Origin of the sequence: Methylocystis sp. (assembly GCF_050246715.1) — a bacterium.
GTDB lineage: Bacteria > Pseudomonadota > Alphaproteobacteria > Rhizobiales > Beijerinckiaceae > Methylocystis.
On sequence record NZ_JBFWVN010000011.1, the window covers coordinates 1 to 56,351 of the forward strand.

Sequence of the window (56,351 nt, forward strand, 5' to 3'; positions counted from 1 at the left end):
TAATGATCCGCTGATTCTCGAACGCATATTGAAAATCACGCGGACCTAGCGGCGCGAGGAAATGGCGCTTTAACACAGGGTCATAACATTCATGATAGACGGTGGCCTTGCCGCCTTCGATCACAAAACAATAATCCTTATTTAGCGCGACGACTTGCTGATCATCGGGATTGCCGCCTTGTTGCGCCTCTTGCTCGCGCCGCCGTTTTGATTGTTCGTCTTCTAGGCGCTCATTAAGCGCCGCACTGGTGATACCCCAATCATAGCGGAAGTGCTTCATAAACTCTGGATCGCCGCGATAGTCGAGAGACATTTCCGACAAGAATTTGATCGCTTCGTCTTTAATGTCTTTATATTCCCGGCTCTCTTTCGCGAATTTTTTTCGCTCTTCAATCAACTCATCGAGTCTTGCATTTATCTGTTGATCGCAGGCATATTCATCGCGTGCTGTTTCCGTTTTCTCATAAATCCGCCTCAACTCCCGCTCGTCGTTGGCCAAGCCTTTCTCATTCACCCAATCTATGATTTCGGAATCGTCGTGATTGCTCAGGGCCTCGACCATTTCCTCATAGCTCGCGCCTTCTTTCTTTAACCGTCCGCCTTCGCGGAACGCCTTTCCAGAACGCGAGTCGTCGTGCGCAGCATCAGCGTCTCTCGGGTGCTGCGTTCGTTCCGCGCGCGCCCTCTTACCAGCGAACGCCGGTCCAGCCTCTTGCAGAAGCCAGCGCATATCCTCAATGGGAATGCAGCGCAGGCTCGCATGAGTTTCGAACTGCGCCCATGTGACTGCAAAATATCGCTTACCGCGATAAACTTCGATTGCTGGCGGATGATCGCCTTTGGCGCTTTTCTTGAATTGTTTGCCAAGTTTGGCCTCTCCGCCGAATAACTTATCGAGTTCGTCTTTATCTTCGATTCGACAAACAAAGAAAACTTTGAGTCCGGTGCCGCTCGGCGAAACCTCCGTGTAACTGTCGAAGCGTCGAATGACGTTGAGCGCCCATTCTTCGATCACGCCAGTTTGCGGATCGCGGCATGTATCAAGATCAATTCCGCCAAGATGCAAGCCGTCGCCGATATCGGTAAGCATGACGCCAACATCGCCACCTTGGGATTTGCGCGCCCAATCTTTGGCTTGCTGTAGCGTTCCCCAAGTGTTGACGTCGTCAGACTTCGCCCAACGATTTTTGATGGGATCGTATGGAACTTTCGTCGCCTTATCCTGTCCGGGGCGTGTCTCGACTCTCCACCCAACCCAAACACACTTTGGGGCAAGATCGACAAGCGACAGTCGATCATCGGGGCGCGAATGGTCCTTGCCATTTCCACCTGTGCTATTATTCTTTGTGGCGTTCGAGCTGTTATCCGGCCCGGTCTCGTCTCGCACACGAGCCGGGTCTTTTTCGTTGAGATGCTCATTCATCACGCAACGCTCCAACGCGCCCGCGCAGGGCGCTTCCGATGTTCGGTTGAAGCTGCGTGCTCGCGTCCAGCGCGACCGGGAGAGGGCCGAAGGCCGTTCTACTCTAGCAGTTCCCGGCAATTTCATAATCACAGCGCAACGTGTGTCGCGATGGATGCTGTTGACTCTCATTCGAGAGAGTAAACGCCGAAGGCGTATGGCTCCCCGGCCTGCGCCTTCATCTTTTTGATGGGCGTCGGCCTGCCGCAGAATCCCTGTCGCCAATGGTTGCGTTACTGCTGCGCCGGCGCGGTCGCCTCTTTGCGCTCGACAGCGGCCAGCATGGCTTCCGCGACCGTGATCAGCCACTCATTGTGGTTCACGCCTGCCGCCTGCGCCGCCGCGTTGACGCGCTCATAAAGCGGCACGGGGAATCGGATGGTTGCGGACATGCGCGCGGCGCGAAGGGCCATTTTACGCTTTCCAGTTTGCGTCATTTCAGGGCGCTCCATTAAGGGCGGGTCTACACCACCAAATAAATCTCACTGCTTGTTCTTTTTGGCAACCCCAAAAGAGCGTGATTTTCAACTAAAAATGGCAAAGCTAAAGTCAAATGTCAATTAGCTCTGGAGTATGTTATGTAAACATGGATTCAATTCCGCGTTGAGTTATATTTAAATGACTTGAAAAATTGAGTCTACTCAAACTTGCAATGCGTTTGAGTTCGTTATGAAAACTCAATCGTTAACTTCCAATTCGATTGAGTGAGTGAAGTCAGAACGATTGAAGCTTTCATCAGAACGATTCAGACAAAAAACCACTGATCTAACGATCAATGGCTTCGATGTTAGCGAGTTGAGTTTAGGAATGTTGCAAGTTGGGAAGTTTGCTATCGCAATTCGCGGATCGCCATTTGTTGATCGTTGGTGAATGTGAACCTGTCGCGGATCGCATAGACAAGGCGCACATGGCGGGTTATTGCCCGCCGTTCGTTCCGAAGTTCGAGAGCGCTACCGAGCGAGTTTTGCAGCTACATCAGCCGCCTTAAGATGCGTGTAGCGAAACAGCATCCGGGGATCACGGTGACCACTGATGAGGCTCACCTCTGGCACGGACAAGCCTTGCTCGAAGAACCTGCTGATCGCCTCGTGTCTCAAGTCATGGAAGCGCAAGTTTTGGACGTTGGCTCTGCGTCGGACACGCTCCCAAGCCAACCTAAGGCTGTTCGCCGAAATCGGGAAAGCACGCTCATCCTCCCGAGGCCTTTCAAGTTTATGCAGGACTGAGAGAGCCTGTGGAGACAGAGGCACCGACCTAGGGCGACCGTTCTTCGTGATGGGTAGGAACGCAGTTTTTGTCTCAAGGTCCACGTTGCTCCATCGCAGCGAAAGCATCTCGCCTCGTCTCATCCCTGTGGCTAACGCAAACAGAAATGCTGGTCTAATGAACTTGTTGCGACACTGACGAAGCGCCTCATCCAATGCCTTGAGTTCCTCCTCAATAAGCCTTCGTTCCCTTGGCTTGTTTTCAGATGGCTTGATGATCGACCCGAGTTCGGGGACGGGTATTCCCCACTCGGTTCTGGCGAGCCTAAGAGCATGCATGAGGATGCCAAGCTCTCTTCGGACGGTCGAAGGCGAGACCTGAGCTAACCGAAAGTCTCTGTAGCTCGCTATCGAGGCCGGGGAAACATGCAGGATGCTCAGATTGCCGAGCGGGTGACGCAAGATCGGTCTCAGGTGAAAGCGTTCGTTTACGCCTCGCGTTCTCTTGGTCGGCAGAACGTCGCTCTCGTAGCGACTTAGCACGTCAGCAAGCTTCAACTCGGAACCGAGTGGGAAAGGGGCTGTGGGGATCGGCTCGCCACGGTCAATTCGGCGCTCGTGCTCCCTCGCCCACCTCAAGGCGTCTTCTCTGAGGTGGAATGTCTTCGAGACGTCTGGGTGTCCCTCCCGCCTAACTTGAACCTGCCATTACGTTCCGCGCTTACGCAAGGATGCCATCTGTCGCTCCGTCGGTGTGACCAGGGCGTGACAGACTGAAAAGATGGAGGTGTGCTTGTTTCGATGGTGATCCAGCAAACGCTTCTGGTTCAACCACTTAAATGGTGGGCGGCACAGGGATTGAACCTGTGACCCCTCCCGTGTGAAGGGAGTGCTCTCCCGCTGAGCTAGCCGCCCGTCGCCATTGGCGATCGATACCCCTCGTGTAGGGGAGCCCGGCGCCCTCCGTCAAGATCGCAGATCGCGCCCGCAGGGCTCCGAATCCAGGTCAATTTCGGCTCACCTTCAGCCGTCATGGCCGGGCTTGTCCCGGCCATCCATGCCGGGACATCGCGAAATGTTTCGCGCCGAGAAGGCATGTCCCGCTCACATTTTCAGATTTGTAGCGCGTCGTCGCGTGGATGGCCGCGACAAGCGCGGCCATGACGCGGTGAGATGGCGCCTCGCTAATCTCGATTGGGACCCCCGATCGCCCCCGCTGCGGCGAGGCTGGAACCTGCGCGCGCCGCTCCCGCAAGTCTCACGGCGGCGTCCAATCCTTGGCCAGAACGCGGCGCACCATCGGCTCGAAGGTCGAAAGCGGCTCGCTCTTATAGGCGGGATCGAAGGAGACTTCGTCATATTTGGCGCAGAACTCGACCGTTCGCTCATAGGCGGGGTCCGACTTGAATTTGTCGCGGGCGTTGGGGTCGAGGCCGAGATGCGCGGCGTAGAAATAGGTCTGGAACAGGCCGTGCTGCGCCAGCATCCAATAATTGTCGCGGCTGATGAACGGCTTCAAAATCCCGGCGATCACCTCGCCGTGATTGAACGGGCCAAGCGTCTCGCAGCAATCGTGCAGCAGCGCTACGACGACATATTCCTCGTCCTTGCCGTCGCGCAGCGCGCGGGTCGCCGACTGCAGACAATGGTCGTAGCGGGTGATGTTATAGGCGGTGTCCCGGCTCAGATCGCGCAGCAGTCCAAAGAGCCGGTCCGGCAATTCGTCGAGCGTGTGTTCGTGAACCTGCTTGAGAATTCGAAAGTCTTCGTCGGTGCCCTGGTCCATCCGGGTGAAATGCATTTTCTCCATGGCGCGAACCCTTCCCGGAATTTTGCGCGGCGCCGGCCTTAGCGGAAAAGCGGCTCAAAGGATCATTGTGCCTGAGGCGCTCGCTGGAACTGCGCCGCATCCAGCGACGCCACCGCGTCCCACAGCTCGTCGAAATGCGAGATGACTCGATCGGGCGAGAAGGCCGCGACCGGCGTGTCGGTATAGCCGAAATCCACCGCCACCGACGGCGTTCCGGCGGCGCGGGCGGTGTCAATGTCGGTCTTCGAATCCCCAACCATCACTGCGCGTCGTAGATCGCCGTCGGCTGCTTCGATCGTGAGCCAAAGCGTGCGCGGATCGGGCTTATGCATGGGAAAGCTGCCGCGGCCGCAGATCGCCGCGAAACGGTCCGCCGCCGAAAGTCTTTGCAGCAGCAGGCGCGCCAGAGCTTCGGGCTTATTGGTGCAAACGGCGAGGCGAAACCCAGCCGTCTTGAACCGGTCGAGCGCCGCCAGCGCGCCGGGAAAGAGGCGGCTTTCGTCGGCGATATGCGCCTCATAGTGAATGAGAAAGTCACGCACCAGCGCGTCCGTGCGCGGCCCGTCGAGCGGCGCGCCCTGGCGGGCGAAGCCGCGTTCAATCAGCGCCCGCGCGCCGGCCCCGACCAGCGGCCGGGCGACCTCAAGAGCGACCGGCGACAGCCCCTCCCGCGCCAGAAGCACGTTGAGCGCGCCGATGAGATCATGGGCGGTGTCGGCCAATGTGCCGTCGAGGTCGAAAACCAGAACGGGAGGACGCGTCGTCATAGCGTCAGGACCTAGCCGCGCCGCCCTCCCGGATCAAGCGGCGCTGGGCGAACCGCGAAAATTACCCGCTCCGCCCACGCAGGCACTGCGTGTAAACTGCGCCCACCGATTCGCGACAGGGAGTGCAGCTATGCGTGGAACGCGCCATTTCCTAATAGGGCGACTTGCTGTTTTCACAGCCGGCGCGCTTGTTTTAGCCGGCCCTTTCGTCGCCGGGCGTGGCGCGTCGGCGGCCGCAGCCGCCAATTATGAATTTCTTGCCGCGCCGCAGACCGACCTCAATCGCGTGTTTCGCCTCGACCGATCTAATGGCGAGGTTGGCGCCTGCCAATATGGCCTCAAAGAAGGCGCCGCGATCGGCGTGACGCTGTGCTACCCGCCGGGCGAGGGCGCAAGAGCCGGCGCCTTCAGCGAATATGCGCTGGTCGCTTCGCGCCATACCGGCGAGGGCGGCGTGTTCCGCGTCGATCTGCGCTCGGGCATGATGTCGATCTGCTTCGTCCTCAATGAAACCTCGGTGGTCTGCACGCCGCCGGCGAAATAAGCGGGCGACGCAACGAAGCGAATGTCCGCATGACCGCACTTTCCGCCGACGCTATGAAGCGCGCCGCCGCGCGCGCGGCGCTCGAGTCCGTCACGCATGGCATGCGGCTGGGGCTCGGCACCGGATCGACGGCGGCGCATTTCGTCGATCTTCTCGGCGCCCGAGTCAAAGAGGGGTTCGACGTCCTTTGCGTGCCGACTTCCGAGCGCACCCGCGCGCAGGCGGAAAGCCTCGGGATCGCGCTCTCGACGCTCGACGAGACCCCGCAACTCGATCTGACCGTCGACGGCGCCGATGAATTCGACTCCGCGCTGCGCCTCATCAAAGGCGGCGGCGGCGCGCTGCTGCGCGAAAAGATTGTGGCGGCCGCGTCGACGCGCATGTTCGTCATCGCCGATGCGACGAAAGAGGTGCGCACGCTCGGCGCCTTCCCGCTGCCGGTCGAAATCGATCGGTTCGGCGCACGCTCGACGATCCTGCAAATCGAGCGGGTCGCGCGCGGACTCGGACTTATCGGACCGCTGATGATGCGTGAAGCGGCGCCCGGCGAACGCTACATCACCGACGGCGGCCATTACATCGTCGACTGCGCCTTTGGCGCCATCGTCGATCCCGAAGCTTTGTCCGCCAGGCTGTCGGCGATTCCCGGAGTCGTGGATCACGGATTGTTCATCGGCCTCGCCACCGCGATCTTCATCGCCGGCGCCGAAGGCGTGCGCATCATCGGCAACATATCGGGCGAACCCTCATGACGTTCGACTACGACCTTATCGTCATCGGCGCGGGGTCCGGCGGTGTCCGGGCGGCGCGCGTCGCCGCCAGCCATGGCGCGAAAGTCGCGATCGCCGAAGAATTTCGTGTTGGCGGCACCTGCGTCATTCGCGGCTGCGTCCCAAAGAAGCTTTACGTGCTCGCGAGCCGCTTCCGTGACGAATTCGAGGACGCCGCCGGCTTTGGCTGGCGCGTCGGCGATATTTCTTTCGATTGGCCGGCGCTCGTCGCCGCCAAGGAAAAGGAGATCACGAGACTCTCGAACCTTTACGCCGAAACGCTCGCGAATTCGGGCGTCGAGCTCATCCGCGCGCGCGCGACGCTCACCGATCCAAACGGCGTGCGATTCTCAAATGGCGGCTCCGCCCGCGCCGGACATATTCTCATCTCAACCGGCGGCGCGCCGGTCCTTGCCCCGCATATTCCGGGCATCGAATTCGGCATTTCCTCGAATGAGATTTTCGATCTTCCGAAATTTCCGCAACGGCTGCTGATCGTCGGCGCTGGCTATATCGCCGTCGAATTCGCGAGCGTCTTCGCGCGGCTCGGCGCCAAGGTCGATCTCGCCTATCGCGCCGATCTGCCGTTGCGCGGCTTCGATGATGATCTGCGCGCGCGCCTTGCCGATGCGCTAAGAGCTGCGGGCGTCGAACATCGCGCCGGCGCGCTTCCGACGCGCGTGACGAAATGCGTCGGCGGTCTTGAAGTCGAAATGAGCGACGGCGCGCCGCTGACGGTCGACTGCCTGCTGGTGGCGACCGGCCGCAGGCCGATGACGCAGAATCTCGGACTGGAGGCGGCGGGCGTCGCCTTGCGCGAGAATGGCGCGGTGGCGGTCGACGAATATTCGCGCACCAATGTCGAATCGATTTACGCGGTCGGCGACGTCACCGATCGCATCAACTTAACGCCGGTCGCCATTCGCGAGGGGCAAGCCTTTGCCGACAGCGTCTTCGGCGCGACGCCGACGACGATCAATTATGAGCACACGCCAAGCGCGGTCTTCACGACGCCCGAGATTGGAACTGTGGGACTGACCGAAGCCCAGGCGCTCGCGCGGCATGGCGCGGTCGACATTTATGAGACGCAGTTTCGGCCAATGCGTGCGACGCTCTCGGGACGCGCTGAACGCGTCTATATGAAGCTCATTGTCGATGGCGCGAACGAGCGCGTGCTTGGCGCGCATATTTTCGGTCCCGAGGCGGGCGAGATGGCGCAGCTCGTCGCCATCGCCCTGCGCATGGGCGCGACGAAGGGCGATTTCGACGCGACCATGGCCGTGCATCCGACGATGGCGGAAGAGCTTGTCACGATGCGCGCGCCGGCGCGGCGGCTTGGGACGCGTACGAATTCCGCCTGATCGGTTCGCTCGGATATTGTCATTCCCGGCAGGCCGAAGGCCTGACCGGGAATCTAGAGCCAATCCACGAACGCTGGTCTTGCTCTGGATTCCCGATCGCGCGCGTTGCGCGCGTCGGGAATGACAACCGAGCCAATTTAAACGGATGCTGTATCCGGCTTAAGCTTCGATCCGCTCGCGTGTCCGTTGCGCGGCAGCAGGATGCTGCGCCGGGACGGGCTCTTGCGCGGGCGCCGGCGCCGCGCGCTCGGGCGACCATCTGTCGAGAAGGGCGCGAAGCTTGCGCCGCGCCGCGCCGGTCTTCGCCTCGGTGACTCGCGAGAAGAAATAGCCGCAGACGATGGCGATCCCCATCACCGAAAAGCCCACGGCGTAATTTCCCGGCGTCGCCAGCTGCGTCGCCCATTCATTCCCCATCGTGCCGCCGACCGCCGCGCGCACGAAGATCAGGATCGGCATGTGGATGCTGTAGAGCGAGAAGGAAAAATCGGCGAGCGTCTTATGGAATTTGAAACGCAGCAGCGAAAAGCCTTCGGACGGTCCGTAACGGAAGGCGAGCAGCACGACGATGAACAGGGCGGACGCAAGCAGATCAGCCGCGTCGGCCATCCAGGGATGGGCCTCCAGGAGATGGCCGCGCACCACCAGTCGGATGATGACGACGACGGCGGCGTAAAGGAGGAGCGCCCCCCAGCGCGAGCGGATGATCGGCCCTGGCAGGAGAGTGGCGAAGGCGCCGCCGGCCCATAGAATATAGCCGAATTTGAACCAGCTCGGCGGCGTCGAAATCGCCAGGAAGAGCGCCGCGCCGAGCGCGAAACCCGATAGGCGCAGGGCGAGCGGATAGTTGCGCGCGAAGGGCAGCAGCAGCAGCGGGAAGGTGATGTAGTACCAAAACTCGCAGGCGAGCGACCATAGCGGCCCGTTGGTGCCGAAATAATCGAAGCCGATGCCCTGCAGGTTGAGAAAGCTCGCAAGAAACAGAAGCGCCGAAAAATGGCCTTTGAACAGCGGCCAATCATAGACGCCGCTGCTGGCGAACAGCCATCCGCCGAGCGAATCTAGAACGAGCGTGAGCACGACGGCAGGGCCGACCACCAGGTAAATTCGCGAAACGCGATGAATGAAATATTCGCGCAGGAAGTCCTGGTTCTTGCGCAGATGCGCCAGCACCGCGCCGCCGACGAGATAGCCGGACATCACGAAGAAGGCGAGCACCGCCTGATGCCCAAGCTCAAAGGCGGAGTAGAACCACCAGACATAGACGAGCGGGGCGTGGGGCGCGCTCATAATGTCGGCGATATTGATGAAAAGATTGGACGTATGGACGGCGAGGACCACGAGCGCGCCGAGCCAGCGGCTCGCCTCGATGAACTGCGACAGAATAAACGGCATCGCCCCGGTTCGTCCCCTCGCTCGGCCGCCCCCGCGGCCCGGCGTTATAGCCGCTCGCCGCTGGCTTCGCCAAATTTGAGCAGGCGGATGCGAGGGTGGGGCAAGCGTTGGGCAAGTGTGGGGCGAGGGTGGGGCAAGGGTCGCATTCGCCGTCATAATCCTCTATAAGCGCCGCTGGCGTCGCTTCGAGACGGCCTTCTACGCCTGTTGAGGCGTTGATCTTGCGGAGTTTTGCGAAGTGGAACGGTGGTCGCCAACGAGCTGGAGGAATTTGCCGATCGAGCAGACGCCGGCCTACCAGGACCAGGCGGCGCTCGCCGACGTCGAGCGCCAGCTCGCCGGCTTCCCGCCGCTGGTCTTCGCCGGCGAAGCGCGCAATCTGAAGCGCCATTTGGCGGAGGTTTCCGCCGGCAAGGCTTTCCTGCTGCAAGGCGGCGACTGCGCCGAAAGCTTCTCGGAACATTCGGCCGACAATATCCGCGACTTCTTCCGCGTCTTCCTGCAGATGGCGGTGGTGCTGACCTATGCCGCCGCCTCGCCGGTGGTGAAGGTCGGGCGCATCGCCGGCCAATTCGCCAAGCCCCGCTCCGCGCCTATGGAAAAGCAGGGCGAGGTCGAGCTGCCGAGCTATCGCGGCGACATCATCAACGATCTCGCCTTCACCGCCAAGGCGCGCGAACCCGATCCGCAGCGCCAGTTGCTCGCCTACCGGCAATCGGCGGCGACGCTGAACCTCATCCGCGCCTTCGCGGCGGGCGGCTTCGCCAATCTCGAAAACGTCCATCGCTGGATGCTGGGCTTCGTCAAGAGCAGCCCGCAGTCCGAGCGCTATCAGAAGCTCGCCGATCAGATTACCGAGACGCTCTCCTTCATGCGCGCCATCGGCCTCGATCCGGAACATCATCCGGAATTGCGCGGCACCGACTTCTATACGTCGCATGAAGCGCTGCTGCTCTGCTACGAACAGGCGATGACCCGCATCGATTCGACGACCGGCGACTATTACGCCACTTCCGGCCATATGCTCTGGGTCGGCGACCGCACCCGGCAGGAGGACGGCGCGCATATTGAATTCGTGCGCGGCGTCAAAAATCCGCTCGGACTGAAATGCGGCCCGAGCCTCAAACCCGATGCGCTTTTGCGCTTGATCGAAACCCTCGATCCGGAGAACGAACCCGGCAGGCTGACGCTGATCTGCCGCTTTGGAGCCGACAAGATCGAGGATGCGCTGCCGGCGCTGGTGCGGCCGGTGCTGCGCGAAGGCCGCAACATCGTATGGTCCTGCGACCCGATGCATGGCAATACGATCAGCGCCGCGGGCTACAAGACGCGGCCGTTCGATCGGATCATGTCGGAAATCAGCAGCTTTTTCGCCGTGCATCAGGCCGAAGGCTCCTATGCCGGCGGCATCCATCTCGAGATGACCGGCAAGGACGTGACCGAATGCACGGGCGGCGCGCGCGCCATTTCGGAGAGCGATCTGCGCGATCGCTATCACACCTATTGCGATCCGCGGCTGAATGCGGAACAGGCGATCGAAGTGGCGTTCCTCGTCGCCGAACTCTTGAAGCGGGAGCGGCTCGCGCGCGGCCTGCGGGAGCAGCACGCCGCGGAGTGACGCGCGGCGATCACGCAATCCCTGCCTCCAGGCGTTGCGACCGGGCGGTCAGCGCCGAAGATCACTCGACCATAAGGTTTGACGATGCGCCGGGCCGCTGCGATCAAAGCGGCGGGCGTTCGCCTTGGCGGCCGCGCTCGGCCTTGGCGAACTCAAGGTCTGGTTGGAGCATCGAATGATCGTTTCATCGGCTTTGGATTATCGAAAGGCCGCGCAGCGCAGGCTACCGCGATTTCTCTTCGATTATATCGACGGCGGAGCGAACGCCGAGGACACGTTGCGGGCCAATGTCGCGGATCTGAGAGCCGTGAATTTAAGACAGCGCGCGCTGAAGAATGTTTCGGATCTCAGCCTCGCGACGGAGTGGTTTGGTCGGCGATCCGAACTGCCGGTGATTCTGGGACCGGTCGGCCTGAGTGGAATGTTCGCTCGTCGCGGCGAGGTCCAGGCGGCGCGCGCCGCGGCGAAAAAAAACGTGCCTTATGTGCTGTCGACGCTCTCAATCTGCTCGCTGGAGGAAGTCGCGACGAGTTGCCCGAGCCCGATTTGGTTTCAGCTCTATGTGCTGAAGGACCGCGGCTTCATGCAGTCCATGCTGGAGCGCGCCCAGCGCGCCGGCGTCGAAATTCTCGTCTTCACGGTGGATTTGCCGGTGCATGGGTCGCGCTATCGCGACGCTCAATCAGGCATGTCGGGACCATTTAAGAAAACACGACGCCTGCTTCAGGCGATGACGAAGCCCCGCTGGACTCTTGATGTCGGACTGCGCGGCCGACCGCATGATCTCGGCAATGTCTCCAAATATCTTGGCAAGGCGACCGGACTTGAGGATTACATCGGCTGGCTAGGGAAAAACATTGATCCGTCGATCAGCTGGTCGGACCTCGAATGGATTCGCGATTTCTGGAAGGGCCCATTGATCATCAAGGGCATATTGGATCCCGAGGACGCGAGGGACGCCGTGCGGTTCGGCGCGGACGGAATCGTCGTTTCCAACCATGGCGGACGGCAGCTCGATGGCGCGCTGTCGACGGTTAAAGCGCTGCCGCCGATCGCCGACGCCGTCGGGAATGATCTTGCCGTGTTTGCCGACTCCGGCGTGCGGTCCGGACTGGACGTCGTGCGCATGCTGGCGCTTGGCGCAAAGGGCGTTCTGCTCGGGCGGGCCGCCGCCTATGCCCTGGCGGCGGCCGGCGAGGCTGGCGTCGAGAACATGCTCGAGCTTTTCGCCAAGGACATGCGCGTGGCGATGACCTTGACGGGAGTCAATTCGATCGCTCAAATCGAACGCGGCATTCTTGCTTGAGCGGGCGCGAAGGACTGGGGGAGAAGCGACATGTGCAACGATCATTCGCACCATTTATCTAGGCGATCATTCGTCGCTTCGGGCGCGTCGACGGTCCTGATGGGCAGTCTGGCCGATGCTTACGCCCAATCTTCGTCCGGCGCCGCCGTTTCTGCTCCAGTTTCGCCGGACGAGGCGCTCAAGCGTCTAGTGGACGGCAATGCGCGATATGCGAGCAATACGGCGGTCAACCGCGATCTGTCCGCCGGACGGGCCGGTCGCGTGCAAGCTCAGTATCCTTTCGCCGCATTGGTGAGCTGTTCGGATTCGCGCGTCGCGCCGGAACTCGCGTTCGATCAGGGTCTGGGCGATCTCTTCGTCGTTCGCGTCGCCGGCAATTTCGTCAATACGGACGGGCTCGCGAGCCTCGAATATGGCGTGAAGATTCTCGGCATTCCGCTCATCGTCGTGCTCGGCCATTCCAATTGCGGCGCCGTCGCCGCGACGATCAAGGTCTTAAAGGAAAAAACCAAACTGCCCGGGCATCTGCCTCAGCTCGTCAATGCGATCAAGCCGTCCATCGATTTGGTGGAAAAGCAAAAGGCCGCGGACCCGCTCGCCGCGGCGATCGCGCAGAACGTCCGCTACAATGTTAAGCGGTTGACGACGGCGAAACCGATCGTCGCCGAGGCCGTCGCCGCGCAAAAAGTGAAGCTCGCCGGAGCCGTCTATGACATCGGCACGGGAAAGGTGTCGTGGCTTTAGGCAAAAGAACGGCCTCGACCCATGAACAGGTGCGCCGCCGAACGGTCGCTTGCGCCATTGTCATTCCCGGCAGGCCGAAGGCCTGACCGGGAATCCAGAGGAATCCCATGACTCATGTTGTGACTCTGGATTCCCGATCGCGCGCGTTGCGCGCGTCGGGAATGACAAACCCTGGCCGGCAGCGCGCAGCGTCCAGCATCATTCTTTAAAAAATCGCGCATCCAAATTCTGCAGTCCTCGGTAATGGCTGTGGTCAGTTCAACGACCGCATCCAAATGGAGGACATCATGAAAGTTATTGCTCCACTCGTCGCCGGCTTTGTTTTCGCCACGACTCTTTCGGCGCGGGCGGCGGATACGCCGACTGATCCCCAGATCGCGCATATCGCCTATACCGCCGGCCTGGTCGACATCGGCTACGCCGAAATCGCCCTTAAGCGCTCGAAGAACAAGGTCGTGCGCGAATTCGCCATGGAAATGGTGAAGGATCATAAGGCGGTCAACGACAAGGCTCTGGCGCTGGTCAAGAAGCTCGGCGTGACGCCGGAAGACAATGCGACGAGCCAGACGATCGCCAGTCAGGCGGCAACTAAACGCGCCGAATTGAAACGCCTCTCCGGCGCCGCCTTCGACCGCGCCTATGCCGAGAATGAAGTCGCCTATCATTCGCTGGTGAATGCGGCCGTCGACACACAGCTCATTCCTTCCGCCAGCAATGGGGAACTGAAAGATCTCCTCAAGGTCGGCCTAAAAATTTTCGAAGGCCACCAGCGACATGCGGAGCACATGGTCGAACGGCTCGCGCGCAAGCACGCGGCGAGCAAGGAGTGACGCCGATGCGCAACATCGCGCTCAACGCGGTGTTCTCGTCGCTGGTCTTGCCGGCGGGCGTGACGCGCGCGTCCGCCGGCGAGGCTGCGAGCGTCGTGATCGCCGATCTCGACTTCAAGCCGTCTGTCGTCACCGTTCGCATCGGCGACACGGTGACCTGGACCAACAAGGATTTTGTCGAGCACACGGCGACGTCCCGCGACGGTGCCTTCGACATTGCGACGCCGACGTCAAAGCCCGCCCATTGGCGCGCGCAGAAGCCGGGCGACTTTGCCTATTATTGCCGACTGCATCCGAATATGACCGGAACCATCCGCGTCATGCGGTGACGAGTTTGGCGCATTCAAAGCGGCCGCGAGCGTTTCGCGGCCGCATCTTTTTTGCTCTGCGTGCGGTCACATCGCCTGAATGATAATGCAGCGGCAACCGGCGCGGGTGCGATGCGCCGCGTGAACGCTGCCCTTGGGCGAGAAATGAAAGTCGCCCGGGCCGAGCTCCACATCGCCAAAGGCAAGATCGCCAGAAATCACGAAGATCTCCTCGTCCTGCGTATGTTCATGCTCGGGAAAGATGGCGCCGGGCTCGGCGTCGACGAGTATCGTCCAGCGCTTGAGCGTGACGTTACGATGTAGCTCCTTGATGCGAACGCCCGGGCCGAGAGCAATCCACTGGCCTTCATTGGCGCGAAGCGTCCGGCTCATGGAATCAAGCTTCTCGCGCGCGTCGATGCGCGCCTCGATTTTGTCGAAGAGATCGGGCGGCGGCACGACGTCGCCCGCGTATATGGCAAGCGGCGCAAGCGCTCCCTCCCATTCACGTGCCTTCGCGGCGAAAGCAGAATCATGCCTCTGGCGCGCCTTCAGGATTTCCGTCTCGCTGCGGCTCAACGCTCCCACCGCAAACAGTGCGGCGTCAATCTCGTCGGGGTCCATCATGAGATGCACCTTCTTAGGTCAGCGAGTCCCCGAAACAATGCGGATTTCATCGTGCCCAGCGGGCGCTGGAAACGCTTCGCGAGCTCTTCATGAGAATAGCCATGGATGTAGGCGAGCAGCACCCATTGACGACGTTCCTCGCCAAGTTTTTCGAGACATTCGATGAGGCGACCCTTAGCCAAAGGATCGTGCTCTGGAAGATCCGCCGCGATTTCCGGCGCTTCCTCCTCTTCGAGCGACGCGTGCGCGCTGTCGCGCCGTCGCAATTCATTAAGCGCGATTCGCCGGGTCACGACGGTCATCCAGGCGAGAGCGGCACCTTTTCCCGCATCAAAGCTCGCCGCGCGTTCCCATATGCGCGCAAAGGCCTCCTGTAGAGCTTCCTCGGCGCGCGGGCGATCGCGCAGCAGGTTAAGGCAGACGGCGAAGAGCCGCGACGAGGTCGCGGCGTAAAGATCGCGGAAGGCTGCGCGGTCCTTTTTTGCGACCCGCTGCAGAAGCGCTTCAAGAGATTTGTGCACGTCAACAGTCGTTCCCCGACGCGGCGGCCTTGCATCGCAAACAGCATAGCCAAAGCCTGCTGGGTCGTCGAGACGCGCAGCATACGAATCGCAATCGAACATCATTCAAGGAACTCGCCAAAATAACGAGTCGTGAAGCGGGATCGCGTCAAGCGTTTCGGTATCGTAACGTCGCCTTTCCCGAGCCACTGAGTCTGAATTGGCGAAACGCGGGCGCCGAGCGAATCGATCGCGAGCCGGTTGTAACGTCGCGAGAAATCCTGCCATCGCGGCGAGCAGGGATCGCTGCAGAAGGGGTCGAACGAAAAAGACACGCCGGGCCCATCCGAATAAAGTCCGAACGGCTTTTGGGCGCGAGGCAGACGATTGACGAAATAAGTTGCCCAGCCGCCCGGCGTGAACCCTGTCTCCTCCTCGAAAGCCTTGACGAAAACGTAGCTCTCGGAGATCACGTGCTCCAGCTTGAAAATATCGTGCTCGTAGTATTGAAAGTCGAGCCGCTTCTCGTCCTTGCACGGCCGCCAATATTCGTTCACGAAGTCGGCGCGTGAATAAAGGATTCCTTTCGGCAGCGGCGTCGTGACGCCATCGAAGCCGCGCTGGATCGCAAGCCGCTTCGCGACTCGGAATTCTTCACATCGCGATTGGGAGAATGGCGCGACGCTCCCGGGGCCAGCCGCGTAGCGCTGGTCAAAAACGCCGATAAGCTTGTCGAGAAACACAATGGCGAGCAACGCGTCGCACTGTCCGCGCTTTTCGAGGAGGCCGCGCGCGAGCTGCTGCGGCGTCTCATATGTCTCGAGCGAAATGTCGCTGCGGCACAGCCGCGCCGGCCGCGTTTCCACGCAGCATTCGACGACAATTCCCATCAGCCCGAAGCTGCATTTGAACTCATAAAATATCGGGCCGTCGGCGTAGTCGAAAATGGTTCGCAATTCGCCGAACTCATCGACATAAGTCGCTTCGACCACATGGGCCGAGAAATAGCCCGGCGCGTCAAGTGAGGACTCTTTCGTATCCCCTACCGCGACCGAGCCGACAGTCGCTTCGCCGATCTCGGCCTGAAAGGGAATCTCAAGCCCGCGCTCTTTCAACCACATGTTCAGCTTCTTCAAGCGGCAGCCCGCCTGTACGCGTACGACGGCGCGCCCGAGCGCGTCGGTCTCTGTCCCAAGAATTGAATCGAGCTTGCGCAGACAAACGAGCGTTCCACCGTCGTTAACGATGGCGTCGGTGACCGACAGCATCGAACCGACCGGACTGACCGGGGTCGGAAATCGCCCATGATCGCGCGCGATCGACTGCACATCCGCATAGCTGATCGGCTCGACATAGACGGCTGGCGTCGTGGCGCGATGTCCGCCCCAATTTGAATAGCTGCCGCCTTCGGCGATCAGTCCGTGAACGGGCGGCGCGTCGCTTATCGAGCGAGTGTCCGGTATGCGAGCAGGCTCCATTGGCCGATCTCCGATGCTAAATGATCAATGCGTCGGGAAACTCACCCGGCGTTAGAGCGCGGCTAACGAAAAAGTGGAATCCGGCTTTTCGCGTTAAGCACGCTCTAAATTTTTGGAATCGATCATGCTGCGATGGCGTCGGCGATCGACTTCGTGTCGTAGAATTCACGAAAACGCAGCAGCTTGCCGTTTTTGAGCGTGAAGACATGCGCCCAATCGCCGTCGAAGACGCCGCCCTTCTTCACCCGCGCCTTGGTGCGGCCGAGCACGATCACCGTGTCGCCCGATTCAAAAAATTCCGTCGGCTCGAAAGCTTCGAAATCGAGATACTCCGCAAGCGCTTGGAAGAAGGACGCCGCTCCGGCGACGCCGCCGCGACGGCCCCCCCAGGGAACGATCTTGGCGTCGCCGCTCGACAGCCATTCGATCGCGGGGTCGAGCGCATCGAGAATGGATTTGACGTCGCCGCGCCCGAAGGCCGCGTAAAGGGATCGGATCAAATCGGAATTGCTCATCTTCTGCTCCTTTTTACCGGCCGCAGCGCGTCGCGCTCGCTTAGGGTTACGCCGCGGTTCGGCGTTCGGATGCAGACGGATGAATATTTTTTCGGAGGGTTTCGAGCGGCGGCTCCATCCCGCGTCTGGAGGAGCGTCAAGTCACACGGGTTCCGGCCGATCCGTTCGCTCAGACCTTGTCATTCCCGGCAGGCCGAAGGCCTGACCGGGAATCCAGGGCCAATTCAATGACTCATGTTGTGATTCTGGATTGCCGATCGCGCGCGTTGCGCGCGTCGGGAATGGCATCCGGCTTGTTCAAAGAGAGTTCTAAATCGCGGCTTCCTTTACGTCGACGCTCACGTCCAGGTCTTGATTGCCGGCGCCCAGAATCACGCCGTCGATCGGCGAGACGTCCGCATAGTCGCGCCCGATCGCGATCGCGATATGATCATTGCCGACCGCCATGGCGTTGGTCGGATCGAGATCGAAGAACCCAAATTCGGGTCCGCACCAGAGGGAGACCCATGCGTGGGTCGAGTCGGCGCCTTCCAGCCGCGTCTGGCCAGGCGCCGCAAAGGTTCGAAGATAACCGCTGACATAGGACGCGGCCAAGCCGAGGCCGCGCAAAGCGGCGATCATGATATGGGCGAAATCCTGGCAGACTCCGCGGCGGTTGTCGAAGGCCTGCACGATCGGCGTCGCAATATGCGTCGCATCCGGATCATAGGCGAAATCGGCGTGGATGCGTTTCGTCAGTTCAATGGCGCCTTCGAGAATGGGCCGATGGGGCGAAAAGCTTTTGCGCGCGTATTTCGTCGCCGCGTTGAACAGTGGCGCATGGCGGCTCGCATAGATGTAATGGGCGGGAGATGACGCCTGGAGCGAATTGGCTTCATGGGCCGCGGTCCTCACGATTTCCCATGCCGGCGTCAGGGCCGAAACAGGCGGCGCCGGCCGCTCCACCGCGACGCGCGCCGCAAGGCCGATGCGCAGTCTGGTGTGGGGCTCGAGGATGCGCGCCTCGCAAACGCGATTTCCGTGAAAGTCGATCCTGTCGCTGATGAGATCGGCAGACGGCGACAGCTCGATCTTGCTGGACAGGACGGTTTGGCCGCGATCGCTGCGCGGCAGCAGACGCATGGCGCAGCGCGCCGAGGCGACGGGCGCGTCATATTTGTATGTCGTGTGATGGACGATATCGTAAATCACGCGATCCGCGACGGCTGAGAGTTTGCTTCGCCTTCGGCGCCATGCGTGAAATATCGCTCGGCGATTCTGTCGGCGAGAGTCATCAGGCGTTGTTCCCATGCAAGAATGGTCAAGGCGTCCAAACGGCGCGCATCCTCCGACTCGAGCTCGGCGCGCAGTCTGACCGAGAGTCGCCGGGGCGGCTCCATTACGCCGTCGTTTCGCAGAGAAGGCAGCGCTGCGAGATGTTCGTCGATGCGCATCGCCTGGAAGGCGACCGATCGCGGGTTGAACGGGTCGAGTATCGCCATGTCGAGGACGGGCGCGAGCGCCGCGCCGGCGATATAGCGCGAGCGATAGGTGATCTGCGAATCGAGAAGATCGAGCAACGCATCGAGCGTCTCGACCGTCGCCTGGTCGCCGGCGAGCTGTCGCGCAAAGCGGCAGGCCCCGATGGCGCGCTCAAGCCGTCGGCCAAGATCGATAAAGCTCCAGCCGGCCACGCGATTGAAATTTTCGTCGATCAGTCCGGACAAGGCCGCCAGCGTATGCAGCGAGCGCTCGATGATCTCCAGCGTTTCCGGCTCGGTGATGGCGCGCGCGCCGGCGCGCGTCAGACGCGTTTCGATCCTTCCGATCAGCTGCCAGACATCGTTGGACATGCGCTCGCGCACGATCGACGCCGCACGTTTTGCATTGCGCACGACCGACAGCGCCGAACCGTACGCATCAGCGTCGGCGGTCGCCGCCCACGCGATCTGCGTCGGATTCATGTCCGGCATGTCCTCTGGCGCAGCGCCCCAGGCGATCAGCAATCGCGCGAGCCGTTCGATCGTCTGGCGCCCGTGGAGTTCGATGTGCTGCGGCTGCCCCAGGCGCGCGGCGAGAGTCCGCACGATTCGCAACGTCGCTTCGGCGCGCTCGAGGTAGCGGCCCATCCAGAAGAGATTGTCGGCGGCGCGGCTCGGCAGATTGCCGAGCGCGCGCACGATCGGCGGGTCCTCGTCGGACGGCAGCAGCGTCGACCATTTGATCGGACCGTTCGACAACACCCACACGTCGCTGGATTGCGCGCCGGCGTCCATCGAGACGTCGCGCACATCCGGCTGGTTGGAGATGCGGCAGAAGCCGCCGGGCATGACGGTCCATCCCTGCGCCGTCGCGGCGGCGAAGACGCGCAAGACGAACGGCCTTGGCGACAGCCTGCCGTCGATCCAGGCGGGAGTCGTGGAGAGCCTTGTCGGCGCCTGAGCGACATAGTCGACGCCGCGCTGATTTATGGCGTCGATCAGTCTTGTGCGCTCCTCGCCGGAGAGCGCGTGGCCGAGCGCCTCGCGACGTTCACCAAAACCGGGAAGCCGGTCGGCGAAGGCGCCGCTGATCGCGAATTCGCTCAAGGCGTCGAGAACTTGTCTGCGTTCCTTTTCGCGGCCGCACCACCAGGATTCGATATTCGAAAGTTTGAGATTTTGGCCGAGCACGCGTTTCGACAATTCCGGCATGAAGCTCATCAGCGCGCGCGACTCGATCACCCCCGCGCCCGGCATATTTGCGACGACGACGGCGCCTTTGCGAATCGCGTCGAACATGCCGGCGACCCCGAGCCGCGACGCGGCGTTCTGCTCCAGCGGATCACACCAGTCGGCGTCGACGCGACGCCAGATGACGTCGGCGCGCTTCAAGCCGGCGATGGTGCGCACATGCAGCTTGCCGTCGCTCGCCACGAGATCTTCGCCTTCAACCAGCGCAAAACCGAGATAGCGGGCGAGATGCGCCTGTTCGGAATAGGTTTCGCTCCAGGGGCCGGGCGTCAGCAGGCAAATGCGCGGATCGACGCGCTGCGCGGCGCGGGAAATGCCTGCGCGAAAGTCCCGAAAGAACGGCGCGAGGCGCTCGACGTTCATGTCTCGATAAAGGCTCGGCAGCGCGCGCGACAACACGAGCCGATTTTCCAGGGCGTAGCCGGCCCCCGACGGCGCCTGCGCGCGATCGCCGAGCACGCGCCAATTTCCGTCCGGCCCTCGCCCCAGGTCGGCGGCGTAAAAGCGAAGCCAACGGCCGCCCGGCGGCGTCGCTCCGCACATCGGCCGGATGAAATTCGGGGCGCCGGCGACGGCCGCGGCCGGAAGGACGCCCTCCGCGACAAGCCGCGCGTCGCCATAGATGTCATGCAGGATCAGATCGAGAAGCTCCGCGCGCTGCGCGACTCCCGCAGCGATCTCGCGCCATTCCAATTCCGGAATCAGGAGCGGCAGGCGACCGAGCGGCCAGCTACGCTCCTTGGCTTCTCCTTGAACCCGGTAGGAAATCCCCATGTCTTCAATGCGCCGGCCGGCGGCGGCGAAGCGCTGCTCCAGGCCGGCGTCGCCGAATGCGGCGAATGAATCGAGGAATTGTCGCCAGTGCGCGCGCGGGAGACCATCACTATCAAGCAATTCGTCAGGCGCGTCGTGCGTCGGCCCATATTCGGCGATCCAGGCGGCGACATGCCGGGAGGCCTCGTCCGTCTCGATCACGCGCTCAGCGGACAATGTTCCTCCGAAGGTCCAGAGTCAGCGGAAACTCTTGGCTTGGCTCTTCGTGCGGCGGATCGACAGGGCCGGGCGTGTGTCCATGATCCTCAAATCGCGCCAGCCGCCGCGCTTCGGCTTCGTTACTGTTGACGGGGAAGGAGTCGTAATTGCGGCCTCCGGGATGGGTCGCGTGATAGACGCAGCCGCCGAGCGAGCGCCTGCTCCAGCAGTCGATCACGTCGAAGGTCAGCGGCGCCTGGACGGGCAGCGTCGGATGAAGGCCCGAGTGCGGCTGCCAGGCTTTAAAGCGCACGCCCGCCACCGCCTCTCCGGGGACGCCGATGCCGGTCATCGGAACGCGGCGTCCGTTGCAGGCGATGACGTGGCGACCGGGAACGAGCCCCGTCGCCTTGACCTGCAGGCGCTCGAGCGAAGAGTCGACATAGCGCACGGTGCCGCCATTGCCGCCTTCCTCGCCCATCACATGCCAGGGTTCGAGCGCGCCGCGAATTTCGAGATGGACTCCGCCATGTTCGACGCAGCCCGCGAGCGGGAAGCGGAACTCGCGCTGCGCCTCGAACCATTCCGGTTCGAAGGGGTAACCGGCGCGGCGCAGATCGTCGAGCACGCCTAGGAAATCCTGCCAGACGAAATGCGGCAGCATGAATTTGTCGTGCAGCGCCGTTCCCCAGCGCACCAGATCGCCATGCTGCGGCTCGCGCCAGAACCAGGCGACGAGGGCGCGAAGCAATAATTGCTGCGCGAGACTCATGCGCGCGTCGGGCGGCATTTCGAAAGCGCGGAATTCAACCAGTCCCAGGCGCCCGGTCGGTCCGTCCGGGGAATAGAGCTTGTCGATGCAGATTTCGGCGCGATGGGTGTTGCCGGCGACATCGACCAGCAAATTGCGAAACAGCCGATCGACGAGCCATGGCGGCACATAGTTTTCGCCGGACGACGGCACCTGAGCGAGCGCAATCTCCAGTTCGTAAAGCGAGTCGTGGCGCGCTTCGTCGACCCGCGGCGACTGGCTCGTCGGACCGATGAACAATCCGGAGAACAGATAGGACAGCGCGGGATGGCGCTGCCAATAGAGCACAAGGCTCTTCAACAGGTCGGGACGCCGCAGGAAGGGCGAGTCGGACGCCGTCTCGCCGCCAAGCACGACATGATTGCCGCCGCCCGAACCGATTTGCCGGCCGTCGATCATGAATTTCGCGGTCGTCAATCGCGCCTGCCGGGCTTCTTCATAAAGCGCGGTCGTTGTCTCGACGGCCTGCCGCCAATTGGCCGCCGGGTGGATATTGACCTCGATGACTCCCGGATCGGGCGTCACCTTGATCGATTCGAGGCGCGGATCGTTTGGCGGCGGATAGCCTTCGATATGAGGCGGCAGCCCCGTGACCTTGGCGCTCTCCTCGACCGCCTCAAGCAGTTCAAGATAGTCCTCGAGCGTCGCGACAGGGGGCATGAACACGCAGAGATTGCCGTCGCGCGGCTCGATGGTGAAGGCGGTCCGCACCGCGCCTTCGACGATCGACTGTTCGTGCACGTCCTGGCGCGCCTGTCCGCCACCAGTCTGACCGCCGGCTTGGATGCGCCAGAAATGTCCGGGCTCCGGCAGCGGTTCGCGCGGGGCGAAGGGATCCTGCGGATGAATGTAGGGAAATTCCTCCTCGGACAGTTTGGGCAGGGACGCCACTGGAAGCCGCAGCCCGATCGGCGAGTCGCCGGGGGCCAGGAACAGTTTTCCGCGACGCAGCGTCCACTTTTCCGACGTCCACCGAGACGTAGACTCGGCCTGCGCGTTCCAGCGCTGGATTGGCAGGACAAAGCCCGTGGGTTTGCTCAGGCCGCGCTCGAATACCCGCATCATGCGCGAGCGTTCCTCGGCGTCGTCGATCTTGGGATCCGAGGGATCGACATTAATTGGAAGGGCGCCCTCCTTGACCATCCAATGCGTGGGATCCTCATAAGCCGGCACGGCATGTTCGGCGCCCACCCCCAGTCGTTCCGCGAGAGCTTGCGTGAAAACTTCCGCGTCCGCAGTGGTCGCGCCTTTCTTCTCCGCATTATCGGCGAAGAATTGGGTTTGCGCGAACATCGACTTGCCGTCGCGTCGCCAATAAAGGCCAAAGGCCCAGCGGGGGAGGCTTTCGCCGGGATACCATTTGCCCTGGCCGTAATGCAGAAAGCCGTTCGGCGCGAAGCGCTCGCGCAGCCTGTGAATAAGGTCGTCGGCGCGCTCGCGCTTGCTTGGGCCGGTCGCCGCCGTGTTCCATTCGGCGGATTCGAAATCGTCGATCGAGACGAATGTCGGCTCGCCGCCCATGGTGAGGCGAACGTCCTGCGCGTTGAGATCGGCGTCGACCTTTTCGCCGAGCGCGTCGAGCCGGCGCCACGCCTCGTCGGAAAAGGGCGCGGTGATCCGCGGCGCCTCATTGATGCGGTCGACGCGCATCTCGAAATTGAAATCGACTCGCGCAGGCTCCACCAAGCCCGACAAGGGCGCCGCGGAGCGATAATGCGGCGCGCCGCAGACCGGCAGATGGCCCTCGCCGCAGAACAGTCCCGAAGTCGCGTCGAGACCGATCCAACCGGCGCCGGGCAGAAAAACTTCGGTCCAGGCGTGCAGATCGGTGAAGTCGTGATCGGTTCCTTTCGGGCCCTCGATAGGATCGATGTCGGCCTTCAGCTGAATGAGATAGCCGGAGACGAAACGCGCGGCGAGACCGAGCTTGCGCAGGATCTGCACAAGCAGCCAAGCGGAATCGCGGCAAGACCCCGACCCGAGCGCCAGCGTTTCCTCCGGCGCTTGCACGCCAGGCTCCATCCGGATGACGTAGCGAATGGCGTGATGCAGTCGCGCGTTGAGCTCGACGAGAAAATTGATGGTGCGCGTCTTTTCCCTGGGCAGGCTTTGGAGGAAGCCTTCGGTCAGCGGGCCGACGTCTTCGGGTTCGAGGTAAGCCGCAAGCTCGATCTTCTGCTCGTCCGGATAAGCGAAGGGGAATTCTTCAGCGTAAGGCTCGATGAAAAAATCGAAGGGATTATAGACGGCGAGCTCCGCCAGCAAGTCGACTTCAATCTTGAATTCATGCGCCTTGTCCGGGAACACGAGACGCGCCAGCCAATTGCCGTGCGGGTCCTGCTGCCAATTGATGAAGTGGCCCGAAGGCGCGATCTTGAGCGAGTAGCTGGAGATTTTCGTGCGACAATGGGGGGCGGGGCGCAGCCGGACAATCTGCGGTCCGAGCGCAACCAAGCGGTCATATTTGTAGTGGGTAATGTGATGAAGGGCGATCTGGATCGACACGTTGATCAGCGTCTCGTTTCAGCGCCATTGTCTTGTGAACTGGCGCGAGGCCAATCCGGAGTTTAGCGGGATGCAGCCGCGAAGTGTCAATCTAAACAGCCGAGAAACTCGCGGCTTTGTCTGAAATTGCGGCAATGAGCCTAGCGCCTGGATACGTCCTGCGCAAAGAGCCGGCACCCAGATTAGACTTTCCGGACGTCGAGCGCCCGGCGGATGATCGCGCCCCTGGAGCTCGGAACATTCGGTCTGCCAAGCAGTTATGCCGCAGCGCGTCTCAGGCGGGTCTCCCATGAAAGCCTTTCGCTGTCAGATTTACCGCCAGAGCATCCTTTTTGAGAACGTCAAATGCGAAAGTTGCGGGCATATGCTCGGCTACCTGCCGGCGCTCGGCGCGATGACCGCCGTCGAACCTTCCGGCGAAGCCTGGATCGCGCTGGCTGACGGAACCCGCCAATATCGCTTCTGCAAGAACTGGGAGCTACACGGCTGCAACTGGATGGTCGAGAAGGGCGCCGGGTCGGAATATTGTGTCGCCTGTCAGCACAATCGAACCGTGCCCGACTTATCGGATGAAAAGCGCCACGCCGCCTGGCAGAAAATCGAGATCGCCAAACGGCGGCTGTTTTACAGTCTCATCCGACTGAATCTGCCTGCGCCGAACGCTTCCGAGAACGACGGCGCGCCGCTGATATTCGACTTCCTTGCGGAGGAGCCTTCACAAAGGCCTGTGCTGACCGGCCATAATTCGGGCCTGATCACCATCGCCTTGAAGGAAGCCGATGACCCGGCGCGCGAGAAAATGCGGGACGAGATGGGCGAGCCCTACCGCACCTTGCTCGGCCATTTCAGGCATGAGATTGGGCACTATTATTGGGATCGCATCGTCGCGCGCTCCGAGCATCTCTACGCTTTTCGCGACCTTTTTGGAGATGAGCGGGAAGACTATCCAGCGTCCCTGCGGAGGCATTATGAAGAAGGACCCCCGGCCGACTGGCGGCTGAATCACATCAGCGCCTATGCCTCAGCCCATCCGTGGGAAGATTTCGCGGAAACCTTTGCGCATTATCTGCATATCGTCGATGCGCTCGAAACCGGCCGGAGCGCCGGGCTCGTGGTGCGACGCAACGACGGCTCGCCGGGGCGGGTCGATTTCGATCCCTACGCCTATCCCGACATCAACGAGATGATCGATAATTGGCTCGACATTTCATTCGCATTGAACAACATCAATCGATCGATGGGACAGCCCGACATCTATCCCTTCGTGATCTCGCCGATCGTGAAAGACAAATTGGGCTTCGTCCAAAATCTTCTCAAGGCGCATGCAGCGCTTGCCGCCGGCCACGCTTTTACGCCCGGATTGATGTCTGCGGCGCACGACAGCCGAGATTCCACGTCACATGCTACGCCAGCGCCTTGAGCGCGCTCTTGCCGGCGTAGATCGCCGCGTCGCCCAGCTCCTCTTCGATGCGGATGAGCTGGTTATATTTGGCGGTGCGGTCGGAGCGGGCGAGCGAGCCCGTCTTGATCTGGCCGCTGTTCGTCGCGACGACGAGATCGGCAATGGTCGAATCCTCAGTCTCGCCGGAGCGATGCGAGAACACGGTGGTGTAGCCGGCGCGATGCGCGGTTTCGACCGAGGCGAGCGTTTCGGTCAGCGTGCCGATCTGATTGACTTTGACGAGCAGCGAATTGGCGACGCCCTTCTTGATGCCCTCGTTTAGGCGCACGACATTGGTGACGAAGAGATCGTCGCCGACGAGCTGAACCTTGTCGCCGATGGCGTCGGTGAGCTTCTTCCAGCCCTCCCAATCATCCTCAGCCATGCCGTCCTCGATCGAGACGATCGGATAGGCGCCGGCGAGCTTGGCGAGATAGGCGACCTGTTCGTCGATCGAACGCGTCACGCCTTCGCCTTCGTAAACATATTTGCCGTCCTTGAAGAATTCCGTCGCGGCGCAGTCCGAGGCGAGATGCACATCGACGCCGGGCTTGAAGCCCGCCGTTTCGATCGCCTTCATGACGAAGTCGAGCGCCGCTTCAGCGGAGGGAAGATTGGGGGCGAAACCGCCTTCGTCGCCGACCGAGGTGCTGAGGCCCGCCTTCTTCAGCGCCGCCTTGAGCGTATGGAAAATCTCCGCGCCCCAGCGGATGGCGTCGCGCACATTCGGCGCGCCGGTCGGCATGATCATGAATTCCTGGAAGTCGATCGGATTGTCGGCGTGCACCCCGCCATTGACGATGTTCATCATCGGCGTCGGCAGCACCCGGGCCTGAACGCCGCCGACGTAGCGATAAAGCGGCAGGGCGGTCGCCTCGGCCGCCGCTTTGGCGACGGCGAGCGACACGCCGAGAATGGCGTTCGCGCCGAGCCGCGCCTTGTTTGGCGTGCCGTCGAGCTTGATCATCGTCTCGTCGATGGCGACCTGATCCTCGGCCTCAAAGCCGAGCAGCGCCCCGGCGATTTCGTCATTGACGTTGTCGACCGCCGCGAGCACGCCCTTGCCGAGATAGCGCGATTTATCGCCGTCGCGCTTCTCCACCGCCTCATGCGCGCCGGTCGAGGCCCCTGACGGAACCGCCGCCCGGCCGGAGGAGCCGTCCTCCAGCGTGACCTCGACCTCGACGGTTGGATTCCCGCGGGAATCGAGAATTTCGCGGGCGTGGATGTCGACGATCTCGGTCATTTCAGCCTCTTATGATGCGGCGCGGAGCGGCGCGACTTCTTAGACCTATTGCAGCGTCCCGAAAAGCCTCGGCCGCAAAAAGCTTTTGTCTTAGGGCGTGCGCTTTTGCCGCGACGATGCTGCGCCGCCGGGTCAGCGGGCCCGCCAATTCCATTGACTGGCGAGGGCCCCAACCTATCCTCGAGTTCGATCAAAGGAGCGGGCGTCGCCGCCAGGCGCGACGGTCCGCCGGGAGGTTGGAATGGCGCGCATCGAAAGGCGATGGGGTCGGGGCGTCGCCGTCTTCAGTCTTTGTTTGGGGCTTTCCTTTCCGACGCTTGCGCCGGCTCAGTCGCCGGAGCACGTCGCCGCCGCCAAGGCGACGTTAGAAAAATCCCCCCCTGCGAGGGAATTGCGCGCCTGTGCAGGAAGATTTTCTCGGCTGGCCGGCGACTCTCGTGCAGAGATGCGAATATCAGATTGAGGACATGCCCGGCCTCGCCTATGTGCTCGATGTGAAGCCGGAAACTCTGGCTCGCTGGGTCGAGGCCGGATGCAGCGCGCTCATGGTCGGCGCCACCCATTGTTTCGATCGGACTCTAAAATGCGCGCTTGGCAGCACAGGGGCCGCCTTCGTCATCGGCGGCGATCTGATCGCGACGCGAAGCGGAGTGAAGAAGAATCTCTTCTATCGCAACGGAGTCGCGATTGTCGCGTCGAAAAGCGGGACCCCCGGAGCCGTTCCGATCGCGGAACAGGAGCAGATCGCCCATATGCCGGAAAAGGACGTGTCGGGAATGCTCGAATGCGGCGGCGTCGCCCTCTGGAACACCATGCCGTATCAATTTGCGGTGAAGGCCATCGATCTCGGCGTGCCGGCGGAGATGAACACGCCGGACAGGCGCGAAAAATGGCTCGAAATCGTTCGCGTCGAAATGCTCAAGGCGTTGGAGAGCCCGGAGAACCGATTCCTCTCGGGCTGGATGTCGGCGCATCCGATCACTTTGCGCGCAGGGGAATGTCCGGATTCGCGCGACCCGTGAGCGGCGCGCCGCTTGACGTCGCCAGCAGGGCGCCTTTGTTACCTGCATGACCAAGACGCATAAGGGCGCGGCGCTGCTCGGTCGGCAGGCCGCTTTGCCGGCTTCGCCGGATGAGGCGGAACTCGACCTCGTGCCGAACCCGCACAAGGACGCGACCTATCTCGTGCGCTTCACCGCGCCCGAATTCACCTCGCTCTGCCCGGTGACCGGACAGCCCGATTTCGCGCATATTGTCATCGACTATGTTCCGGCCGAATGGCTGGTCGAATCGAAATCCTTGAAGCTTTATCTTTCAAGCTTCCGCAACCACGGCGCCTTTCACGAAGACTGCACGCTGCGGATCGCGCGCGATCTCGTCGCGGCGCTTAAGCCCCAGTGGTTGCGCATTGGCGGCTATTGGTATCCGCGCGGCGGCATGCCGATCGACGTCTTCTGGCAAACCGGCGCGCCGCCGGCAGACCTGTGGCTCCCGGACCAGGGCGTCCCGCCCTACCGGGGGCGAGGCTAAGCTTCGCAGGTCCAAACTTCGCGCCCTTGTGCGCCCGCCTGCAAATCGCCTACCAATGCGCCGCTGCGGTCTCCCGACATTGAGACCGTCCGATCGCGAGGCGAGAGAAGATGAAGCTTCGGACGTTTTTCTCGGTCTTCTTCCTGTTGCTCGTCGCGCTGGCAGGCGCGCAACTGGCGCTCGGCTTTCTTCTCGAAAAAGCGCAAAAAGAATTGGAGACATCGCATATCGAGCTGGAATCTCTGACGACTCTAGCCGAGGATTTGATCCTTTCTTCGCAATGGCAGACGCGATTTTCGACAGGTTACATTTCCAACGGCGACTCGAAACGACTCGATTGGTACAACGCCATCGAGGACATTCTGAACGGCAAGGTCGTTCGGCCGGAAGACTACAGCTTCGGCTATTGGGACCTTGTGAACGGCGGGATCATTCCACCGCCTGAAAACCAGGGCGACGGCGCAATCTCGATTGAAGACCGTTTCCTGAGCCAGAACATTACGGCGCATGAATTAAATCAGCTCAAGGAAGCTCAAACCTTCCACGACAAATTGGTCGCGATCGAACGCGCCGCCATGCATGCCAGCAATGGCGAATTCGATGACGGCGCCGGAACATTCTCTCGCAAGGGCAAGCCGGACCGAGCCTTGGCGGCCAAGCTGCTGCTGAGCAATGAATACCAAAAACTCAATGGCGATCTGGTTCAAAAAATCTTTCAGATGCAGAAATTGATTCGTCAAAGATACGCTGGGCAGATTGCGCGACAACAAGCATTTGCCAGCCAAGTGCTGGACGCAAACACTTATTTGAACATTGGCTTGTTCGGGTTGGTTATCGTGTCCTTCCTCTTCCTGCGAAACCGCTTTTCGGTTCGAGCGTCACAGCTCATGGCGGTCGTTCGCGAGATTGGCTCGGGAAATCTGGCGGCTCAAGCCTCGGTTTTGGGAAGCGACGAGATCAGCGAACTCGCCACGACCATCAACACAATGGTCGCAAATCTGAACGTCGCTTTCGACAAGCTCGAAGACAAAATAAAGCTTTCTGGCAAAGCGTTGTCGGACCTGGAGGTCGAACGCTCTCGTTCGGAAAAGCTGCTTCACAACATTCTACCGGCGGCGATCGCCCAACGGCTGCGCGGCGGAGAAGAGACGATAGCGGAAGTCTTTCCTGAAGTTACGGTATTCTTCTCTGACATTGTCGGCTTTACCGAACTCTCGGCGAAGCTCGGACCGCACGCGACCGTCAATATGCTCAACGCCATATTCGAAAAATTCGACGAACTTGTCGAGAAGCACGGCGTCGAAAAAATCAAGACGATCGGCGACAGTTACATGGTCGTCGGCGGCGTCCCGAACCGGGACCCCTTGCACTGTCAGCATATCGCAGACTTCGCTTTGGAGGCGCAGAGTTTTATCGCAAGTTACGGCAATGAGCTTCCTTACGCGCTCCACATGCGTATGGGCGTGCATACCGGCACCGTGGCCGCCGGCGTCGTGGGAAAAAAACGATTTTCCTATGACCTTTGGGGCGATGTCGTGAATGTCGCCAGCCGTTTCGAATCCACCGGTCAGCCCGACAAAATTCACGTGTCGGAAGCGGTCAAAGTGCGCCTCAATGACGATTACGTATTTCTGGACGGCGGAACCGTCGAATTTAAGGGCAAAGAGGCGACGCGCTCTTTCTTCCTGATCGGCAAAAAGACGCAGATGCCGGGAATATTGGAATTCACGACTCCTCGCGCCGCGGCTGCAACGCCATCCTGACCGCGCCGCGATAGGCTTGCGTCGGCGCTTTGGTTCGAACGGCGAGCGTGGAGATGATCCAACTCGCAAAGAGGAGCGCGACGATCGCGAAGCCGAAATTGGCCAGATTGTCGTTGAGGGTCTGAGCGACGCGCCATAAGCCGCCTTCGAAGCCAAGCTTGTCGCTAAGCAGCCCGAGAGCTTCCACGCCGCCGACGAAGATGGCGACGACTACCGACATCGCGGTCATGACCAGATTGTACCAAAGCTTCTTCACCGGATCGTCGAACGCCCAGCCGTAGGCGCCGGTCATCGCAACGCTGTCGGACGTGTCCATCAACGACATGCCGGCGGTGAATAAGGCAGGAAAGACGAGCATCATCCATACGGACATGCCTTGCGCGGCCTGCGTTGCGGCGACGCCAAGGAGTCCAATTTCCGTCGCCGCATCGAAGCCCAGTCCGAACAGGAAGCCGACGAGATACATCTGCCAGGATCGCGAGACCAAACCGAACACGGGACGAAAAAACCTAGTCAACAGACCCCTCCCATTGAGCAGAGCGTCGAGGTCCTGATCGTGCACCGGTTCGCCGTTTCTGGCGCGGCGATAGGCCGACCAGACGCCTCTCAGCAGCAGAAGATTGACGAGGCCGACGCCGATGAGGAAGAGGGCGGAGACGCTCGCGCCAATCAGGCCGCCTACGCTCTGGAATTCGTCCAGCCCGACCTGCGCGGTCGCGGCGGTCGCGGCGATCGCGACAGAGGCGAGAATGACGATCGTCGAATGGCCGAGCGAAAAGAAAAATCCTGCCGAATAGGGGGTTTTGCCGTCCTGCATCAGTTTGCGCACGACATTGTCGATGGCGGCGATATGGTCGGCGTCGAAAGCGTGCCGCAGTCCGAACATGAAGGCCAGAACAGCGGCCCCCATCAGACCCGGCCGATCGGAGAAGGCTGTCCACGCCCATGCCCAGGCAACAATATTCGCCGCGATGATGACGGCATAGGTCGCCGCGGCCTTGGCTTTGACGTTCTCTTTCCGGTCGTCGAAAGGATTGAGCGCCATGATCCCGCCCGCCTGAATGGCGCCATTTTAACCGTAATCGCTTACTTATGAAAGTTCATACCACAGGGCGGGGGAAGCGCGTCAATTCGCCATTCTGACTGCGATCGCGCGTCTTCGATTTTGATAGTATGCGCGGTCAGGGGAAACGCCGGGCGACGACATGCCATCGAAAGAGAATATCGCCGAGTGGCGTTTGTGCGCGCCTTCGCTGCGGGAAGCTGAATATTCCGACGGCGAGACCCTCTATTTGCAGGGCGAAGCGCCGGATTTTCTCTATTGCCTGACGCGGGGCGTCATCAGGCTTTCGCATGTCGCCGAAAGCGGGGCGCAGATTACGCTGGCCATTGTGAAAACCGGCGATCTCTTCGGCAGCGCTTCGCCGGGAAGAGCGTCGGCGCATGCCGCGAGCGCCATCGGCGACGCGCGCGTTCTGATGTTCGCGCCGTCGGACGTCGAGCGCCTCGTCGCGACGTGCCCGTCGTTTTCAAGCTTCCTCAGCTCTGGCCTGGAGGCGTCGCGGGAACGCGCCGAGCATCGGCTCATTGACCGCCAGACCAAGACGGTCGCCGCGCGGCTGATCGAGACGCTCGCTGAACTCGCGCTCGCCTTTGGCGCGCCTTGCCCGCATGGCTATTCGCTCGAGATCAGGCTGACGCAGCAGGATATCGCCGATCTCGTCCATGCGAGCCGCCCGGTGGTGACGCGGATCATGAATGATTTGCGGCGCGGGGGCGCCCTCGACTATCGGCGCGACCTCATCTGCGTCAATCACTTCGCGCTGCAAGCGCTCGCCAAAGAAAAATCCGCAGATTTGTAACATGGGTGACAGACCGTCGCCGGGCCGCGCCTCACAAAGGCGCGGCGGCTGATCGGGGCCGCTGGGAGGAGCGAAGATGAGATTTATCGCGGCCCGCCTGCACGGCTATCTCGACTATCTTACAGTTCTGATCTTCCTCATTGCGCCGAGCGTCCTTGGTTTCGGGGGAATCGCGGCGCAACTCTCCTGGCTGCTCGCGGGCGTGCATCTCGCCATGACGCTCATCACGCGATTTCCGCTCGGCGTCTTTCAGCGATTGGCGTTTTCTCTTCACGGCTGGGTAGAACGGATCGTCGGCCCGACGCTGATCGCCATCGCCTTTCTTCCCGCGATTTCCGCTGAAAGAACCGCCTTCGTCTTTTTCGCCGGCATGGGGCTCGTCATTATCGCCGTCGGCTGGCTGACGGATTACGCGGAGGCGGGATAGGCCGACTCTCGTCCCTCATGCCGCGGAGGCGCGGGGCGTTGACGCGGCGGGTAGATGCGGCTTGATATCCGCCATGACAACGGTTTCGATCAAGGACGCGAAAAATCGCTTCGCCGAACTCGCCCGCCGAGTCGAGCAAGGCGAAACGATCGTCGTGACGCGCTATGGGAAGCCGGTCTTCGGTCTTGTGCCGCATCGACGCAAGACGGGACTGCGGCTCGAAGCGGTGGAGGAATTCAAGGAGCGCCACGGCCTCAAATCCATCGTCACACTTATTGCCGAGGATTTCGATGCGCCCTTGCCGGAAGATTTTCTGCTTCGGAACTTGCCGAAGAATCCATAATGAACTCCGAATTGATCGGCCAAGTTTTTAGGGACGCAGCCCCTTCGCCAACCTATCGAATTCGAGGAGTTTCTCCAAAAGCGCGCCGAGTGCGCCGAGCGGAACCTGCGTGGCGCGGTCGGAGACGGCGGCGCCTGGATCGGGATGGGTCTCGATGAACATCCCGGCGACGCCGACGGCGACCGCCGCGCGGGCGAGCGTCGCGACGAAGTGCCGCTCGCCGGAAGATTCCGCGCCATGCCCGCCCGGCTGCTGCACGGCGTGGGTCGCGTCGAAAATCACTGGCGCGCCGGTCTCTCTTAAAATCGGCAGCGCGCGCATGTCGGCGACAAGCGCGTTATAGCCGAAGCTCGTTCCGCGTTCGGTGACGAGGACGCCGCCATCGCCGGTGGCGCGCGCCTTCTCGACGGCATGGACCATGTCCCAGGGCGCGAGAAACTGCCCCTTCTTGATGTTGACGGGACGCCCGGTTTTCGCCGCGGCGACGATGAGATCGGTCTGGCGGCAGAGGAAGGCGGGTATCTGCAAAAGGTCGACAATTTCGGCGACGGGCGCGCATTGCCACGTCTCATGCACGTCGGTCATTACCGGCAGGCCAGTCCTGTCCTTGACCTTGGCGAAGATCGGCAATGCGGCCTCAAGGCCGACGCCGCGCGGCGCGTGGCCGCTGGTGCGGTTCGCCTTGTCGAACGACGCCTTGAAGACGATTCCGATGTTCAGCCGTTCGCCAAGCCGGGCCAGCTCGTTGGCAATCTCCAGCGCCACATCGGCGCTTTCGAGCGCGCAAGGGCCGGCGATCAAGGTCAGGGGCAATTCGTTGGCGATCTCGACCCGGCGTCGCCCGTCTCCGATGAGTACGCTTGTCACCCGCGCCTTGTCTCACGTTTTGACGAGCCGCGCGACTTCGGCGCGCAGCGCCGGCAGGACTTCGGCTTCAAACCAGGAATTGCGCTTCAGCCAGCCCGTATTGCGCCAGGAGGGATGGGGGAGGGGAAAGATCAGCGGCCGCGCATCCTGAAACTCGCGCCAGCGCGCGACGATTTCGGACACGCCTGCACCTTTCGGCAAAGCGTGGCCAAGGCGCGCAAAATGATAGTCCAGCGCATAGCGGCCGATCGCGATGACCGTCTCGATCTGGGGCAGCGCTGCGAACAAAGAATCGTGCCAGCGGGCGCGGCACTCGGGACGCGGCGGCAGGTCGCCGCCCGCCGCGTCGTTTCCGGGAAAGCAGAAGCCCATCGGGGCGATGGCGATGCGCGAGACGTCATAGAACGTGTCGCGGTCGACGCCCATCCAGTCGCGCAGCCGATTGCCGGAAGGATCGTTGAAGGGAATACCGGTCTGATTGACGAGATTGCCGGGCGCCTGGCTCGCGAGCAGCAGCCGCGCGGTCGTCGAGACCCGAAACACCGGCCTCGGCTCATGCGGCAGCTTCGCGCCATCTGGCGTTTCAGCGCAGTGGCGGCAGGCGCGAATTTGCGCAGTAATCTCATCAAGTTTTCGGCGGGATTGGCGCCGGCTCATTTAAGGCACGACGCTCGGACGCGCCGAGACTTCCGCGCGCCAGCGCGAAAGATGCGGTAAGTCTTGAGGAATTTCGACCCGCCCGAGCTTTGTCAGATCCATCGCGACGATGGCGGTGATGTCGGCGATGGTGAACTCGTCGGAGGCGATGAAGCGCCGCGCGGCGAGTTCCTGGTCCAGAAAACGCATCATCTTCTGCGCGCGTGGCCGCTGAAACTCCGCGAATTCCGGCCTCTGCGGCGATTCAAGCCGCGCCAGCGCCGGGTGGCTGTGGCGAAAGGCGAGCGTGACCGGCACGAACAGACGGAATTCGACGCGCCGTTGCCACATCTCGACGAAGGCCCGTTCGCGCGCGTCACGCCCGAAGAGCGATGGCTCTGGATAAAGCGATTCAATGTAGCGGCAGATGGCGACCGATTCGGTGAGCACGGCGCCGTCGTCAAGAACGAGCGCCGGGACTTCCTCGAGCGCGTTGACGGCCGAATAGGCTTCGTTCTTGTGTTCATGCGCCAGGAGATCGATGTCGCGAGAAGGAATCGTGACGTTTTTCTCAGCCAGAAAAATGCGGACGCGTCTGGGATTGGGCGCGAGCGGCGTATTATAGAGCAGCATGTCGGTCTCGTTCCGGGCTCGAATATGGGGAAATTCGCCGCGCTAATGTGGGGGCGCTGTCCGACCTTTTCAAAATATGCGCCTGACGGAGATGGCTCGCAGTTTTGCAGCGATGATTTAAGTTAAGCGCGATGAATGATGAACTTGCCCCCCAATCGCCTGCTGCGGCCCTCGTGCTCTTTTCCGGCGGGCAGGATTCTACGACCTGTCTCGCCTGGGCGCTGTCGCGCTACGAGCGCGTCGAGACGGTCGGATTCGATTATGGCCAGCGCCATCGCGTCGAGCTAACGCGACGGGCGGGGTTGCGCGCCGGGCTCGCGCGGCTCTCGCCGTCGTGGGCGGAGAGGCTTGGCGAAGATCGCACCATTTCGATCGAGGCGATCGGGGCCATTTCCGAGACGGCGCTGACCCGCGACGCCGAAATCGCCTTCGCCGCCGACGGCCTTCCCAACACTTTCGTTCCCGGGCGCAATTTGCTGTTTCTGACCTTCGCCGCGGCGCTCGCCTATCGGCGCGGGATCGCCGATCTCGTCGGCGGCATGTGCGAGACCGACTATTCCGGCTATCCCGACTGCCGCGATCAGACGATCCGCGCCATGGCGCAGGCGCTCAGCCTCGGCATGGACCGCGGCTTTACCGTCCATACGCCGCTGATGTGGATCGACAAGGCGGAGACCTGGCGGCTGGCGGAATCGCTCGGCGGCGCGGCGCTGGTGCGGCTGATCGTCGAGGAAACCCACACCTGCTACCTCGGCGAGCGGGGCCGGCGCTTCGACTGGGGCTATGGCTGCGGCGAATGCCCGGCCTGCAAGCTGCGCGCGGCCGGCTGGGAGAAATATCGCGCCGGACAGACGCGCGCGATCGCCTGATTCCCCTTTGACCGCTCAGCTGTGGCGCGAGCGCCACAGACGACGTCGACATCGTCACGCTGAACGAAGGCGCATTGACAAGCTTCAGTCGGCCCTGGATATGTTATGTTATAACATCCGATCACAGAGAGCGGGCGTCGATGAGGAAAAGCGTTGTTGCCGGCGCGGCGGTCTGCGGCTCGGCGGCGGCCTATGTGGCGGGCGTCGCGAGCGCGGTCGCCCAGCAGGCGTTGCCGCCGATCGAAGTCGGCACCGTCAGTCCGATCAAACGCAGCAAGCCTGTCGCCCCGCCGCAGCCGCCCCAGGCGCCCGGCGGGCGCAGCCGCAGCTCCCAGAGCCCGAACGGCCCCGAGCCGCGCGAAACAGCGGCGCCGCCGATGGGCGTCCTCCCGATCGTCGCCGACCAATTCGCGACGGTGACGGTCGTCACCAGCGGCGAGCTGCGGCGTTCGCCGGGGACGACGCTCGGCGACGTGCTCTTCGCCAAGCCCGGCATCACCGGATCGTCCTTCGCGCCGGGCGCGGCGAGCCGGCCGGTGGTGCGCGGCCTCGACAATTACCGGGTGCGCATCCAGGAAAACGGCATCAGCAATAGCGGGGTCTCGGAGCTTGGCGAGGACCACGCGGTTCCGGTCGATCCCGTCGCCGCGAGCCAGGTCGAGGTGGTGCGCGGCCCCGCCACGCTGCGCTGGGGGTCGCAGGCGATCGGCGGCGTCGTCAATGTCGAAAATAACCGCATCCCCACGGCCTTGCCCTGTCGTCTGGCGCTGGCGCCCGTGTCCGAGACGGAGGGTTGCTCCATCGTCGACTCGCGCGCGGCGGTGGCGACCGTCGACAACGGGTTGGAGAATGCGACCCTGCTCGACGCCGGCCGCGGCAATATCGCCATCCATGTCGATGTGCATGGCAGGCGCGGCAGCGACTATCTCATCCCCGGCTATCCTTATCTTTACCCGCCGGATCCGCCGCCGCCGGTTTTCGGACGCCAGCCCAATTCGTCGATGCGCTCGGCCGGCGGCTCGGCCGGCGCCTCCTATTTCTTCGACGGCGGCTTTGTCGGCTTCGCGGTGACGCAATTCAACGCGCGCTATCACCTGCCGGGAATCGAGCCCTCGGAAGCCGGTTCGCACATCGAGCTTCGCCAGACCCGCGTCACGACCAAGGGCGAGTTCCGACCGGCGTCGGCCTACATCGAAGCGGTCCGGTTCTGGGCAGGGCTGACCGACTACAAGCACCACGAACTCGCCAATGAGGGCGGCTTTGATGGCGTGCAGCAGACTTTCACAAATAAGGATCTCGAGGCGCGGGTCGAAGCGCAGCTTCGTCCCCTCGACCTCTCATTTGCGACTCTGACCAGCGCCTTCGGCGTTCAGGGCATGCATCAGATCCTGACCGCGCCTGGACGCGAGGGCGGGCTCTTCGACCCCAATCGGACGCGAAGCGTCGCCGGCTACTGGTTCAATGAATTCAGACTGACCGACACATCGAAAATGCAGCTCGCCGGGCGGATCGAACATGCCACCGTCTCGGGGGCGTTTCCCGAACTCCTGGTTGATCCGTCGCCGCAGATCGCCCGCGTGCGCAATTTCACGCCAAAAAGCGCCGCCTTCGGCTTTCTGCAGGATTTGCCGCAAGGCGTCGTCGCCAGCCTGACCGCCCAATATGTCGAACGGGCGCCGCGCGCGCCCGAGCTTTTTTCGCGCGGCGTCCATGATGCGACGGCGACTTTCGATATCGGCAATCCCAATCTCGGAATCGAAGGGGCGAAAACGATCGAATTCGGTCTGCGGCGTCCCGCCGGTCCCTTCCGTTTCGAAGCGACGGCCTATGTCACGCGCTTTGACGGATTCATCTTTCGCAATCTCACCGGCGCCCTCTGCGAATCCGATTTCGCGAGTTGCGCCTTCGACGGCGCGGGCGATCTGCGCCAGGCCTTCTATGCGCAGCGCAATGCGCTGTTTCGTGGCGGCGAGTTTCAAAGCCAGCTCGACGTCGCGCCGCTGGCGGGCGGCGTATTTGGCGTCGAGCATCAGTTTGACGTGGTGCGCGCGACATTTGTCGGCGGCGGCAATGTCCCACGCATCCCGCCGGTCAGGCTCGGCGGCGGCGCGTTCTGGCGCGACTCGAACTGGTTGCTGCGGATCAACTTTCTGCACGCTTTCGCGCAGCGCAATATCGACCCGACCAATGAGACGCCGACCAAGGGCTATAATCTGCTGAGGGCCAATATCAGCTACCGTATGCTGTTCGAACCGGGCGACCCGCGTGGGCGCGAACTGACGCTGGGACTCGTCGGCGACAATCTGCTCAATCAGGACATTCGCAACAGCGTTTCCTTCAGGAAGGACGAGGTGCTGCTGCCGGGAGCCAATCTGCGGTTCTTCGTGAATGCGCGCTTTTGACCGCGCAACGGGCTGTCCGCTTGATCGCGGAGGCGAAATAGGGCATAGGCGGGGCCAACGAAGCGCTGGGCGTATCCCGGCCAGTTCTGCATTGCCGGGGTTAGACCGATGAAAATACGTAACTCATTGAAATCGCTGCGCTCGCGCCATCGCGCCAATCAGATCGTGCGCCGCAAGGGCCGCGTCTATGTGATCAATAAGGTGCAGCGGCGCTACAAGGCCCGCCAGGGCTGAGTTTTCTGCGCGCGTCGCGTCAACCGCCCATCAGCGCCAGCACATGGGCGCTGACGCAGCGGCTGAGGGCGTCGACGTCATAGCCCCCTTCCAGCATCGAGACGATCCGGCCGCCGCAGCGCTTGTCGGCGATCTCCATCAACCGCTTGGTCGCGTCGCCGAAGTCAACTTCGCGCAGCCGCAGGCCGCCGAGCGGGTCCCGCTCATGGGCGTCAAAGCCCGCTGAGACCAGGATCAGATCGGGCGCAAACGCCCGCAGCCGCGGCAATATCCGATCGTCGAGGGCTTCACGAAAGACGTCGCCGGTTGAACCGGCGAATAGCGGCGCGTTGACAATATTGTCATGGGCGCCGGTCTCATTGCGTCCGCCGGTGCCGGGGTAAAAGGGCGCCTGATGGGTGGAGCAGAACAGCGCCGTCTCGTCGGACCAGAAAATCTCTTGCGTTCCATTGCCGTGATGCACGTCGAAATCGACGATCGCGACACGTTCCGCCCCATGCGCCGCCTGGGCATGGCGCGCCGCCACCGCGACATTGTTGACGAAGCAAAAGCCCATCGGATTGCGCGCCCCGGCATGGTGGCCGGGAGGCCGGGCGGCGACAAAGGCGTTATCGGCGCGTCCCGACATCACCTCATCCACCGCCGCGACTGCGCCGCCGGCGGCGCGCCAGACCGCCTCGATCGTATCCGGACACATCAGCGTATCGCTGTCGAGGGCCGCATAGCCTTCCCTCGGCGCCGCCTGTTCGAGGGCCTCGAGATAGGATTGCGGGTGAACGCGCTGCAGCGCCACTGATTCGGCCCTGGGCGCGCTAACCCGCGCCAGGAGAGCGAATCGCGCCTCCTCCAGGCCCCGCTCGATCGCGCGCAGCCGTTCTGGCCGCTCGGGGTGGCCGGGTCCCATCTCATGATGGAGACCGCTCTCATGGGTGACGAAAAGGGTTTTCAACGCTGCGACGCACTCCGCGCGGGCGACGCTATGCTTATCGAAACATTACTTTTCCGCCTTCCGCGGCTTTCTGTCCACGAAAAAGAAATGGTAAAGCTCAAGCGGAGTCTCGCGCGGGTTCGCGTGGCGCCGGCGCAACACTGGGGGAATAATTCCGAAGACTTGATCCCAGCGCCAAAGTTCATGATAAGAAAATGGTAACGACAGTTTTGCGGCGGAAAGGAGTGCCCCAAATGAATTTCAAATATGTGACGGCGTCTGCCCTTGTCGCCGTCTTGCTCGCCGGTTGCAACGCAGGGACCGTTCTTCCAGATCCGAGGCTGAGCGGTCGCGACGCCGAATTCATGGCGCTCGCCCCGAAGGCGGCGGTAAGTTCGCAATACGAGCGCTACCTCGTCGATTATAAGACGAACGAGCCGGTTGGCTCGATCATCGTCGATAATCGCTCGAAATTCCTTTACTATGTCATGCCGGGCGGCAAGGCGGTGCGCTACGGCGTCGCCACCGGCCAGGACGCCATGGCCTTCACCGGACGCGCTTATGTCGGCGCGATGCAGGAATGGCCGCGGTGGATTCCGCCAAAGGACATGCTCGAGCGCTGGCCGCATCTTCAGCCGACGGCGGACGCCGGCGGCCTGCCGGGCGGTCCCGACAATCCGCTCGGATCCCGCGCGCTCTACCTCTATCAGAACGGCAGAGACACGCTGTATCGCATTCACGGCACCAACGAGCCGGACAAAATCGGACAGGCCGTTTCCTCCGGCTGCATCCGTATGCGCGACATCGACGCCATCGATCTTTACCGCCGCGTAAAGGTCGGCACGAAAGTCACCGTGCTCTAAATCCTTTACCTAATTAAAGACTTCGGTCGACGCCCTCCGCGCATCGCGAGAGGGCGTCATCCATTTTTATGACCCGATGTCTTTCACGGCCGCGCTCTTTGCCGCAAGGCCGCAGCAGAGTTCGGCCGCTTAAGCGCGATCTGTAAAACTCCCCTGCTCGCGATCATGTGCGCCGTCGCACTGCGCCGCGGCGACGCCGCGCCTAAAGTCGCCATGCTCGCAGGGTGCGGGAAGAGGGGGAAGTCATGATGCGTTCGACGACAAGCATGGGCTGGTTGGCCGTGGTGGTTTGCGTTCTCTTGCTGGAATTCGCCGGCGCCGGCGCCTATCTCGCGTCGTCAGCGAAAGCTAATCCTTCTGATGCTTGCTATGGTTATGCGATTTGCCAATAAATTTTCATGCTTCGCGCAAGTTCCGTGGAACGCGCACGCCCACATTTGCGTTTATTTTTTCGAAAGGCCGGCGCATCCGCTATCGAAGCTCGAAAGAGCGGAGAGAAGGAGCCCCGCGCCTTTCAAGTTTTCAGCGATAGGCGGAAGTGGGGCCCGTCATGCGCAAGTTGGTTTTGTATGTGCTGATGCTATTTATGTTCGCCGCAAGCGTTGCAAGCGCGACGACCATACTCTCGCGTCCGTCGGCAAGCGGCGATGACTTTTGCTTCGGATATGCAATCTGCGAGTAATTGAGCCCGGCCACTCATCACGTTGAATGCTGTTGACGCGGGAGGCTTAGCAGCCGGGCGTTGCGCAACTGAGCGCGATGAAAAATAGAGCCCGGACTTTTGCAAAGAGCGCGCGCGAAGCTTTGAGATCGATTTTGTCGGTTTTTGAGCGATCCCGCTTAAATGCCGAGCGGGTTCCTGCGCCGCGTCTCGCGCCCGAAGAGGCCTGCCCTCGCGCGCATGATGTTTGCGCAATCCGGTTGACGCATTTTGTCAGCCGCACCGCCAGTCCCAGCGCGAATTGCATGGATCACGAAAGCGCGCGGCGAAAAGCTTGCCGCGTCGCCGGTCGGCTCAAATGTGAATGGCCCGTTTGGCGACGGCAAGAGCCGCCTCGCGAACCGCCTCGGAGAGAGTCGGATGGGCATGGCAGGTGCGCGCAAGATCTTCGGCCGAACCGGAAAATTCCATCAGCACGGCTGCTTCGGCGATCAACTCGCTGGCGACGGCGCCAAGGATATGCACGCCAAGCACCCGGTCGGTCGCTGCGTCGGCGATGATCTTTACGAAACCCTCGGTCGCGCGCATTGCCCGTGCGCGGCCATTGGCGGTGAACGGAAATCTGCCGATCGCGACGGCGATCCCTTTCGATTTGGCGTCTTCCTCGGTCATGCCGACCGACGCGACTTCCGGCATCGTATAGACGACGCTCGGAATGACGCCGTAGTTAACGTGACCGGCCTGTCCGGCAAGGATCTCGGCCACCGCGATGCCTTCATCTTCCGCCTTGTGCGCCAGCGTCGGCCCGCGCACGACATCGCCGATGGCGTAAACGCCGGGGATGCTGGTCGCGAAATGATCGTCGATGACGATACGCCCGCGCTCAACGGCGACGCCGGCCTCTTCCAGTCCCAGACCTTGCGTGAACGGGATGCGGCCGGTGGCGATCAGCACCGCATCGGCCTCAATCTTGTCCGAACTCGCGCCGTCGACCGACAAATAGGAGACGACGGCGCTTTCCGCTGCGCCGCTTCCCTGGCGCGCGACGCCAGTCACTTTGGAGGAAAGACGAAAGGCGAAGCCCTGCTTTTCGAGCAGCTTTTGGAAACGGCTGGCGATTTCGAGATCGAAGCCGGGCAGAATGCGGTCGAGATATTCGATCGCCGTCACTTGCGCGCCGAGCCGCCGCCAGACCGAACCGAGTTCGAGTCCGATGACGCCGGCGCCGACGACGACCAGCCGTTTCGGCGGCTTGTCGAGGGACAGGGCGCCGGTGGACGACAGGATCAGCTTCTCGTCGATCGCGATTTCCGCCCCGGAGGCGTCGCGCAACGGCGCGACCACCGAGCCGGTGGCGAGGACGATGTTTTTCGATTCAAGGGTTTGGACGGCGCCGTCGGCGTCGACGACCTCGACTCGTCCGGCGCCTTTCAGTTTTCCGACGCCGCGGAACGATTCGATCTTGTGCTTCCTGAACAGGAAGGCGACGCCATTGACGTTCGCGCCGACGGTGTCGTCCTTGTGCTTCATCATCGCCGCAAGGTCGAGTCGCGGCGGATCGACGATGACGCCGAGCGGCGCCAATCCATGTCCGGCTTCGTCGAACATGTGCGAAGCGTGAAGCAGCGCCTTCGAGGGAATGCAGCCGACATTGAGGCATGTGCCGCCGAACGTCTTGTCCTTCTCGACGACGGCCGTCTTCAATCCGAGCTGGGCCGCGCGAATCGCGCAAACATAGCCTCCCGGACCGGTACCGATCACGATGAGATCGTAAGTCATGTCATCCGCAATTCAAGATTGGCGCCGTTGGCGAGACTGGTTTCCCAGATGAACGCATCTGAGATGAACTTTGGATAAACGCTTCGGAACGTCAGCCCGCGGCCCAGACGTAGATCAGCGTCGCAACAATGCCGAGCGCGGTCTGACCGAGTTCGAGCCGACCCCAAAGATCGATGACCTTGCGCGCCTCATGCGCCGCGTCGGCGTTGATGAGCGCGAGGATGCGATTGTTGAGCGGCACGATGGCCAGATAGGTATAGGGCCAGCTGGCGATGGCGATGAACGCGCCCAACAGCCATCTCATGTCGTCGAACTCGCGAAAGGCGATGAAGCCGAAAAGCGCGGCAAGGAACGCAAGACTCGCGAGCACGATGAAGCCGCGGTGGTCGGAGGGCTCCCATTCCTTGATAAGCGCATCGTCGCTCAGCGCCAGCCGCGCCGGCTGCTCGACGTAATTGACATAAAGCGACGCGCCGGCGAAAGCGCCAGCCGCCACGAGCGCGAGCGAACCAATGATCATCTATAGAATCCTCTGACGGCCGACGAATGTTTCGGCGTTGCTGGCGAATCGACCGCCGACCGCCGATCCGCCATATTTCTTTTATGCTGACTCGATCGCTTCCTCGTCGCAGACGACGCGGGCGTTCTCCTCGGCCTCCGCGGCGATGTCGATCTTCACCGCCTTGGCCGCTTCCCTTTCCTGGCGACGATCGGTGAAGTGGTCGAAGAACACTTGCATCGCGCGATCGACGCCGTAAGGATTGATGCGGCGCGTGTCCTCTCGATAGAACATCGACACATTCGGCGAAACGGTGGCGAGATCGTAGGACGGGAAATAGGCGATGTTCGGCCGCGCGCGGACCACCTCGTCGGCGGCGGCGCGCAGGATCGCCTTCACCGCGCTGTTCGATTCGATCACATGCCGGTCTTCATAGGTCGCGATAATGCCGACCGGCGAAACGCTCAGCACCATGCGAACCTTGGGATTGACCTCGCGCATGCGGTCGGCCGCCGCAAGGAAGTCGCGCACGACCTCGCTGACGGTCATATTGTAGAATTCATAGACGTTCGGATCCCATTCGCCGCCGGCGACGCCCGGCGCAAGCTGCAGGATCGCGCCATCCGGCTTGTGGCGCCACGTTTCGGTATGGCCGAAGGTGAAAACGAAGACGTCCATCGTCTCGAGCATGTGGCGGACTGCGGCGAGATGCCGCTCGCGATCGGCGCGCATATCGTCGAGCGTGGCGAATCCGTCCGGTTCGATGCGCGGCCGGAAGGGATCAACGAAGCGGCCGTCCTCGGGACGGTTCCAGTAATCGAGCTGCGGCGTGAATCGTCCATAGGCGCGCTCGATCAGCTGCAGCAGCTGAGCGGTGGTGTAGAGATTGCCGTAACGGCAGGAATACATCGAGTAATTGCGGTCGAGCGCCTCCTTCGCCGACATGCCGCTCGGCGGCTGCTCGGCGAGGTAATAATGAAACCCGCTCGCCTGCAGGCGCATCGCGATCTCCTGGGCGAAGCAGCTGCCGCCGGTCGCGACCTTGTCCTGCGGCGAAATCTTGAAAGGCGTGCGGATGATCGGATCGAGCGCGAAAGGCGGCAGAGAGGTCACCGCCTTGCGCCAAAAGCGATGGTCGGGTAGGGAGCTATAGGGGTTTTCCGCCATGGTCGCACTCCTTTCCGATCCGGCCTGATTTGGCCGCGGATCGCGCCTTTTCCCGCGTCGTTCGCGAGCCGCCTTCTGGCGTCGCAACATAGACGGCGCCCGCCCGCTTGTCACCCGGCGGCGCCGCCGACGACGCCCGCGCCGCCGCCTATCCCGTGAAAGACCGCATGTTAACCCAGGTTGACAAACAGATTTTGAAATCCTGGCGGCAATACGCCATCGAGCCGCGGATCGCGAAGTTCACCGGCCGCGTCATGCGCAACACCGGGCCGCGGATCGCCGTCGTCGGCAACTGCCAGAGCTTTGGCGTCGCCTATGCGATGAAAGTGCTCGATCCAAGCGCTACGGTCGATCATTTTTCGATGATCGCCCGCGCACGCTCGTCGATCGGGCTCTTCGTCAAGACGCTCGAGACCTATGATTATGTCTTCTCGCACGATTTCCTTGACGGACATGTGCGCGGCGGCGGGTCGGAGGAATTGTGCAAGCGTCTGCCGAAGACGATGATCTTTCCGGCGGTCACCTTCGCCGCCTTTCATCCCGATCTCGTCTATATTCATGATCTGTCACGCACGCACGGGTTCGTCTGCGGGCCGATCGGTCCCTATCATTCGGCGATCTGCCTTTTCGCCTATCGCAAGGGCCTGTCGGTCGAGATGGCGAATGCGCTATTCAATGAAAATGTGTACGACGCGCTTGGCTATCTCGACATGTGGAACGACGCGTCGCGGGAACTGCTCGACACGACGCGCGATCGATTCGACATCGATCTTTCGAACGAACTGATGAACTGGTCGCGGCGCGGCGTGTTCATGTACAGCACGGTGCATCCGATGAGCTTCGTGCTGTTCGATCTCTCCAAGAAGCTTTTCGAGAAGATCGAGCTCAAGCCGAGGACGGTGAATTTCAATCACTATGACATTCACGATCTGGCGCGCAGCGAGATATTCCCGATCTACCCGCCGATCGCCAAGCGCTACGGCGGCCAGGGCGGCTATATGTTCAAGCTGCAGAACCACCATCTTGCGATAACAGTGGGCGACTTTTTGACGCTGCCGCAATACATCGCTTCCTGCTACAAAATTTACGGCAAATATGATCCGGCGAAGCTCAGCAACCCTCGCGTCGACGCTTGGCTCGCCGACGAGGCGACGAGCGGATTGCTGATGAGGCTGGCGCGCGAAAATTTCGCCGCCGGTCTGACGCCCACGCTGTAAGCGCCTTACTTCCAGCGCGTATCGAATGTCGCGAGGTTGAACGGCGGCTTGTAGGGATGCAGCGGATTTTCGCCGCTGAAGGGCTTCACCACAGTGAGAATGCGCTCGCGATGTTTCAAGGGCGCGAAGCCGGAGGGCTCAAGCGCGCCGGTGAAGCCGATAAGATGCGCCGGATCGACATTGACCTTGAATGAAGGCGGCGGCCGCATCCAGCTCTGCGCGACGACATCCAAATAGGCCGTCTTCAGCATGTGGTTGAGGCCCCATTGCGTCGGCACGAAACAGGACTTCGAGGAATCCGACATGTCCCAATAATAAGTGTCCGGCCGCAATTCGAGGGTGGCGTCGCCTTCGAAGACGGCGATCGAGCCTTGGTGCATGAGATGGCGTACCTCGGCGAAGCCGGCGAAGGGGTCGACGAGATGATAATAGACGCCGAGACACAGAATGATGTCGAAGGTCTGGTTGAGCTTCGAAGCCTCGTATATCGAGACGCTCTGATTGATCTCGACGTCGGACTTGAGCAGCTTCTTGGCGAGGCGCAGCCCGGCGCCGCTCGCCCAGTTCTGGCTCACGTCGTCGGTGGCGAGCACGCGTTTGGCGCCGCGCCGCTCGGCGTAAAAGCTCCAGTAACCGTCCCAGCAGCCGACTTCGAGCACGGTTTTTCCGGCAAAATCGATCTTGTCGAGTTCGCTCTCGATGAAGCGCCAGATGCGGCGGTGATCTTCGGCCTGCGAGACGCTGACGGCGCGCAACCCGACGCCGAAATCGAATTCATGATACCAATGAATGGCGTCAATTTCCTTTTGCAGCGCCTCAAGCGAAGCTGCGTCCTGCACGTCCATCGAATGTTCCCTGGATGATTGATGCGACAGGCGCGCGAAAGCGCCCGCTCTCTATCGCGGCGATGGCGCGGAGTTTGCCTTTATTCCGCGCTCCACGCAAGGCGAGGCTGCAAAGCCGCGCCGTCGAGACGCTCCATCTCCGATGCGAATGCGCAAATGCGCGGCGCGACTTCGGCGCGGAATCGCGAGCCGTTGAAGACGCCGTAATGGCCCACGCCCTTCTGCAAATGATGGCTTTTGCGCGCCGCAGGGATGTTGGCGCACAGCTCGAGCGCGGCTTCGGTCTGGCCGACGCCCGAAATGTCGTCCTTTTCGCCTTCGACGGCCAGTAGCGCCGTGCGCCTGATCGCCGTGAGATCGATTAGATTGCCGCGGTGGCGGAAAAGGCCGAGCGGCACTTGATGGCGGACGAAGATGCGATCGACGGTCTGGAGATAGAATTCCGCGGTCAAATCCATCACGGCGAGATATTCGTCATAAAAATCCCGGTGCTTTTCGGCGGAGTCGCCGTCGCCTTCGACGAGATGATTGAACATTTCGAGATGGGCCGAGATGTGTCGTTCGAAATTCATCGACATGAAGCCGGAAAGTTGCAGGAAGCCTGGATAGACGTGGCGTCCCATGCCGGCGTGAGGGAAAGGCACGGTATGAATGCAATGGGCGCGGAACCAGTCGATGCCGCGCTGTTGCGCGAGCTTGTTGACGGCGGTCGGATTGACGCGCGTGTCGATTGGGCCGCCGATCAGCACCATCGATTCCGGAACGTCGGGATCGTCTTCAGCCTCCATCGCGGCGACGGCGCAGATCAGCGGCACCGAAGCCTGACAGACTCCGAGCGTATGCAGAGGCGTGCCCGTCGCGCCCGGCGCGAGGAAGCGCATGATGTCGCAAAGGCAGTCGATGTAATCGTCGAGATCGAAAGCGCCGTCGGCGAGCGCCACCTGGCGCGCGTCGCTCCAGTCGGTGATGTAGACGTCATGGGTGGGCAGGAAGGCTTCGACCGTGCCGCGCAACAGCGTGGCGTAATGACCCGACATCGGCGCGATGATCAGCAGTTTCGACTGCCTGGGCGCGGGACCCGGAAACTGCCGATCGAAATGCAGCAGGCCGCAAAACGGCCGGCTCCAGACAATTTCCTCGACGATCTCGACCTCGGTTCCGTCGACAATGGTCGTATCTAAGCCGAACAGCGGCTTGCCGTAGCGGCGCGTCATCCGCTCGAAGAGCTCCGCGGACGCGGCGATGCTGCGGCCAAGCGACGTATGATGCATCGGATTGAGCGGGTTCTTTATCGCATGCAACATGGCGTCAGTCGCCGCCCGCGCGGGCGCAAACGCCAAGTGCATCATTTCGTACAGCTGGTAGGACATTCGATCCATCGTCACGCTTCTCCCGCCACCTCCCTTGCAGCCGCCGCGCCGCAGGTTTTATGTTGCACTGCACAAATGAACCTATAACAAATTCAAAATGGGGGAAATTAGAAATCTGGCGAGTGGAGCCTATGCGCCAATCGCCGAAAATTTCGTAATTCTGTGATATTCACGCGGTCAAGGCCCCGATTGCAAGCGCAATCCAGAACAACGTGGCGGATCGTCGATAGAGCGCGAGCGCGCGGCGGATATCGGCCGCGGTCGCCTCACGGCGTCCCTGGCCGAGAATCGCGCCCTGAATCACCCGAGAGTCGCCATACGCGCGCGGACCGCCAAGTTCAAGGCCGAGCGCCCCAGCCGCCGCGGCTTCAGGCCAGCCGGCATTGGGCGAGACATGCCCTGGCGCGTCCCGCCGGGCGGCCGCCAGCGTCTGCGCCGGAAGGGCGCCTGACAGCATGACCGCCCCGGCCGCCAGCAGGCCCGCGGCTGCTCGGGCGGGGAGGTAATTCATCAGATCGTCGGAGCGCGCCGCGGCCCAGCCAAAGGCGAGATAGCGGTCCGACCTATGGCCGATCATGCTGTCGGCGGTGTTGACGGCCTTGTAGGCCAGCGCGCCCGGCAGGCCAAAGACCGCCAGCCACAGCGCCGGCGCGACGACGCCGTCGCTAAAATTCTCGGCGAGGCTCTCGATCGCCGCGCGGGCGATCCCGGCCTCGTCGAGCGCCGACACGTCGCGGCCGACGATTTTCGCCACCGCCGCCCGTCCATCTTCGAGAGACGTCGTCAGCCCCTCGGCGACCGCGGCGACATGGGCGTGGAGGCTGCGCTGCGCTAGGAGCGTGGACGAGAGCGCCGCCAACGCGAGCCATCCGAAGGGGAGCGCAAGCGCCGCGCGTTCGATCAAGGCGCCGACTCCGACCGCCATGACGAGAATCATGGCCAGCGCGGCGACGCCTTTCGAACGCCGAAGCGCGAAGGAGTCGTCTTGGCGATTCAGCGCCCGGTCCAGCGTCGCGATCAGTGCGCCGAGCCAGGTCGCCGGATGGCCGATTTTACGAAAGAGCGCGTCCGGATAGCCGAGGCCCGCCTCAATGGCGAGCGCCAGCAGCGCAAGCTCGCAGTTCACCGTCCAAAGAGCGCGGTGATTGACGCCTTGGCGAGCGCGTTCTGATTGATGGTGAAGCCGGCGATGGCGGTGCGGCCATGGGCGGCGTCGCCGAGCTTGTCGGTTTTGAGCGCGTAAACCGTGAAAACATAGCGGTGCGGCTTGCCCGGCGGCGGGCAGGGGCCGCCATAGGCCTTGTCGCCGAAGTCCGTCTCGAGCTGATGCGCGCCGGGCGGCAGATTCTTGCCGGAGGCGTCGCCGGCGCCCCGCTTCAGGCCGCGCACGTCGGCGGGAATATCGACGACAAGCCAGTGCCAGAAGCCGGCGCCGCCGGTCGGCGCGTCGGGATCATGCACGGCGACGGCGAAGCTTTTGGCGCCGGGCGGCGGGTCGCTCCAGCTCAGCTCGGGCGAGATATTCTCGCCGGTGCAGCCGAAGGAATCATAGACATGTTTCATGTCGATGGTCTTGCCTTCGGCGATGTCGGGGCTGGTGAGTTCAAACGCCTGGGCGCCGCTCGAATCGGCGGCGGCCAGCGCGATAAGGCCGAGGAAGGATGAAACGCTGCGAAACATGGAAGCGTGCTCCTCAAATCTGGAATTCGCCGCATCTTGTATCGGATCGGCGCGTCGGTGTCGCGCGTCCGCGCTTCGCGGTAAAGAGGGCGCATGAGCGATGCGGGAAGCGGGCGTCCTTTGCGCCGCGGCTGGACGACGGGCGCCTGCGCCACCGCGGCGGCCCGCGCCGCCTTTGAGGCGTTGACGACTGGCGCGCCGCCGCCCGACCCGGTCGAGATCGCGCTGCCGTCGGGAAGGCGGGTCGCCTTTGCGCTGGCGACCTTTGAACGCGGCGAGGATTTTGCCCGCGCCGGCGTGGTCAAGGACGCCGGCGATGATCCCGACGTGACGCATGGCGCGCTGATCTGCGCGCGGGTAGCGCGCGGCGCGCCAGGCGCCGGCGTGCGTTTCTTCGCGGGCGCGGGCGTCGGCGCGGTGACGCGACCCGGCCTGCCGCTGCCGGTGGGAGAGCCGGCGATCAACCCGGTGCCGCGCAGGACGATGACCGAGACGATCATTGAGGCGAGCGCGAAGCTCGGCGTTCCCGGCGACGCGGATATCGAAATCTCGATTCCGGGCGGCGAGGAGCTGGCGAAGCATACGCTGAACGGGCGACTCGGAATTGTCGGCGGTCTTTCGATTCTAGGCACCACCGGAATCGTCACGCCCTTTTCCTGCGCCGCCTGGATCGACAGCATTCATCGCGGCGTCGACGTGGCCCGCGCCAGCGGCCTGACCCATATCGCCGGGACGACGGGCTCGACCTCCGAAGCCGCGGTGAAGCAGCTTTACGATCTGCCTGAGACGGCGCTCATCGAAATGGGCGATTTCGTCGGCGGACTTTTGAAATATCTTCATAAGCATCCGATCGCGCGCGTGACGATCGGCGGCGGCTTCGCCAAATTGACGAAGCTCGCGCAGGGGCGGCTTGATCTTCACTCGGGACGTTCGAGCGTCGATCTTGCGCATTTGGCGCAAACCGCGAGAGAGGTCGGCGCCGGTCAGGAGATCGCGGCGCTCATCGCCAACGCCAATAGCGCGCTCGAAGCCTTGCAGATCGCGCAAGGCGCAGGAATCGATCTCGCGGCGCCGATCGCGCACGCCGCCTGGCGAACCGCGGCGCGGGCGCTCGATACGGCGGAGAGCGAATTGGAAATTATCATCTTCGATCGCGAGGGCGTTCCGCTCGCCCGCGCGCCGTCTAAAAAGGCAATTGGTGGCCACAATTGAAAATTCGCGCGCGTCATTGCGAGCGAAGCGAAGCAATCCAGAGCGCCGGGACGATATCTAGATTGCTTCGTCGCTGGCGCTTCTCGCAATGACGGACGGACGATTAATGCTATTTCTGTCCAAATCGCTCGCCTGTCATTCCCGACGCGCGAAGCGCGATCGGGAATCCAGAGCAAAACCAGCGCTCCTGGATCGGCTCTGGATTCCCGGTCAGGCCTTTGGCCTGCCGGGAATGACAGGCCCGGCGAACGCATCCACTGGAATTTGTATGGCATGAACGAAAATCCGCACCTTACGCTTGTTCTCGGCGGCGCGCGTTCTGGCAAAAGCGCTTATGCGGAGAGCACTATCGTCGCGCATCCCGGTCCTTGGACTTATGTTGCAACGGCCGAAATGCTCGACGATGAGATGCGCGCGCGCGTCGACGCGCATCGTTTAAGGCGCGGCGAGAACTGGCGCACGATTGAAGCGGCGCAGGCGCTCGTCGAAGCAATCGCCGATGCGCCGGCCGATCGCCCGCTGCTTATCGACTGCCTTACGTTGTGGCTGAGCAACAGGCTGCTCAGCGGCGCTGATATTTCATCCGATCGCGCGGCGCTCGTTCATGCCTTGTCGTCTCGCGCGGCGCCGACCGTCACAGTCTCGTCGGAAGTCGGGTTGTCGATAGTGCCCGACAATGCGCTGGCGCGTTCGTTTCGTGATGCGGCAGGCGAATTGCATCAGGCGGTGTCGCGGATTGCGGGCAGAGTTGCACTCGTCGTCGCGGGCAATCCGCTGATCGTGAAGGGCCGGCCGATCGACTAATCCGCGGGCCTTTCCCCGGCATATCGTCACGAATATTTTTACAGGAGAAGCTTATGTCCAATGTTTTACGCGCACATATCTTCAGCGCGAGGGGCTGACTTCGTTAATCAACCGCCCGCAGCTTTCAGCCCCTTCTCGAGATCGGCGATGATGTCGTCGATATGTTCGAGGCCAACCGAAAGGCGCACATAGCCGGGCGTGACGCCGCTCGCGAGCTGCGCCTCTTCGGCAAGTTGCGAATGGGTCGTCGTCGCGGGATGAATGGCGAGACTGCGCGCGTCGCCGATATTGGCGACGTGATAGAACATTTCCAGCGCGTCGATGAAGCGGCGGCCGGCGTCGAGGCCGCCTTTCAACTCGAAGCCGAGCAACGCGCCATAGCCGCCCTTCAGATAAGCGTCGGCGCGTCGGCGTGTCTCGCCCGTCTGTTGCGACGGATGAATGACGCGCGTCACTTCGCTGCGCTTAACCAGGAAGTCGACGACCTTTTGCGCATTTTGCACATGGCGCTCCATGCGCAGCGTCACCGTCTCGACGCCCTGCAGCGTCAGAAAGGCGTTGAACGGCGAGGGCGCGGGGCCGAGATCGCGCAACAGCGTCGCGCGCGCCTTGATGATATAGGCGACTGGCCCGATCGGCTTGACCGCCTCGACCCAGACGGCGCCGTGGTAGCTCGGATCGGGCGTATTGAGCGCCGGCTGGCGCTGCGCAAATTTCTCCCAATCGAAATTGCCGGCGTCGACGATCGCGCCGCCGATCGAATTGCCATGGCCGCCGAGATATTTCGTCGTCGAATAAACCACGATCGCCGCCCCATGATCGATCGGCCGGCAGAGAATCGGCGCCGCAGTATTGTCCATGATCAGCGGCACGCCGAATTCGCGGCCGATCGCCGCGACTTCGGCGATCGGAAACACAGTGAGCTTGGGATTAGGCAAGGTCTCCGCATAATAGGCGCGCGTGCGCTCATCAGTGGCGCGGCGGAAATTTTCGGGATCGGACGGATCGACGAAACGCACCTCGAGGCCCTGGTCCTTCAGCGTATTGGCGAAGAGATTCCAGGTGCCGCCGTAAAGATCGGTCGACGAAACCACATTGTCGCCGACGCGCGCGAGATTCTGCAGCGACAGCGCCGACGCCGCCTGTCCCGAAGCAAGCGCCAGAGCCGCGACGCCGCCTTCGAGCGCCGCTAAGCGCGCCTCCAAAACGCCCGTCGTCGGATTGCCGATTCGCGTATAGATGTGCCCGAGCTCCTTGAGCGCGAACAGACTGGCGGCGTGCTCGGTGTCGCGAAACTGATAGGAGGTCGTCTGATAGATCGGGACGGCGACCGCGCCGTTGGTCGCATCCGCGCGCCAGCCGGCATGGAGCGCAATCGTTTCGGCGTGTTTGCTGTCGACGGCCATTATCCACCTTTCGGCATAAGCGTAAGCTCAATAAATCAAAGTCGACGCGCGCGCTACAGGACAGACCCGATCGCTGCAAGCGTCGAAGTGATTCGAACCCGGCGTTATTTCTTGAGTCGTGTCGTTCGACGATTATAATCCGCCTCGGCCAAAAATGAGCGCAACCCCGCGACTCGGGCCAACATCCAAAGGGGGAATCGCCACATGAGGAAAGTACTGCTGTTGACGGCCGCAATCGCTGTGGGCGCAATATTCGCCGCGCCAGTTCGCGCTGAAGATCAGAGCGAAGCGGCTGCTGCGCCGGGCGCGGCGCCCGGTCAGACGGCTGCGCCAGGCGCGCCTGCTCAACCGAACCCAGCGCCCGCCGCTGAAAGCAAGCCCGCAATCCCGCCCGATTCCGAGTGGGTGCATCCCACCAAATAAGTTCTTGCGCTGCATTTCTCGTTTGGGAAATGAAGCATCTCGCCGGCGCGACAGGCTTGGTCCGCGCCGGCGAATTCCGATAAATGCGGAGACGGCGTGAGAGCCTCAGCATTTTGGCGGCGAATCATCCGAGTTTTTGAGGAGGGGCGCGACGCAGGCGAGCGCGAAGGCGTATTCGAGCGCGGCGTCTTCCAGCGCCTCGAAACGGCCAGAGGCGCCGGCGTGACCGGCGCCCATGTGGGTGAAGAGCAGCACAGGTCCGCCGCCGCTCATCGTCGCCCGCAGTTTCGCAACCCATTTGAGCGGCTCCCAATAGGTGACGCGAGGGTCGGTCACGCCGGCGATGGCGAGAATCGGCGGATAATGTTGCGCGCGCACATTGTCGTAAGGCGAATAGGAGGCGATGCGTTCATAGGCCTCGACGCTCGCGATCGGGTTTCCCCATTCCAGCCATTCTGGCGGCGTCAGCGGGAGATCGTCGCGCAGCATCGTGTTCAGCGCATCGACGAAAGGCACGCTGGCGACGACGCCCGCGAAGAGTTCCGGCGCCGCATTGGCGACGGCGCCCATCAGCAGCCCGCCGGCCGACCCGCCCTGGGCGACAATGGCGCCCTCATGCGTGTAGCCGGCCGAGATGAGGCTTCGCGCGCAATCGATAAAGTCTAAGAAGCTGTTTTGCTTGTTCTCGAGCTTGCCGTTCTCATACCAGCGCCAGCCCTTGTCAGTTCCGCCGCGAATATGGGCGCGGGCATAGACGAAGCCGCGATCGACGAGCGACAGGATGTCTTCGCTGAAGCTCGCCGAGAGCGCATAGCCATAGGCGCCATAGCCGTAGAGCAGCAGCGGCGCGCCTTTTCCGCCGGGCGAGAAGTCGGCGCGATGCAGGAGGGTGATCGGCACGCTCTCGCCGTCGCGCGCCGTCGCGAAAATCCGCTTCGTCACATATCGCTTCGGGTCGTGGCCTGAAGGAATGTCCTGGCGCTTGCGCAGGATGCGCGTGCGCGTCGTCATGTCGTAGTCGTAGGTCTCGTCGGGCGTCGTCATCGACGAATAGACGAAGCGCAAAGTGTCAGTATCGAATTCGAGCCCCGGATCGATCGACAGCGCGTAGGCCTCCTCTTCGAATTGGATCGCATGTTCCTCGCCGGTCGAGAGCGCGCGGATGACGAGCTTCGGCAGCGAGTTCTCGCGAAGCAGCCAGACGAGATGATTCGCATAAACGGTGAAGCCGTCGATCATCACGCCGTCGCGATGGCAAACCACGTCCTTCCAGTTCTCTCGGCCGGGTTCCGCAAGCGGCGCGACGGAAATGCGGAAATCATCGGCGCCGTCGGCGTTGTCGCGAATGTAGATAAGGTCGCCGTGCGGTTCGACGTCGTAGCGCAGGCGCGGTTCGCGCGGCGCAACGATGCGCGGCGTCGGATTGTTCTCGCGTAGGTCGATAAGCCAGCATTCCGTCGCGTCGTGCCCATGGATCGACACGATGGCGAAACGCCTGCAACGGCTTTCGTGCAGGCCGACGAACCAGGCGCTGTCCGTTTCCTCGATGATCAGCGCGTCATTGGCGGGATCGGTTCCGACGTCGTGCCGAAAAATCTGCGAGGTGCGATGGTTCTCGTCGATGAGCACATAGTAATAGGCTTTCGAATCGGCGCGCCAGACGATTGAGCCGTCGCTGTCGCCCACCACGTCGGCGCGGTCGAGACCGTCGCTCAGCGCCCGCGTGCGTATCTCGTAGAGTTCGGAGCCCGTGTCATCGACGCTCCAGGCGAGTTGCGCATGATCGGGCGCATGCGTCGCGTCGCCGATTTCGAAAAAGTCGTGGCCTTTGGCGAGCGCGTCGCCGTCGAGGAGGACGGTTTCCGTTCCCCCGTCGCGCGGCGTTCGGCAGTAGCGCGGATGTTCGGCGCCCAAGTGGAAACGCTCGTAATAGGCGAAAGGCCCGTCAGGCTCTGGCGCGTCGCTGTCGTCTTCCTTGATGCGCCCGCGCATTTCGGCGACGAGAGTCTTCCGCAAACTTTTAAGCGGCGCCATCAGGCGTTCGCAGTAAGCGTTTTCCGCCTTGATCAGCTTGGCGATTTCTATCGGAAGCGAGTCGGGATCGCGCAGCACCTCGCGCCAGTTTTTTGCAGCCAGCCAGTCGTAAGGATCATCGAGCGCGCGGCCATGGAAGATTCGGCGCGTGTCGCGCTGCGTTGCGACAGGCGGCGCCGCGCCTTCAAGATCGAACCGCCAATCCGAGGTTTTATCGCGTCCCATGCTATCGCGGCTCATGCCATCCTCCGCCGACTCTTGCCGCCGGCTTTTATCATCATCGCTTGCAGCGCAGCACAGAGATATCCCAAGCCGAGAGAAATCGAAGCAATTTGTAAATCCTTCGCGCCTTAGCCTTGCCTCAAACGACCGGTTCACTTTCGGCTGAGGAGCGATTTCATGCGTTACTCTCACGCGGCGCTCAATCCTGTTTCCGTCGGCGAGCGAAACATCGCTCGCCGCAGCGACGTTGCGTTGCGCCGCGCTTCTGCGCCGCGCCGGCTGGCATGGAAGATTGTCTATTCGGGCTTCATCGCCGGCGTCGCCGTCTATGTCTGGTGGCGGCGTTAGCCACATTCTGGGCGCTGCTGCGCTGCGTCAAAGACAGGCTGTCATAAATCGGCTAGCTTTGACGAGCGGCAGACCACGGATGCGCGTTTGCGCGTGACAAGTCGCGCCGCAAGGGTTCAACACGCGGGCGTTGCGGCGCGCCCCAAGACACAGAAGAAACGTAAATGTTCACGAGCGTTAAATGCATTGCCGCCGGCGTTGTTTGCGCCAGCCTTTCCTTCGGCGCCGCGCTCGCGGAGCCAAAGACCTCAACGCCAGCAGGAAACGCGGCGACCACCTGGGCGCCGCCCGCCGAGATCGCGCCGAAGGCGGCTCCGGCAGAGGCGGCTGCGCCGAACGTCGAAGCGCCCGCCGCTACGGCGCAGCCTGCGCCCGCCGCCCCGGCGGCTAAGACGCATGCG

The 56,351-nt window shown here is 62.2% G+C and carries 52 protein-coding genes and 1 tRNA gene (1 of these 53 running past the window's edge); 24 read left to right on the plus strand and 29 right to left on the minus strand.

Annotation, left to right across the window (positions count from 1 at the left end):
- The 6 genes from AB7I51_RS05985 to AB7I51_RS06010 form a co-directional block, all read right to left on the minus strand.
- Nucleotides 1–1,423: hypothetical protein (locus AB7I51_RS05985; protein WP_428403366.1), on the minus strand; the 1,423-nt coding region annotated here is incomplete at its 3' end.
- A 272-nt stretch (nt 1,424–1,695) separates the two neighbouring features.
- Nucleotides 1,696–1,899 carry a hypothetical protein gene (locus AB7I51_RS05990; RefSeq protein ID WP_428403367.1) on the minus strand — a complete coding sequence of 68 codons (204 nt, stop codon included), beginning with the start codon at nt 1,897–1,899 and terminating at the stop codon, nt 1,696–1,698.
- A gap of 513 nt (nt 1,900–2,412) precedes the next feature.
- Nucleotides 2,413–3,006 (minus strand): site-specific integrase, encoded by a 594-nt coding sequence (locus tag AB7I51_RS05995; protein WP_428403420.1) that lies wholly within the window; start codon nt 3,004–3,006, stop codon nt 2,413–2,415.
- Between the two features lie 501 nt (nt 3,007–3,507).
- A tRNA-Val gene (locus tag AB7I51_RS06000) sits at nt 3,508–3,582 on the minus strand.
- A gap of 343 nt (nt 3,583–3,925) precedes the next feature.
- Nucleotides 3,926–4,468: an HD domain-containing protein gene (locus tag AB7I51_RS06005; protein WP_428406156.1), complete on the minus strand. Its 543-nt coding sequence runs from the start codon at nt 4,466–4,468 to the stop codon at nt 3,926–3,928.
- Nucleotides 4,469–4,539: 71 nt separating this feature from the next.
- Complete coding sequence (locus AB7I51_RS06010; protein WP_428403369.1) at nt 4,540–5,244, minus strand: HAD-IA family hydrolase; 705 nt, start codon at nt 5,242–5,244, stop codon at nt 4,540–4,542.
- Between the two features lie 130 nt (nt 5,245–5,374).
- Here AB7I51_RS06010 and AB7I51_RS06015 point away from each other — a divergent pair, with 130 nt between their 5' ends.
- From AB7I51_RS06015 to gor, 3 genes are read left to right on the plus strand one after another with little or no spacing between them, the layout of a single operon-like run.
- Entirely contained in the window at nt 5,375–5,788 is a 414-nt protein-coding gene (locus AB7I51_RS06015; protein ID WP_428403370.1) for a hypothetical protein, read from the plus strand.
- A gap of 29 nt (nt 5,789–5,817) precedes the next feature.
- Nucleotides 5,818–6,540 (plus strand): ribose-5-phosphate isomerase RpiA, encoded by a 723-nt coding sequence (gene rpiA, locus AB7I51_RS06020; RefSeq protein WP_428403371.1) that lies wholly within the window; start codon nt 5,818–5,820, stop codon nt 6,538–6,540.
- Entirely contained in the window at nt 6,537–7,919 is a 1,383-nt protein-coding gene (gor, locus tag AB7I51_RS06025) for a glutathione-disulfide reductase (RefSeq protein WP_428403372.1), read from the plus strand. Before rpiA ends, gor begins: the two co-directional genes overlap by 4 nt.
- Before the next feature lie 159 nt (nt 7,920–8,078).
- Here gor and AB7I51_RS06030 read toward each other — a convergent pair whose 3' ends face one another.
- On the minus strand, nt 8,079–9,314 hold the full coding sequence (locus tag AB7I51_RS06030) for an acyltransferase family protein (protein WP_428403373.1): 1,236 nt from the start codon (nt 9,312–9,314) through the stop codon (nt 8,079–8,081).
- Nucleotides 9,315–9,552: 238 nt separating this feature from the next.
- On the opposite strand from AB7I51_RS06030, the gene AB7I51_RS06035 reads away from it, so the two are divergent.
- From AB7I51_RS06035 to AB7I51_RS06055, 5 genes are all read left to right on the plus strand, one after another.
- The gene (locus tag AB7I51_RS06035; RefSeq protein WP_428403374.1) at nt 9,553–10,932 is read left to right on the plus strand and encodes a class II 3-deoxy-7-phosphoheptulonate synthase; all 1,380 of its coding nucleotides are present in this window, start codon (nt 9,553–9,555) and stop codon (nt 10,930–10,932) included.
- A gap of 175 nt (nt 10,933–11,107) precedes the next feature.
- Nucleotides 11,108–12,238 (plus strand): FMN-dependent L-lactate dehydrogenase LldD, encoded by a 1,131-nt coding sequence (gene lldD / locus AB7I51_RS06040; protein WP_428403421.1) that lies wholly within the window; start codon nt 11,108–11,110, stop codon nt 12,236–12,238.
- Nucleotides 12,239–12,268: 30 nt separating this feature from the next.
- Nucleotides 12,269–12,982, plus strand: a complete 714-nt coding sequence (locus AB7I51_RS06045) for a carbonic anhydrase (RefSeq protein ID WP_428403375.1) — start codon at nt 12,269–12,271, stop codon at nt 12,980–12,982.
- A gap of 287 nt (nt 12,983–13,269) precedes the next feature.
- On the plus strand, nt 13,270–13,812 hold the full coding sequence (locus tag AB7I51_RS06050; RefSeq protein ID WP_428403376.1) for a DUF4142 domain-containing protein: 543 nt from the start codon (nt 13,270–13,272) through the stop codon (nt 13,810–13,812).
- Between the two features lie 5 nt (nt 13,813–13,817).
- Nucleotides 13,818–14,141, plus strand: a complete 324-nt coding sequence (locus AB7I51_RS06055; protein ID WP_428403377.1) for a cupredoxin domain-containing protein — start codon at nt 13,818–13,820, stop codon at nt 14,139–14,141.
- A 66-nt stretch (nt 14,142–14,207) separates the two neighbouring features.
- Here the strand turns inward: AB7I51_RS06055 and AB7I51_RS06060 are convergent, their stop codons facing one another.
- From AB7I51_RS06060 to AB7I51_RS06090, 7 genes are all read right to left on the minus strand, one after another.
- Nucleotides 14,208–14,747, minus strand: a complete 540-nt coding sequence (locus tag AB7I51_RS06060) for a cupin domain-containing protein (protein WP_428403378.1) — start codon at nt 14,745–14,747, stop codon at nt 14,208–14,210.
- Nucleotides 14,744–15,268, minus strand: coding sequence for a sigma-70 family RNA polymerase sigma factor (locus tag AB7I51_RS06065; RefSeq protein WP_428403379.1), 525 nt, complete (start codon nt 15,266–15,268; stop codon nt 14,744–14,746). The genes AB7I51_RS06060 and AB7I51_RS06065 overlap by 4 nt, the downstream gene beginning before the upstream one ends.
- Before the next feature lie 101 nt (nt 15,269–15,369).
- Nucleotides 15,370–16,725: an FAD-binding oxidoreductase gene (locus AB7I51_RS06070; protein WP_428403380.1), complete on the minus strand. Its 1,356-nt coding sequence runs from the start codon at nt 16,723–16,725 to the stop codon at nt 15,370–15,372.
- A 122-nt stretch (nt 16,726–16,847) separates the two neighbouring features.
- Nucleotides 16,848–17,240, minus strand: coding sequence for a nuclear transport factor 2 family protein (locus AB7I51_RS06075; protein ID WP_428403381.1), 393 nt, complete (start codon nt 17,238–17,240; stop codon nt 16,848–16,850).
- A 309-nt stretch (nt 17,241–17,549) separates the two neighbouring features.
- Entirely contained in the window at nt 17,550–18,431 is an 882-nt protein-coding gene (locus tag AB7I51_RS06080; protein ID WP_428403382.1) for a transglutaminase family protein, read from the minus strand.
- Complete coding sequence (locus AB7I51_RS06085; protein ID WP_428403383.1) at nt 18,428–20,941, minus strand: circularly permuted type 2 ATP-grasp protein; 2,514 nt, start codon at nt 20,939–20,941, stop codon at nt 18,428–18,430. The genes AB7I51_RS06080 and AB7I51_RS06085 overlap by 4 nt, the downstream gene beginning before the upstream one ends.
- Nucleotides 20,931–24,239: a DUF2126 domain-containing protein gene (locus tag AB7I51_RS06090; RefSeq protein ID WP_428403384.1), complete on the minus strand. Its 3,309-nt coding sequence runs from the start codon at nt 24,237–24,239 to the stop codon at nt 20,931–20,933. Before AB7I51_RS06090 ends, AB7I51_RS06085 begins: the two co-directional genes overlap by 11 nt.
- Nucleotides 24,240–24,528: 289 nt before the next feature.
- Here AB7I51_RS06090 and AB7I51_RS06095 point away from each other — a divergent pair, with 289 nt between their 5' ends.
- Nucleotides 24,529–25,659, plus strand: coding sequence for a zinc-binding metallopeptidase family protein (locus AB7I51_RS06095; RefSeq protein ID WP_428403385.1), 1,131 nt, complete (start codon nt 24,529–24,531; stop codon nt 25,657–25,659).
- On the opposite strand, the gene eno is transcribed toward AB7I51_RS06095, so the two are convergent.
- Complete coding sequence (eno, locus tag AB7I51_RS06100) at nt 25,643–26,926, minus strand: phosphopyruvate hydratase (protein ID WP_428403386.1); 1,284 nt, start codon at nt 26,924–26,926, stop codon at nt 25,643–25,645. The two genes, AB7I51_RS06095 and eno, sit on opposite strands and share 17 nt — an antisense overlap.
- 401 nt (nt 26,927–27,327) lie before the next feature.
- On the opposite strand from eno, the gene AB7I51_RS06105 reads away from it, so the two are divergent.
- The 3 genes from AB7I51_RS06105 to AB7I51_RS06115 all read left to right on the plus strand — a co-directional run bounded on the left by AB7I51_RS06105 (nt 27,328) and on the right by AB7I51_RS06115 (nt 30,219).
- The gene (locus AB7I51_RS06105) at nt 27,328–27,948 is read left to right on the plus strand and encodes a hypothetical protein (protein ID WP_428403387.1); all 621 of its coding nucleotides are present in this window, start codon (nt 27,328–27,330) and stop codon (nt 27,946–27,948) included.
- A 46-nt stretch (nt 27,949–27,994) separates the two neighbouring features.
- A complete protein-coding gene (gene queF, locus AB7I51_RS06110) occupies nt 27,995–28,456 on the plus strand; it encodes a preQ(1) synthase (protein ID WP_428403388.1) in 462 nt (153 codons plus the stop codon).
- A gap of 110 nt (nt 28,457–28,566) precedes the next feature.
- Nucleotides 28,567–30,219, plus strand: a complete 1,653-nt coding sequence (locus AB7I51_RS06115; protein ID WP_428403389.1) for an adenylate/guanylate cyclase domain-containing protein — start codon at nt 28,567–28,569, stop codon at nt 30,217–30,219.
- Here AB7I51_RS06115 and AB7I51_RS06120 read toward each other — a convergent pair.
- Nucleotides 30,182–31,264, minus strand: coding sequence for a HoxN/HupN/NixA family nickel/cobalt transporter (locus tag AB7I51_RS06120; RefSeq protein ID WP_428403390.1), 1,083 nt, complete (start codon nt 31,262–31,264; stop codon nt 30,182–30,184). The genes AB7I51_RS06115 and AB7I51_RS06120 overlap by 38 nt on opposite strands.
- Nucleotides 31,265–31,424: 160 nt before the next feature.
- Between AB7I51_RS06120 and AB7I51_RS06125 the strand changes: the two genes are divergently transcribed.
- From AB7I51_RS06125 to AB7I51_RS06135, 3 genes are all read left to right on the plus strand, one after another.
- On the plus strand, nt 31,425–32,081 hold the full coding sequence (locus tag AB7I51_RS06125) for a Crp/Fnr family transcriptional regulator (protein WP_428403391.1): 657 nt from the start codon (nt 31,425–31,427) through the stop codon (nt 32,079–32,081).
- A gap of 76 nt (nt 32,082–32,157) precedes the next feature.
- Entirely contained in the window at nt 32,158–32,508 is a 351-nt protein-coding gene (locus AB7I51_RS06130) for a hypothetical protein (protein WP_428403392.1), read from the plus strand.
- A 73-nt stretch (nt 32,509–32,581) separates the two neighbouring features.
- Nucleotides 32,582–32,851: a type II toxin-antitoxin system Phd/YefM family antitoxin gene (locus tag AB7I51_RS06135; protein WP_428403393.1), complete on the plus strand. Its 270-nt coding sequence runs from the start codon at nt 32,582–32,584 to the stop codon at nt 32,849–32,851.
- Between the two features lie 27 nt (nt 32,852–32,878).
- On the opposite strand, the gene kdsA is transcribed toward AB7I51_RS06135, so the two are convergent.
- From kdsA to AB7I51_RS06150, 3 genes are read right to left on the minus strand one after another with little or no spacing between them, the layout of a single operon-like run.
- A complete protein-coding gene (gene kdsA, locus AB7I51_RS06140; RefSeq protein ID WP_428403394.1) occupies nt 32,879–33,718 on the minus strand; it encodes a 3-deoxy-8-phosphooctulonate synthase in 840 nt (279 codons plus the stop codon).
- Between the two features lie 12 nt (nt 33,719–33,730).
- On the minus strand, nt 33,731–34,375 hold the full coding sequence (locus AB7I51_RS06145; protein WP_428403395.1) for a uracil-DNA glycosylase family protein: 645 nt from the start codon (nt 34,373–34,375) through the stop codon (nt 33,731–33,733).
- Nucleotides 34,376–34,987, minus strand: a complete 612-nt coding sequence (locus AB7I51_RS06150) for a glutathione S-transferase family protein (RefSeq protein ID WP_428403396.1) — start codon at nt 34,985–34,987, stop codon at nt 34,376–34,378.
- A 131-nt stretch (nt 34,988–35,118) separates the two neighbouring features.
- On the opposite strand from AB7I51_RS06150, the gene queC reads away from it, so the two are divergent.
- The 3 genes from queC (at nt 35,119) to ykgO (ending at nt 38,492) form a co-directional block, all read left to right on the plus strand.
- The gene (gene queC / locus AB7I51_RS06155) at nt 35,119–35,856 is read left to right on the plus strand and encodes a 7-cyano-7-deazaguanine synthase QueC (RefSeq protein ID WP_428403397.1); all 738 of its coding nucleotides are present in this window, start codon (nt 35,119–35,121) and stop codon (nt 35,854–35,856) included.
- Nucleotides 35,857–35,996: 140 nt separating this feature from the next.
- The gene (locus AB7I51_RS06160; protein ID WP_428403398.1) at nt 35,997–38,258 is read left to right on the plus strand and encodes a TonB-dependent receptor; all 2,262 of its coding nucleotides are present in this window, start codon (nt 35,997–35,999) and stop codon (nt 38,256–38,258) included.
- 108 nt (nt 38,259–38,366) lie between these two features.
- Entirely contained in the window at nt 38,367–38,492 is a 126-nt protein-coding gene (gene ykgO, locus AB7I51_RS06165) for a type B 50S ribosomal protein L36 (RefSeq protein WP_409978717.1), read from the plus strand.
- A 19-nt stretch (nt 38,493–38,511) separates the two neighbouring features.
- Here the strand turns inward: ykgO and AB7I51_RS06170 are convergent, their stop codons facing one another.
- Nucleotides 38,512–39,441: a histone deacetylase family protein gene (locus AB7I51_RS06170; RefSeq protein ID WP_428403399.1), complete on the minus strand. Its 930-nt coding sequence runs from the start codon at nt 39,439–39,441 to the stop codon at nt 38,512–38,514.
- Nucleotides 39,442–39,674: 233 nt separating this feature from the next.
- On the opposite strand from AB7I51_RS06170, the gene AB7I51_RS06175 reads away from it, so the two are divergent.
- Complete coding sequence (locus tag AB7I51_RS06175) at nt 39,675–40,283, plus strand: L,D-transpeptidase (protein WP_428403400.1); 609 nt, start codon at nt 39,675–39,677, stop codon at nt 40,281–40,283.
- Between the two features lie 1,015 nt (nt 40,284–41,298).
- Here AB7I51_RS06175 and lpdA read toward each other — a convergent pair.
- The 3 genes from lpdA to AB7I51_RS06190 all read right to left on the minus strand — a co-directional run bounded on the left by lpdA (nt 41,299) and on the right by AB7I51_RS06190 (nt 44,389).
- Complete coding sequence (lpdA, locus tag AB7I51_RS06180) at nt 41,299–42,723, minus strand: dihydrolipoyl dehydrogenase (RefSeq protein ID WP_428403401.1); 1,425 nt, start codon at nt 42,721–42,723, stop codon at nt 41,299–41,301.
- A 91-nt stretch (nt 42,724–42,814) separates the two neighbouring features.
- Nucleotides 42,815–43,243 (minus strand): DUF1772 domain-containing protein, encoded by a 429-nt coding sequence (locus tag AB7I51_RS06185; RefSeq protein ID WP_428403402.1) that lies wholly within the window; start codon nt 43,241–43,243, stop codon nt 42,815–42,817.
- An 81-nt stretch (nt 43,244–43,324) separates the two neighbouring features.
- Nucleotides 43,325–44,389, minus strand: a complete 1,065-nt coding sequence (locus AB7I51_RS06190) for a GSCFA domain-containing protein (protein ID WP_428403403.1) — start codon at nt 44,387–44,389, stop codon at nt 43,325–43,327.
- Nucleotides 44,390–44,496: 107 nt separating this feature from the next.
- Here AB7I51_RS06190 and AB7I51_RS06195 point away from each other — a divergent pair, with 107 nt between their 5' ends.
- Complete coding sequence (locus AB7I51_RS06195; protein ID WP_428403404.1) at nt 44,497–45,606, plus strand: WcbI family polysaccharide biosynthesis putative acetyltransferase; 1,110 nt, start codon at nt 44,497–44,499, stop codon at nt 45,604–45,606.
- 5 nt (nt 45,607–45,611) lie between these two features.
- Here AB7I51_RS06195 and AB7I51_RS06200 read toward each other — a convergent pair whose 3' ends face one another.
- The 4 genes from AB7I51_RS06200 to AB7I51_RS06215 form a co-directional block, all read right to left on the minus strand.
- Nucleotides 45,612–46,451 carry a class I SAM-dependent methyltransferase gene (locus AB7I51_RS06200; protein WP_428403405.1) on the minus strand — a complete coding sequence of 280 codons (840 nt, stop codon included), beginning with the start codon at nt 46,449–46,451 and terminating at the stop codon, nt 45,612–45,614.
- 80 nt (nt 46,452–46,531) lie between these two features.
- The gene (locus AB7I51_RS06205; protein ID WP_428403406.1) at nt 46,532–47,830 is read right to left on the minus strand and encodes a polyhydroxyalkanoate depolymerase; all 1,299 of its coding nucleotides are present in this window, start codon (nt 47,828–47,830) and stop codon (nt 46,532–46,534) included.
- A 160-nt stretch (nt 47,831–47,990) separates the two neighbouring features.
- Nucleotides 47,991–48,947: an adenosylcobinamide-phosphate synthase CbiB gene (cbiB, locus tag AB7I51_RS06210; protein ID WP_428403407.1), complete on the minus strand. Its 957-nt coding sequence runs from the start codon at nt 48,945–48,947 to the stop codon at nt 47,991–47,993.
- On the minus strand, nt 48,944–49,501 hold the full coding sequence (locus AB7I51_RS06215) for a YbhB/YbcL family Raf kinase inhibitor-like protein (protein WP_428403408.1): 558 nt from the start codon (nt 49,499–49,501) through the stop codon (nt 48,944–48,946). The genes cbiB and AB7I51_RS06215 overlap by 4 nt, the downstream gene beginning before the upstream one ends.
- A 93-nt stretch (nt 49,502–49,594) precedes the next feature.
- Here AB7I51_RS06215 and AB7I51_RS06220 point away from each other — a divergent pair, with 93 nt between their 5' ends.
- Together AB7I51_RS06220 and cobU are read left to right on the plus strand one after the other, a co-directional pair.
- Nucleotides 49,595–50,713: a cobalt-precorrin-5B (C(1))-methyltransferase gene (locus tag AB7I51_RS06220; protein ID WP_428403409.1), complete on the plus strand. Its 1,119-nt coding sequence runs from the start codon at nt 49,595–49,597 to the stop codon at nt 50,711–50,713.
- A gap of 273 nt (nt 50,714–50,986) precedes the next feature.
- Nucleotides 50,987–51,517: a bifunctional adenosylcobinamide kinase/adenosylcobinamide-phosphate guanylyltransferase gene (gene cobU / locus AB7I51_RS06225; RefSeq protein ID WP_428403410.1), complete on the plus strand. Its 531-nt coding sequence runs from the start codon at nt 50,987–50,989 to the stop codon at nt 51,515–51,517.
- 107 nt (nt 51,518–51,624) lie between these two features.
- Here the strand turns inward: cobU and AB7I51_RS06230 are convergent, their stop codons facing one another.
- Both AB7I51_RS06230 and AB7I51_RS06235 read right to left on the minus strand, forming a co-directional pair.
- Nucleotides 51,625–52,923: an O-acetylhomoserine aminocarboxypropyltransferase/cysteine synthase family protein gene (locus AB7I51_RS06230; protein ID WP_428403411.1), complete on the minus strand. Its 1,299-nt coding sequence runs from the start codon at nt 52,921–52,923 to the stop codon at nt 51,625–51,627.
- 528 nt (nt 52,924–53,451) lie between these two features.
- Nucleotides 53,452–55,620 (minus strand): S9 family peptidase, encoded by a 2,169-nt coding sequence (locus tag AB7I51_RS06235; RefSeq protein ID WP_428403412.1) that lies wholly within the window; start codon nt 55,618–55,620, stop codon nt 53,452–53,454.
- 159 nt (nt 55,621–55,779) lie between these two features.
- Between AB7I51_RS06235 and AB7I51_RS06240 the strand changes: the two genes are divergently transcribed.
- Entirely contained in the window at nt 55,780–55,950 is a 171-nt protein-coding gene (locus AB7I51_RS06240; RefSeq protein ID WP_428403413.1) for a hypothetical protein, read from the plus strand.
- A 164-nt stretch (nt 55,951–56,114) separates the two neighbouring features.
- A protein-coding gene (locus tag AB7I51_RS06245) for a PsiF family protein (protein ID WP_428403414.1) crosses the window boundary here: on the plus strand, nt 56,115–56,351 show its 5' portion. It continues 93 nt past the right edge of the window; 237 of the gene's 330 nt are visible here — the first part of the coding sequence; it begins with the start codon at nt 56,115–56,117; its stop codon lies beyond the right edge, outside the window.

Bases quoted from the DNA above. Each gene is read 5' to 3' on its own strand.
- AB7I51_RS05990 (WP_428403367.1), bottom strand. From the start codon at position 1,899: ATGACGCAAACTGGAAAGCGTAAAATGGCCCTTCGCGCCGCGCGCATG.
- AB7I51_RS05995 (WP_428403420.1), bottom strand. From the start codon at position 3,006: ATGCATGCTCTTAGGCTCGCCAGAACCGAGTGGGGAATACCCGTCCCC.
- AB7I51_RS06005 (WP_428406156.1), bottom strand. From the start codon at position 4,468: ATGCATTTCACCCGGATGGACCAGGGCACCGACGAAGACTTTCGAATT.
- AB7I51_RS06010 (WP_428403369.1), bottom strand. From the start codon at position 5,244: ATGACGACGCGTCCTCCCGTTCTGGTTTTCGACCTCGACGGCACATTG.
- AB7I51_RS06015 (WP_428403370.1), top strand. From the start codon at position 5,375: ATGCGTGGAACGCGCCATTTCCTAATAGGGCGACTTGCTGTTTTCACA.
- rpiA (WP_428403371.1), top strand. From the start codon at position 5,818: ATGACCGCACTTTCCGCCGACGCTATGAAGCGCGCCGCCGCGCGCGCG.
- gor (WP_428403372.1), top strand. From the start codon at position 6,537: ATGACGTTCGACTACGACCTTATCGTCATCGGCGCGGGGTCCGGCGGT.
- AB7I51_RS06030 (WP_428403373.1), bottom strand. From the start codon at position 9,314: ATGCCGTTTATTCTGTCGCAGTTCATCGAGGCGAGCCGCTGGCTCGGC.
- lldD (WP_428403421.1), top strand. From the start codon at position 11,108: ATGATCGTTTCATCGGCTTTGGATTATCGAAAGGCCGCGCAGCGCAGG.
- AB7I51_RS06045 (WP_428403375.1), top strand. From the start codon at position 12,269: ATGTGCAACGATCATTCGCACCATTTATCTAGGCGATCATTCGTCGCT.
- AB7I51_RS06050 (WP_428403376.1), top strand. From the start codon at position 13,270: ATGAAAGTTATTGCTCCACTCGTCGCCGGCTTTGTTTTCGCCACGACT.
- AB7I51_RS06055 (WP_428403377.1), top strand. From the start codon at position 13,818: ATGCGCAACATCGCGCTCAACGCGGTGTTCTCGTCGCTGGTCTTGCCG.
- AB7I51_RS06060 (WP_428403378.1), bottom strand. From the start codon at position 14,747: ATGATGGACCCCGACGAGATTGACGCCGCACTGTTTGCGGTGGGAGCG.
- AB7I51_RS06070 (WP_428403380.1), bottom strand. From the start codon at position 16,725: ATGGAGCCTGCTCGCATACCGGACACTCGCTCGATAAGCGACGCGCCG.
- AB7I51_RS06075 (WP_428403381.1), bottom strand. From the start codon at position 17,240: ATGAGCAATTCCGATTTGATCCGATCCCTTTACGCGGCCTTCGGGCGC.
- AB7I51_RS06095 (WP_428403385.1), top strand. From the start codon at position 24,529: ATGAAAGCCTTTCGCTGTCAGATTTACCGCCAGAGCATCCTTTTTGAG.
- eno (WP_428403386.1), bottom strand. From the start codon at position 26,926: ATGACCGAGATCGTCGACATCCACGCCCGCGAAATTCTCGATTCCCGC.
- queF (WP_428403388.1), top strand. From the start codon at position 27,995: ATGACCAAGACGCATAAGGGCGCGGCGCTGCTCGGTCGGCAGGCCGCT.
- AB7I51_RS06115 (WP_428403389.1), top strand. From the start codon at position 28,567: ATGAAGCTTCGGACGTTTTTCTCGGTCTTCTTCCTGTTGCTCGTCGCG.
- AB7I51_RS06120 (WP_428403390.1), bottom strand. From the start codon at position 31,264: ATGGCGCTCAATCCTTTCGACGACCGGAAAGAGAACGTCAAAGCCAAG.
- AB7I51_RS06125 (WP_428403391.1), top strand. From the start codon at position 31,425: ATGCCATCGAAAGAGAATATCGCCGAGTGGCGTTTGTGCGCGCCTTCG.
- AB7I51_RS06130 (WP_428403392.1), top strand. From the start codon at position 32,158: ATGAGATTTATCGCGGCCCGCCTGCACGGCTATCTCGACTATCTTACA.
- AB7I51_RS06135 (WP_428403393.1), top strand. From the start codon at position 32,582: ATGACAACGGTTTCGATCAAGGACGCGAAAAATCGCTTCGCCGAACTC.
- AB7I51_RS06145 (WP_428403395.1), bottom strand. From the start codon at position 34,375: ATGAGCCGGCGCCAATCCCGCCGAAAACTTGATGAGATTACTGCGCAA.
- AB7I51_RS06150 (WP_428403396.1), bottom strand. From the start codon at position 34,987: ATGCTGCTCTATAATACGCCGCTCGCGCCCAATCCCAGACGCGTCCGC.
- queC (WP_428403397.1), top strand. From the start codon at position 35,119: ATGAATGATGAACTTGCCCCCCAATCGCCTGCTGCGGCCCTCGTGCTC.
- AB7I51_RS06160 (WP_428403398.1), top strand. From the start codon at position 35,997: ATGAGGAAAAGCGTTGTTGCCGGCGCGGCGGTCTGCGGCTCGGCGGCG.
- ykgO (WP_409978717.1), top strand. From the start codon at position 38,367: ATGAAAATACGTAACTCATTGAAATCGCTGCGCTCGCGCCATCGCGCC.
- AB7I51_RS06175 (WP_428403400.1), top strand. From the start codon at position 39,675: ATGAATTTCAAATATGTGACGGCGTCTGCCCTTGTCGCCGTCTTGCTC.
- lpdA (WP_428403401.1), bottom strand. From the start codon at position 42,723: ATGACTTACGATCTCATCGTGATCGGTACCGGTCCGGGAGGCTATGTT.
- AB7I51_RS06185 (WP_428403402.1), bottom strand. From the start codon at position 43,243: ATGATCATTGGTTCGCTCGCGCTCGTGGCGGCTGGCGCTTTCGCCGGC.
- AB7I51_RS06190 (WP_428403403.1), bottom strand. From the start codon at position 44,389: ATGGCGGAAAACCCCTATAGCTCCCTACCCGACCATCGCTTTTGGCGC.
- AB7I51_RS06200 (WP_428403405.1), bottom strand. From the start codon at position 46,451: ATGGACGTGCAGGACGCAGCTTCGCTTGAGGCGCTGCAAAAGGAAATT.
- AB7I51_RS06205 (WP_428403406.1), bottom strand. From the start codon at position 47,830: ATGGATCGAATGTCCTACCAGCTGTACGAAATGATGCACTTGGCGTTT.
- AB7I51_RS06215 (WP_428403408.1), bottom strand. From the start codon at position 49,501: ATGTTTCGCAGCGTTTCATCCTTCCTCGGCCTTATCGCGCTGGCCGCC.
- AB7I51_RS06220 (WP_428403409.1), top strand. From the start codon at position 49,595: ATGAGCGATGCGGGAAGCGGGCGTCCTTTGCGCCGCGGCTGGACGACG.
- cobU (WP_428403410.1), top strand. From the start codon at position 50,987: ATGAACGAAAATCCGCACCTTACGCTTGTTCTCGGCGGCGCGCGTTCT.
- AB7I51_RS06230 (WP_428403411.1), bottom strand. From the start codon at position 52,923: ATGGCCGTCGACAGCAAACACGCCGAAACGATTGCGCTCCATGCCGGC.
- AB7I51_RS06235 (WP_428403412.1), bottom strand. From the start codon at position 55,620: ATGAGCCGCGATAGCATGGGACGCGATAAAACCTCGGATTGGCGGTTC.
- AB7I51_RS06240 (WP_428403413.1), top strand. From the start codon at position 55,780: ATGCGTTACTCTCACGCGGCGCTCAATCCTGTTTCCGTCGGCGAGCGA.